The sequence below is a fragment of the Archangium violaceum Cb vi76 genome (assembly GCF_000733295.1).
Lineage (GTDB): Bacteria > Myxococcota > Myxococcia > Myxococcales > Myxococcaceae > Archangium > Archangium violaceum.
Genome location: NZ_JPMI01000168.1, coordinates 1 through 57,671, shown reverse-complemented (window position 1 = coordinate 57,671; position 57,671 = coordinate 1). Strand labels below are relative to the sequence as shown.

Annotated in this window: 47 protein-coding genes (1 of these 47 running past the window's edge); 24 read left to right on the top strand and 23 right to left on the bottom strand. The window is 69.5% G+C overall.

What is annotated here, in order from left to right:
* Positions 1-120, top strand: partial view of a DUF5953 family protein gene (locus tag Q664_RS24935; RefSeq protein WP_043400695.1) — the end only. The gene continues 636 nt to the left of window position 1, outside the view; 120 of the gene's 756 nt are visible here — the last part of the coding sequence; its start codon lies beyond the left edge, outside the window; its stop codon occupies positions 118-120.
* A gap of 86 nt (positions 121-206) precedes the next feature.
* A complete protein-coding gene (locus tag Q664_RS24930; protein ID WP_084610349.1) occupies positions 207-752 on the top strand; it encodes a DUF2381 family protein in 546 nt (181 codons plus the stop codon).
* Between the two features lie 114 nt (positions 753-866).
* On the opposite strand, the gene Q664_RS24925 is transcribed toward Q664_RS24930, so the two are convergent.
* From Q664_RS24925 to Q664_RS24905, 5 genes are all read right to left on the bottom strand, one after another.
* The gene (locus tag Q664_RS24925) at positions 867-1,619 is read right to left on the bottom strand and encodes an Imm52 family immunity protein (protein WP_043400653.1); all 753 of its coding nucleotides are present in this window, start codon (positions 1,617-1,619) and stop codon (positions 867-869) included.
* Between the two features lie 12 nt (positions 1,620-1,631).
* Positions 1,632-3,194: a Tox-REase-5 domain-containing protein gene (locus Q664_RS52615; protein ID WP_084610348.1), complete on the bottom strand. Its 1,563-nt coding sequence runs from the start codon at positions 3,192-3,194 to the stop codon at positions 1,632-1,634.
* Positions 3,195-3,340: 146 nt separating this feature from the next.
* A complete protein-coding gene (locus Q664_RS24915) occupies positions 3,341-4,651 on the bottom strand; it encodes an ABC1 kinase family protein (protein WP_043400688.1) in 1,311 nt (436 codons plus the stop codon).
* Positions 4,652-4,664: 13 nt separating this feature from the next.
* A complete protein-coding gene (locus Q664_RS24910) occupies positions 4,665-6,548 on the bottom strand; it encodes a protein kinase domain-containing protein (RefSeq protein ID WP_043400650.1) in 1,884 nt (627 codons plus the stop codon).
* A 517-nt stretch (positions 6,549-7,065) separates the two neighbouring features.
* Positions 7,066-7,398, bottom strand: coding sequence for a type II toxin-antitoxin system RelE family toxin (locus tag Q664_RS24905; protein WP_043400646.1), 333 nt, complete (start codon positions 7,396-7,398; stop codon positions 7,066-7,068).
* A gap of 196 nt (positions 7,399-7,594) precedes the next feature.
* Between Q664_RS24905 and Q664_RS24900 the strand changes: the two genes are divergently transcribed.
* From Q664_RS24900 to Q664_RS24890, 3 genes are all read left to right on the top strand, one after another.
* The gene (locus Q664_RS24900) at positions 7,595-8,935 is read left to right on the top strand and encodes a short-chain fatty acid transporter (RefSeq protein WP_043400643.1); all 1,341 of its coding nucleotides are present in this window, start codon (positions 7,595-7,597) and stop codon (positions 8,933-8,935) included.
* Positions 8,936-9,000: 65 nt separating this feature from the next.
* On the top strand, positions 9,001-9,510 hold the full coding sequence (locus Q664_RS24895; protein ID WP_043400640.1) for a hypothetical protein: 510 nt from the start codon (positions 9,001-9,003) through the stop codon (positions 9,508-9,510).
* Positions 9,511-9,882: 372 nt separating this feature from the next.
* The gene (locus Q664_RS24890) at positions 9,883-12,390 is read left to right on the top strand and encodes a sodium-translocating pyrophosphatase (RefSeq protein ID WP_043400638.1); all 2,508 of its coding nucleotides are present in this window, start codon (positions 9,883-9,885) and stop codon (positions 12,388-12,390) included.
* Positions 12,391-12,483: 93 nt separating this feature from the next.
* On the opposite strand, the gene Q664_RS24885 is transcribed toward Q664_RS24890, so the two are convergent.
* Positions 12,484-12,804 carry a transcriptional regulator gene (locus Q664_RS24885; RefSeq protein WP_043400635.1) on the bottom strand — a complete coding sequence of 107 codons (321 nt, stop codon included), beginning with the start codon at positions 12,802-12,804 and terminating at the stop codon, positions 12,484-12,486.
* Between the two features lie 199 nt (positions 12,805-13,003).
* Between Q664_RS24885 and Q664_RS24880 the strand changes: the two genes are divergently transcribed.
* The 3 genes from Q664_RS24880 (at position 13,004) to Q664_RS24870 (ending at position 14,876) form a co-directional block, all read left to right on the top strand.
* Positions 13,004-13,918: a fatty acid desaturase family protein gene (locus Q664_RS24880; RefSeq protein WP_084610347.1), complete on the top strand. Its 915-nt coding sequence runs from the start codon at positions 13,004-13,006 to the stop codon at positions 13,916-13,918.
* A gap of 120 nt (positions 13,919-14,038) precedes the next feature.
* A complete protein-coding gene (locus Q664_RS24875; protein ID WP_043400630.1) occupies positions 14,039-14,242 on the top strand; it encodes a cold-shock protein in 204 nt (67 codons plus the stop codon).
* Between the two features lie 61 nt (positions 14,243-14,303).
* Positions 14,304-14,876, top strand: coding sequence for an endonuclease dU (locus Q664_RS24870; RefSeq protein WP_235216861.1), 573 nt, complete (start codon positions 14,304-14,306; stop codon positions 14,874-14,876).
* Between the two features lie 75 nt (positions 14,877-14,951).
* On the opposite strand, the gene Q664_RS24865 is transcribed toward Q664_RS24870, so the two are convergent.
* Both Q664_RS24865 and Q664_RS24860 read right to left on the bottom strand, forming a co-directional pair.
* Positions 14,952-15,440: a hypothetical protein gene (locus tag Q664_RS24865; protein ID WP_043400626.1), complete on the bottom strand. Its 489-nt coding sequence runs from the start codon at positions 15,438-15,440 to the stop codon at positions 14,952-14,954.
* Complete coding sequence (locus Q664_RS24860) at positions 15,437-15,994, bottom strand: DUF2378 family protein (RefSeq protein WP_043400623.1); 558 nt, start codon at positions 15,992-15,994, stop codon at positions 15,437-15,439. The genes Q664_RS24865 and Q664_RS24860 overlap by 4 nt, the downstream gene beginning before the upstream one ends.
* Before the next feature lie 35 nt (positions 15,995-16,029).
* Between Q664_RS24860 and Q664_RS24855 the strand changes: the two genes are divergently transcribed.
* Positions 16,030-16,782: a hypothetical protein gene (locus Q664_RS24855; protein WP_043400620.1), complete on the top strand. Its 753-nt coding sequence runs from the start codon at positions 16,030-16,032 to the stop codon at positions 16,780-16,782.
* A 6-nt stretch (positions 16,783-16,788) separates the two neighbouring features.
* Here the strand turns inward: Q664_RS24855 and Q664_RS24850 are convergent, their stop codons facing one another.
* The 4 genes from Q664_RS24850 to Q664_RS24835 are packed head-to-tail and all read right to left on the bottom strand — an operon-like array spanning position 16,789 to position 23,314.
* Positions 16,789-18,258, bottom strand: coding sequence for a TolC family protein (locus Q664_RS24850; protein ID WP_043400617.1), 1,470 nt, complete (start codon positions 18,256-18,258; stop codon positions 16,789-16,791).
* A gap of 51 nt (positions 18,259-18,309) precedes the next feature.
* Complete coding sequence (locus Q664_RS24845) at positions 18,310-21,426, bottom strand: efflux RND transporter permease subunit (RefSeq protein WP_043400614.1); 3,117 nt, start codon at positions 21,424-21,426, stop codon at positions 18,310-18,312.
* Positions 21,427-21,457: 31 nt separating this feature from the next.
* A complete protein-coding gene (locus Q664_RS24840; RefSeq protein ID WP_052518626.1) occupies positions 21,458-22,564 on the bottom strand; it encodes an efflux RND transporter periplasmic adaptor subunit in 1,107 nt (368 codons plus the stop codon).
* Between the two features lie 12 nt (positions 22,565-22,576).
* Positions 22,577-23,314 (bottom strand): TetR/AcrR family transcriptional regulator, encoded by a 738-nt coding sequence (locus Q664_RS24835; RefSeq protein ID WP_235216860.1) that lies wholly within the window; start codon positions 23,312-23,314, stop codon positions 22,577-22,579.
* A gap of 156 nt (positions 23,315-23,470) precedes the next feature.
* Here Q664_RS24835 and Q664_RS62235 point away from each other — a divergent pair, with 156 nt between their 5' ends.
* A complete protein-coding gene (locus tag Q664_RS62235; RefSeq protein WP_075207504.1) occupies positions 23,471-23,863 on the top strand; it encodes a hypothetical protein in 393 nt (130 codons plus the stop codon).
* Between the two features lie 6 nt (positions 23,864-23,869).
* Positions 23,870-24,352 carry a DUF6714 family protein gene (locus tag Q664_RS24825; protein ID WP_043400608.1) on the top strand — a complete coding sequence of 161 codons (483 nt, stop codon included), beginning with the start codon at positions 23,870-23,872 and terminating at the stop codon, positions 24,350-24,352.
* A 6-nt stretch (positions 24,353-24,358) separates the two neighbouring features.
* Here the strand turns inward: Q664_RS24825 and Q664_RS24820 are convergent, their stop codons facing one another.
* A complete protein-coding gene (locus tag Q664_RS24820; RefSeq protein ID WP_043400604.1) occupies positions 24,359-25,051 on the bottom strand; it encodes a DUF2293 domain-containing protein in 693 nt (230 codons plus the stop codon).
* 132 nt (positions 25,052-25,183) lie between these two features.
* On the opposite strand from Q664_RS24820, the gene rnz reads away from it, so the two are divergent.
* Positions 25,184-26,107, top strand: coding sequence for a ribonuclease Z (rnz, locus tag Q664_RS24815; protein WP_043400681.1), 924 nt, complete (start codon positions 25,184-25,186; stop codon positions 26,105-26,107).
* 35 nt (positions 26,108-26,142) lie between these two features.
* On the opposite strand, the gene Q664_RS24810 is transcribed toward rnz, so the two are convergent.
* On the bottom strand, positions 26,143-26,658 hold the full coding sequence (locus Q664_RS24810) for a hypothetical protein (protein WP_043400601.1): 516 nt from the start codon (positions 26,656-26,658) through the stop codon (positions 26,143-26,145).
* 181 nt (positions 26,659-26,839) lie between these two features.
* On the opposite strand from Q664_RS24810, the gene Q664_RS24805 reads away from it, so the two are divergent.
* Positions 26,840-27,361, top strand: coding sequence for a YkgJ family cysteine cluster protein (locus Q664_RS24805; RefSeq protein WP_043400597.1), 522 nt, complete (start codon positions 26,840-26,842; stop codon positions 27,359-27,361).
* A gap of 12 nt (positions 27,362-27,373) precedes the next feature.
* On the opposite strand, the gene Q664_RS24800 is transcribed toward Q664_RS24805, so the two are convergent.
* Positions 27,374-28,339 carry an alpha/beta fold hydrolase gene (locus tag Q664_RS24800; protein ID WP_084610346.1) on the bottom strand — a complete coding sequence of 322 codons (966 nt, stop codon included), beginning with the start codon at positions 28,337-28,339 and terminating at the stop codon, positions 27,374-27,376.
* Between the two features lie 129 nt (positions 28,340-28,468).
* Between Q664_RS24800 and Q664_RS24795 the strand changes: the two genes are divergently transcribed.
* The 5 genes from Q664_RS24795 to Q664_RS52610 all read left to right on the top strand — a co-directional run bounded on the left by Q664_RS24795 (position 28,469) and on the right by Q664_RS52610 (position 38,319).
* Positions 28,469-29,236: a rhomboid family intramembrane serine protease gene (locus Q664_RS24795; protein ID WP_043400594.1), complete on the top strand. Its 768-nt coding sequence runs from the start codon at positions 28,469-28,471 to the stop codon at positions 29,234-29,236.
* 257 nt (positions 29,237-29,493) lie between these two features.
* Positions 29,494-31,098 (top strand): hypothetical protein, encoded by a 1,605-nt coding sequence (locus tag Q664_RS24790; protein ID WP_152622323.1) that lies wholly within the window; start codon positions 29,494-29,496, stop codon positions 31,096-31,098.
* Positions 31,099-31,480: 382 nt separating this feature from the next.
* Positions 31,481-31,867, top strand: coding sequence for a BlaI/MecI/CopY family transcriptional regulator (locus Q664_RS24785; protein ID WP_043400590.1), 387 nt, complete (start codon positions 31,481-31,483; stop codon positions 31,865-31,867).
* The gene (locus tag Q664_RS24780; protein WP_052518625.1) at positions 31,864-33,741 is read left to right on the top strand and encodes a M56 family metallopeptidase; all 1,878 of its coding nucleotides are present in this window, start codon (positions 31,864-31,866) and stop codon (positions 33,739-33,741) included. The genes Q664_RS24785 and Q664_RS24780 overlap by 4 nt, the downstream gene beginning before the upstream one ends.
* A 387-nt stretch (positions 33,742-34,128) precedes the next feature.
* Positions 34,129-38,319 (top strand): HYR domain-containing protein, encoded by a 4,191-nt coding sequence (locus tag Q664_RS52610; protein WP_052518624.1) that lies wholly within the window; start codon positions 34,129-34,131, stop codon positions 38,317-38,319.
* A gap of 83 nt (positions 38,320-38,402) precedes the next feature.
* On the opposite strand, the gene Q664_RS58000 is transcribed toward Q664_RS52610, so the two are convergent.
* Positions 38,403-40,544, bottom strand: a complete 2,142-nt coding sequence (locus Q664_RS58000; RefSeq protein WP_160174491.1) for a choice-of-anchor D domain-containing protein — start codon at positions 40,542-40,544, stop codon at positions 38,403-38,405.
* A gap of 189 nt (positions 40,545-40,733) precedes the next feature.
* Here Q664_RS58000 and Q664_RS24765 point away from each other — a divergent pair, with 189 nt between their 5' ends.
* Both Q664_RS24765 and Q664_RS24760 read left to right on the top strand, forming a co-directional pair.
* The gene (locus tag Q664_RS24765; protein WP_043400583.1) at positions 40,734-42,419 is read left to right on the top strand and encodes an amidohydrolase; all 1,686 of its coding nucleotides are present in this window, start codon (positions 40,734-40,736) and stop codon (positions 42,417-42,419) included.
* Between the two features lie 179 nt (positions 42,420-42,598).
* The gene (locus tag Q664_RS24760; protein ID WP_152622321.1) at positions 42,599-46,288 is read left to right on the top strand and encodes a serine/threonine-protein kinase; all 3,690 of its coding nucleotides are present in this window, start codon (positions 42,599-42,601) and stop codon (positions 46,286-46,288) included.
* Here Q664_RS24760 and Q664_RS24755 read toward each other — a convergent pair.
* Together Q664_RS24755 and Q664_RS24750 are read right to left on the bottom strand one after the other, a co-directional pair.
* A complete protein-coding gene (locus Q664_RS24755) occupies positions 46,285-46,749 on the bottom strand; it encodes a hypothetical protein (protein ID WP_043400580.1) in 465 nt (154 codons plus the stop codon). The two genes, Q664_RS24760 and Q664_RS24755, sit on opposite strands and share 4 nt — an antisense overlap.
* Positions 46,750-47,003: 254 nt before the next feature.
* Positions 47,004-48,632, bottom strand: a complete 1,629-nt coding sequence (locus Q664_RS24750; protein WP_043400576.1) for a sigma 54-interacting transcriptional regulator — start codon at positions 48,630-48,632, stop codon at positions 47,004-47,006.
* Positions 48,633-48,815: 183 nt separating this feature from the next.
* Between Q664_RS24750 and Q664_RS24745 the strand changes: the two genes are divergently transcribed.
* Both Q664_RS24745 and Q664_RS24740 read left to right on the top strand, forming a co-directional pair.
* Entirely contained in the window at positions 48,816-49,994 is a 1,179-nt protein-coding gene (locus Q664_RS24745) for a DUF6068 family protein (protein WP_326938739.1), read from the top strand.
* The gene (locus Q664_RS24740; protein WP_043400574.1) at positions 49,991-50,317 is read left to right on the top strand and encodes a DUF4286 family protein; all 327 of its coding nucleotides are present in this window, start codon (positions 49,991-49,993) and stop codon (positions 50,315-50,317) included. The genes Q664_RS24745 and Q664_RS24740 overlap by 4 nt, the downstream gene beginning before the upstream one ends.
* A gap of 117 nt (positions 50,318-50,434) precedes the next feature.
* Here Q664_RS24740 and Q664_RS24735 read toward each other — a convergent pair whose 3' ends face one another.
* From Q664_RS24735 to Q664_RS24720, 4 genes are all read right to left on the bottom strand, one after another.
* Positions 50,435-50,875, bottom strand: a complete 441-nt coding sequence (locus tag Q664_RS24735; RefSeq protein WP_043400570.1) for an organic hydroperoxide resistance protein — start codon at positions 50,873-50,875, stop codon at positions 50,435-50,437.
* 114 nt (positions 50,876-50,989) lie between these two features.
* Positions 50,990-52,198 (bottom strand): vWA domain-containing protein, encoded by a 1,209-nt coding sequence (locus tag Q664_RS24730; RefSeq protein WP_043400568.1) that lies wholly within the window; start codon positions 52,196-52,198, stop codon positions 50,990-50,992.
* Positions 52,199-52,211: 13 nt separating this feature from the next.
* Complete coding sequence (locus tag Q664_RS24725; RefSeq protein WP_043400564.1) at positions 52,212-53,054, bottom strand: AAA family ATPase; 843 nt, start codon at positions 53,052-53,054, stop codon at positions 52,212-52,214.
* Positions 53,055-53,104: 50 nt separating this feature from the next.
* Positions 53,105-53,650, bottom strand: coding sequence for a hypothetical protein (locus tag Q664_RS24720; protein ID WP_043400561.1), 546 nt, complete (start codon positions 53,648-53,650; stop codon positions 53,105-53,107).
* Positions 53,651-53,813: 163 nt separating this feature from the next.
* Between Q664_RS24720 and Q664_RS24715 the strand changes: the two genes are divergently transcribed.
* Positions 53,814-54,803, top strand: a complete 990-nt coding sequence (locus Q664_RS24715) for an endonuclease/exonuclease/phosphatase family protein (protein ID WP_043400559.1) — start codon at positions 53,814-53,816, stop codon at positions 54,801-54,803.
* A gap of 154 nt (positions 54,804-54,957) precedes the next feature.
* Positions 54,958-56,526 (top strand): sensor histidine kinase, encoded by a 1,569-nt coding sequence (locus Q664_RS24710; RefSeq protein WP_052518622.1) that lies wholly within the window; start codon positions 54,958-54,960, stop codon positions 56,524-56,526.
* A 72-nt stretch (positions 56,527-56,598) separates the two neighbouring features.
* Here the strand turns inward: Q664_RS24710 and Q664_RS24705 are convergent.
* Positions 56,599-57,671, bottom strand: a 1,073-nt coding sequence (locus Q664_RS24705; RefSeq protein ID WP_043400557.1) for an Ig-like domain-containing protein, incomplete at its 5' end; no start/stop codon positions are given.

The following is a 57,671-nucleotide window of genomic DNA, read 5'->3' as shown; positions in this document are numbered from 1 at the left end:
GGTGGGTGGGTGGTGAGCCTCACAGAGGCGCCGCTCGATGTGGACAACCCCGCCCACCTCGAGGCTCTCAAGCGAGCCTATGAGCGGTTCCGGGATATTGGTGGGCGCTCGGAGACGTGAGGAAGAAAAACCCCGGCCCGAGGGGACCTCGGAGCCGGGGTGTCGTCGCGGTGCGTTTAGAATGATGACCGGTCGAGCCGAGTTGTATCTTCACGTTTACGCGCCAGGCACTCCCAGTGACGCACTTCCAGGAGGTGGCATGGGAGGCGCAGGACGAGAACCAGCGACTGCGCGAGGAAGTGCGGCGGTTGCGCGCCGAGCGCGGCGTGCCAGACGGACTGCGCGGCGTGTTCGCCTCGGAGTTGCTGGCGACGACAGGCATTGCGTGCGAGCGACTGATGCACAAAGTCACCGAGGCGAAGGGAAATGCACTCAGATTGGGCGACGTCCGCGGTTGCCGCGCCAGGGGCAGCGTCGCGCTGGAGGTGAAACTTGGGAACCCCGGCACGGTGGCCTGGACGGCGGCGGGCGCGGTGCTGCGAGGTCCCAAGGGAGAGGTATTGAAGCCACTGCCACTCTGGCAATCAGAGCCCATCCTCGCGAGCGCGCCGGGAACCGGGAACTCGAGCTGGGGCCGTGTGGTAGTGGAAGTGCCGGCCACGGGGGCGGAGGCCCGGGGCACGTATACCCTCACGCTCTGGGACGCGGAACAACAGCGCACCGTCCCCCTGGGGAACATCACCTTCCCCTGACGCGGGCCCGCGGGTGTGCCTCACTGCTTTCCGCGGAGGACCACGGTCCGGTGCCCCAACTGCTTCGTCGCCTCTTGGATGAACCGCTCCGACAGTGGCGAGCACGTGCTCGTGTCACTCTGCCGCGGGCTCGGGTTGCGGACGTTGGATGAGACCTGCCCGGTCGAGGAACTCTCGGACGCGAGCGGTGAACGCCACGTGCTCGGGGTTGCTCGCCGTCATGGGCTCGGGGGAGAGCACGAGGAGCCAGCCCAGCGTCCCCACCGGCTCGATGCGCACGGGCGCGGGCAACGGCGGCAGGTTGCCCAGACGGCGCGACAGGTAGGTCAGCCAGCCCATCCGCACCTCGGACCCGCCCTTTTCCACGAAGTCCACCATCTGAGAGGAGCTGGCCATGGCGTAGTCGGGGTCCCACGCAGTCACCATGCTGGTGAGCACCTCGGCCAGCACGGGCACGCGCAGCAGCCGTTCCCGGACAGCGCCCTGCCGGGGGGGGTTGAGCAGACACAGATTGGGCCCTCCCCACGGTGAGTATCCGCCACAAGTCAGGTGGAGCTTCGTGGCCTCCCTCTTGGCGTTCCACACCATCTGGCTGAAGCCCAGCCTCTCAATGACCTCCTTGCCAACATCCGTACGGCTCCTCCCCTTGAGGAGGAATGTTTCCAATTCCTTCATCTCCGGGCGGACAGGCCAACCTGGCAGCTCACGGGGGAAGCCACGGCCCGCCCCATACCACTGGGCGAATGACGCGTCACACCGCGCCAGCATGTGGAAGAAGAGCTCCGCGCGCCGCGCACACTCCAGCGCTGTCTCCTTGCGCGGGCCCCAGTACGCCCCGACATAGTAGTCCTCATCATCCTCTCGCATGCGTACTCCTTTCTACTGCACGGACCGCGTGTGTTGGACGGTGATGTTCTTCCAGCCTTCTTTCTTGAAGGTTGCGCGAAGGAACTCCGCCACCTTGGCATCGGCGACGTGCCAGCTCACCGGCAGTCCCAACTGCCGGGCCGCCTCCGATTGTTTCCTGGCTTGCTCCATTAGTTCCTTGAACCCGCCGGACGCCTCGAACCAGGGCTTGGGCAAGCCATCCGCCTCGAAGAAGGAGCAGTAGCCGGGGCCCTTGGCCTCCAGCAGTTCACCCAGCTTGATGCCGTCGAACTCCACTTTCCCAATCATGTACACCCACCACGCGGGCCGCCCCGTCACCTGCTCCTGGTAGTCCTGGGAGCGCTTGGACTCGTTGGTGGGCTTCTTGTACGTCCACCTGCCAGGGCCCCTCGCCGGAGCCGTCTGAGACGCCTTCCCCGCCTTTCCGCGCGCACCGCCGGTGTTGCTGCCCCGGCTCTTCCCCGCCATGTGGAGGATGGAGAAGGCACCCAGGTCCACGCCCACCGTGCTCGCCGTGCCCGCCACCACGGTTTCGCCGAGCACCAACTCTCCCCTGGCTGTGAGTGATAGCCCTGGCAGCTCCGCCCCCAGCCCGCCCATTCGTCCCACCGTGGCCCTCGCGCCCCCGAGCAACATGAGCAGGTGCGTGGACAAGCGCGCCGCCTCGCGTATCTGGTCCTCCCGCGACATGGCCCCGTAGCGCGCGAAGTACTCGGGCGAGGTGGCGATGAGGTACGCCACCGTGGTGGGCAACTGCCCCAGGTCCTCCAGCGTGCGAATGGGGTGGAGCACGGCGTGCGCCAGCGCCAGCGTCATCTCCGCCAGCGCATCCTGGGCTCCATCGAGCGCGGCGTTGAGCGGGTCCCTCCCCAGCCCCAGTTCCGCCAGGGGTGAGCTGTCCGCGCGCCGCAGGGCCTCGGTGACCGGATAGAAGATACCTCCGTGTGAGAAGTAGAAGCCGCCCACCACGAGGCGGCCCACCCTCCACTCCCCTTCCACGAGTTCCAGTGGGCCCTGGCGTTGAAGTGGCGTGCCGTCGAGTGCGGCCACCAGGTAGCCGTCCGGACGCACCATCACCAGCAGCCCGAAGCGCTCGGCGCGCCACTTCAAGTCGGCGTATTCCACGCGCTCACGGCCCTCGAGCGCCTCGCGCAGCAGCCAGAACAGCGCCTGGCGCGGAGCGAAGCTCCGCTGTGTCACGGGCGTCTTGGCCAACCGGCCCAGGAGTTGGCGCGCCTGCTCCACGTAGAGCGCCGCGCCCACCGGGTGCCGAGCGTCCTCTCCGAGGCCACTGACCTCCTGCAGCACCTGGAAGAGGTCCGCCTTCTGCTCGGGGAAGCCGCCCGCGGCGCCCTCCGCCTCTCCAAGAGTGGAAGTGGGTTGCCGGGGTCCGGCACCGTCACGGAGCGAGGTGGGTCGCGAGTGGAGCCCGAAACCGCTCGTCAGGCTCGCGCGCGGATGACCCGTGGCGCACCCGCCGAGGAGCACAGCCAGAGCCAAAGCTTGAAACAGCCGCGCGTCCGGACAGAGCGCGCCAGCACGACGAGTGGACATGCCCCACCTCCCCCAGCCGCATGGGCTGACAGTGACACCCTGGAGTTCAGGGAGATGTCATGGGAGAGGTCAAGTCATCGGGTCGGCAATCCAGAGCGGGAAGACCCTCACCCCGACCCTCTCCCAAAGGGAGAGGGGATATCCGCTCACAGCAGCGAAGCGACCTCCAGGAAGACGCCACGGAAGTCGCCCCGAGCCCCAATCAGCTTCAGGTTCTGCGCCAGTCCTCCCGTCGAGCGGAAGAACATCACCGCCTCGGCGGGCGGACGGATCTTCAGGAAGCGGGCGGCGTTGCGCGCGAAGTGCAGCTTCATGTCCCGCGGAATCTGGCACGTGGCGTAGTCGTACGGCGTGGTGCGCATGGGCCGCCCCGCGATGTGCAGCACCTCCTGGATGAGCGGCGCCGCCTCCGCGTCCGGCAGCTCCGAGGTGAAGCCCACCTCGCGGCTCAATCCCATCACATCCATGGACTCGAGCCGCACCGCGTGCAGGAACATGCGCCGGTTGGCGTCCACGAAGCGCGGGCTGAAGCGCTTGATGGAGCCGAAGTCGAGCACCCCCAGCCGCCCGTCCTCCAGCACCATGAAGTTGCCCGGGTGCGGATCCGCCTGCAGCTCCCCATTGAGGAAGAAGGGCCCGTAGATGGCGAGGATGAGCTGGCGCGCCACGCGGAAGCGCTCCTCCACCGAGGGCCCGGACACCACCCAGTCCTTCAAGGGACGGCCCCGGAGCAGCTCCAGGGTGAGCACGCGCCGGGTGGTGCGCTCGGTGATGACCTCGGGCACCTTCAGGTCCGGCAGGCGCGCCGCGCCACGGGCGAAGGAGGTACACAGCGCGGCCTCGCGCAGGTAGTCCGTCTCCAGCAACATCTCCTCGCGCAACTCCTGGAAGTAGGCGGTGCCATCCGTGAGGCGCGAGGCCTTCGAGACGGTCTTCACCACCAGGCCCAGGTTGTCCATGTCGCCGCTGAGCGTCTCGGCGATGCCGGGGTATTGCACCTTCACCGCCACCTCGCGGCCGTCGTGCAGCACGGCGCGGTGCACCTGGCCCAACGAGGCGGCGGCGAGCGGCTTCGGCTCGAACTCGCGGAAGAGCGCCTCCGGAGCATCCCCGAGCTCCTCGCGAAGGACACGAGCCACCACCTCCCACGGCATGGGCGGCGCCTCGTTCTGCAGGCGGGCGATGACCTGGCGCACCTCGGGGCTGAGCAGCTCCGTGTCCATGGACACCGCCTGGCCCAGCTTCATGGCCGCGCCCTTGAGCTCTCCCAGCGTGGAGACGAGCTTCTCCGCGGCGGCCTTGCTCAGGAACTCCGGCTCCTGACCGGCCAGCCGTTTCGCCCCACTCTTGAGCACGTCCGCGCTGATTTGAGCGGAGAGTCCGGCCAGCTTGCGGAAGCGGTTGAACCGCCCCTGAGTGGGAAGCGTGTCGTCGGAGTCGAAGGGGTCGGAGGCCATGGGCGCGCCCATACTAACGGGGGGGCGCGGGGGCCGCATGTCCACGCATCCTCACCCGGAGGGCGTGCCAGCGTTTGAGGGCTTCGAGGTGAAGCGGATCCACCCGGAGGGCGGCCTCGTAGGCGGAGAGGGCCTCGGGCAGGCGGCCAGCGGAGCGGAAGGCCTCCCCGGAAGCCAGGTGCAACACCGAGTGCCCTTCCGTCTCCGGGTGGCGGGCGAGGAAGCGCCGGCGGCACGTCTCCAGAGCGGTGACGGTGAGGCCAGCGGCTAGGCAGCGTACCACGCCGTCCAGGTTGCGCAGCTCCGCGTCGTACTCCACGCGCCGCTCCAGGTGGCCGAGCACGAGGAGCGCCTCGGCCACCTTGCCGAGCGCCCGCTGCACCAGGGCCCGCTGGCCGGGAGACAGGGGAAGCGTGAGCAGGGGCTCCAGCCGGTTGCGTGCGTCCCGTGCACTGGTGCGCACCATGTCGGCGTCGGCGTCCCGGGGCACGCGCAGCACCGTGTAATGGTCTCCGGACAGCCGCTGGCGGAACTCGCGCAGGAGGGGCTCGGCACGAGCGTCGTCCTGGGGCGCGGCGGGCGGCGTGGGCTCCGGGGGCTTCTCCCCCGCGAGCAGCTGGGCGAAGGTCTGCTGGAAGGCGGCGGTGGCATCGCGTAGCTCCACGCCAAAGCCTGGCACCATGTTCCACGCCCGGGCCTGCTCGGCCGTCACGTGGCCCACCACCTTGCCGGTGCAGGGCAGCTCGCCTCCGGGCAGCCGCAGCAGCAGCGACACGTCCGCGAGGACGGGAGGTGGCTCGTCACCGGTACGCACGAAGAGGCCGGTGCGGCCCACGCGCTCACACGGGTACTCGCGCATGCCCAGCGAGCCATGCACCGGCACACGCGCGAAGAAGCCGGCCGTGGGCAGCGGCGCGGGCGTGCGCGCCGGGGTGATGGAGGCCTCCAGGGCGGAGCGCAGCTCGGCGGCGGTGGCGTAGCGCGCCTCGGGCCGCTTGGCGAGCGCGCGCAGCAGCACCGCGGACAGCGAGGGCGGAATCCCCGGGCGCACCTCATGCGGCGGGCGCGGCGTCTGCTGCAGGTGGGCCACGAGGATTTCGGCGGCGTTGCTGCCGGTGAAAGGCGTGGTGCCGGTGAGCAGCAGGTAGCCCAGCACCCCCACCGCGTAGAGGTCCGTGCGCGCGTCCACGTCCTTGCCGCCACACTGCTCGGGGGCCATGAACTCGGGCGTGCCCATGAGCACGCCGGTGCGGGTGGGCGTCTCCCCCTCCAGCCGGACGAGCCGCTTGGCGATACCGAAGTCGAGCAGCTTCGCCCGGTGGCGCCCGTGGTTGCCCGGCACGAGGAAGACATTGGCGGGCTTGAGGTCGCGGTGGACGATGCCACGGGCATGGGCGGCCCCGAGCGCTTCGCACACCTGGGCGAGCAGCTCCACGGCCAGCGCCGGCTCGAGGGGCCCGCGAGCGAAGGCGGCGAGGCTCTGGCCCTCCAGGTACTCCATGACGAAGTAGGGGCGCCCGTCGCGCGTGTCGAGGTCGTACACGGTGACGACGTTCTCGTGCTGCACCAGGCTCATGGCCCGCGCCTCGGCGAGGAAGCGGGAGACGAGCTCCGGCTCTTCGGCGAGGTGGCGGTGGAGCACCTTCACCGCGACGCGCTTGGGAATGAGGACGTGTTCGGCGAGCAACACCGTGCCCATGCCACCGCGCCCCAGCTCGCGCAGCGCCATGAAGCTGCCGAAGCGCTGACCCACGAGCCTCTCGCCCCGCTCGCCCCAGGGCGGCAGGGTCACCTGGGCCGACGCGCGGGCCTCGGGAGGCCGCACGACGGTGGGGCACTCCGCCAGCTCCGTGTGCGGAGTGTGGCAGGCGCAGTTCGGGCGGGAGTCGGGTTCCACGGCACCCCAAAGCCATGCCAGCTTCGTGCCGTCGCCACCGACGAGGGTCCGCACACCTGCTGCGTCGCGAAGTGGTTGAAGTGCCCTGCCTGTAGGACACTATCGGCGCGCATCCCCTCATTCCCTGGTACAGGCAACTCGTCGGAGGCCTGTAAAAAGCACCACGACGGGGCTGAAACTTCTACCGCCGCGCCGCCTGTTTCCAGTCCACCTCTGAATGATCCACTGCCGCTGCGCGGAGCCCGCTCGGGGCACACGCTTCACGAACTTGTCCAACAGTTGGACAACTTTCGCGAGCCCGGCACCGGAGGGTCCTCCCGCCCCGGCGCGAGGAGCGCGAAGCGGTGAGCACGTCCGGAAGGGCCGCGCGGCGGGCACCGAGGATGGCGGGGAAGAGTCTGGGTGCGGGGCATCATCGCCGAGAGGGAGCGATGACGGCGTACGGCGTCCTGCGCACCAGGTGAATCCACATCCCCTCTCCCGCGGGGGCGAGGGTGTACAACGGAGGAAAGCCGCGTCAGTGACGGCCGCTGGCGGCCACGAGGTCAGAGGAGAGGGAAGCCAGCTCGCTCTCCTCCCGCTCGACGTCGAGCACGGAGACGGTGCGGCAGGACTCGTCGACCTCGTAGAGCAGGGCGTAGCCGTCCACGATGCAGCGCAGCAAGGGCCGATCGGTGGCGCCGAGCTTGAACCAGAGCGGGTTGAGAGGTGGAGCCACCTCGGCCAGCTGGGCGATGTCGTCGATGCGCCGGTGGACGCGTTCGACGAGGGCGGGTGGAAGCGCTTTCAAGGTGCTCCACAGCTCCACGGGGATATGGACGCGGTAGGCCATGGGGGGGCAGATGGCCATTGCACTTGCGTCCGCCAAGTGGGGGGCTGCGCATTCCCTGACATGTGGGGCCGTCCCATGGGTCCATTCCGCTCGACACCGGACACTTGGAGCGCCCGAAACGTGCGCCAGTGGTCACGGGGAAGGCCGCCGCGGCGCGGGGAGGGCGTGCCGGATTTCTCGGAAGGCGTGCTGCTCCGTGTTCAGATGCGCCGCCGTGGAAACACTCGTTCGCATCGCGGAGGCCCTCGGACGCTTCTCCGCGCGCTTCGTGCCCAGCTCGTTCGCCATCGCGGTGCTGCTGTCACTGCTCACCATGGGGCTGGCGACGGGTTGGGCGGACGCGCCGCCGGGGAAGGTGGTGGACGCATGGGGGGGAGGCTTCTGGGAGCTGCTCACCTTCTCCATGCAGATGGCGCTGGTGATGTTCACCGGGTACCTGCTGGCGCTCACGCGGCCGGTGAGGGCGGTGCTGGAGCACCTGGCGGGACTGGCGCGCGGCCCCCGGAGCGCGGTGGTGCTCATGGCCTCGGTGTCCATGGGGCTGGCCTACATCAACTGGGGCCTGTCCCTGGTGGCGAGCGCCATGCTGGTGCGCTTCGTGGTGCGGAGACAACCGGACGTGGACTACCGGCTGCTGGTGGCCTGCGCGTACTTCGGCCTGGGCGCCACGTGGCACGCGGGCCTGTCCGCCTCGGCTCCGCTGCTGGTGGCCACCCCCGGCCACTTCCTGGAGAAGCAGCTCGGCCTCATCCCCATCGACCGCACGCTCTTCTCCCCCTTCAACCTCGGGCTCACCGTGGCGGTGGTGGGCGGCCTCACGCTGCTGGCCTGGGCGCTGCACCCGCGGCCCGGGGCGGCGGTGCGGGTGGACCCGGCCATCCTGGAGCAACTGAAGGACTTCGAGCCGCCCGTGCGTCCGCGCGAGAAGAGCGCCGCGGTGTGGATGGACTTCTCGCCGCTGCTCAACGTCGTCTTCGGCGCGCTGGGCCTGCTCTGGTTCGGGCGCCACCTGTGGCTGCACGGCGGCTGGAAGGCCATCAACCTCAACGTGGTGAACTTCCTCTTCCTCACGCTGGCGGTGCTGCTGCACGGCACGCCCGCGCGGCTGCTCAAGGCCAGCGAGGAGGCCGCCAGCGTGCTGCACGGCATCGTGCTCCAGTTCCCGCTCTACGCGGGCATCTACGGCATCTTCAAGGCCACCGGCCTCACCGAGCGCATCGGCCAGCTCTTCGTCTCGCTCTCCACCCAGCAGACGTTCCCCGCCATCGTCTACCTGTACAGCGGCGTGGTGAACTACTTCGTGCCCTCGGGCGGCTCCAAGTGGGCCATCGAGGCGCCCTATCTGCTGGAGGCGGCCCGGACGCTCGGGGTGGCGCCGGAGAAGGTGGTGCTCGCGTACGCCTGGGGAGACATGGCCACCGACCTCATCCAGCCCTTCTGGGCCCTGCCCCTGCTCGCGGTGGCGCGGCTCGACTTCAAGGACATCCTCGGCTTCCTGCTGGTGGCCTTCTTCGTGTACCTGCCGCTCGTCACCCTCGCCTTCTTCCTGTGGTAGACACTCGCCCCCAGCGGGCCGGCCGCGAGGGCTGGCCCCTTTCAGCCCATCGAGGGGGAGACACCATGGCAGGCAATCTGAAGAAGCTGGCGATGTGCGCGGTGGTGGCGTTCAGTGGCGTGGCGATGGCCCAGGACGCGGTGGAGAGCGCCCCGGCCCAGGAGCCCGTGAAGGCCCCGTCCGCCGACGCGGTGAAGAGCACCTGGGAGTACTTCTACAAGGGCCAGGGCCAGGGCCCCGTGCTCGTGGACGCCAAGCTGTGCACCGAGGTGGCCAAGGAGGGCCCCAACAAGTTCGAGTGCATCGCCGAGGCCAACCCGGACTCCGTCAAGGCCGGCACCAACGTCATGCTGTGGCAGTCCTACCTGGTTCCCCAGGGCGACACCATCGAGGATCTGATGATCCAGGTGAAGCAGGGCAACGTGGTCCGCGAGACCAAGGACGTGAAGATCAAGGGCGAGGGCTGGCGCTCCCGCCAGTGGACCGGCGTGCGCCTGAACAAGGCCGGCGAGTGGACCGTCACCGTTCTCCGCGGCGATCAGGAGCTCAAGAGCATCAAGGTGAAGGTGCTCTGAGACGCACTCCCTCGACGTCCTCCCTCTCCCTCTGGGAGAGGGTTGGGGGTGAGGGTCTTCAGCGAGAAGATGACCTTACCTGTGGGATAAGGTTCAGCACGAGAGGAACAGGGTGCAACACCCTCACCCCGCCCCTCTCCCAGAGGGAGAGGGCTGAACCCGGAATTCGACTTCCGCACCGGGGCCGTGGTACACGCGGGCCGCCTTCAGGCGTGCTCTCTGGCCCTGAAGGGCGAGGCTGTGCTGAAGCGTCGGCGTGCGGACCCCCCGCCCGCAGGCGGCCAACCCCTCGACACCCCCTCTTCTTCCCGGCGAGCGGAGGCCGAGAGCGCCGCCCGCCACAGATGATGAGCTTTTGAGGAGTTGAACCCCATGAACCCCACTTCACGGATGGACGCTCTCCGCGCGAGCGTCACCGGCACCGCAGTCAGGGTCCTCGGACTCCTGGCCGTGCTGGCCTCCGGCACCGCCCGCGCCAGCGAAGCGGACCTCGTCCTCCCTGACTTCAGCAGCGTCTCCTTCGTCGGCGGTCTCAACGGCCGCGCCCTGCTGATGGCCGGCATCGCCGTCTCCATCTTCGGCCTCGCCTTCGGCTTCATGCAGTACACGGCCCTGCGCAACCTGCCGGTCCACAAGTCGATGCTCGAGATCTCCGAGCTCATCTACGAGACCTGCAAGACGTACCTCGTCACCCAGGGCAAGTTCATCCTCATCCTCGAGGCGCTCATCGGCGCCGTGATGGTGGTGTACTTCGGCTTCCTGCAGCACATGGCGCCCGTCAAGGTCGTCACCATCCTGGTGTTCAGCCTCGTCGGCATCGCCGGCAGCTACGGCGTGGCCTGGTTCGGCATCCGGGTGAACACCTTCGCCAACAGCCGCACCGCCTTCGCGTCGCTGCGTGGCAAGCCGTACCCCACCTACGCCATCCCCCTGCAGGCCGGTATGTCCATCGGCATGGTGCTCATCTCCACCGAGCTCCTGCTGATGCTCATCATCCTCCTGTTCGTCCCCGCTGACTTCGCCGGCCCCTGCTTCATCGGCTTCGCCATCGGCGAGTCCCTGGGCGCCTCGGTGCTCCGCATCGCCGGCGGTATCTTCACGAAGATCGCCGACATCGGCTCGGACCTGATGAAGATCGTCTTCAAGATCAAGGAAGACGACGCGCGCAACCCGGGCGTGATCGCCGACTGCACCGGTGACAACGCCGGTGACTCGGTGGGCCCCTCGGCCGACGGCTTCGAGACCTACGGCGTGACGGGCGTGGCGCTCATCACCTTCATCCTCCTGGCCGTTCCGCCCGCCTTCCAGGTCCAGCTGCTCGTCTGGATCTTCATGATGCGCATCGTGATGGTGCTGGCCTCGCTGGGCTCCTACGGCATCAACGGCATCATCCAGGGCGGCAAGTACAAGAACGCGGACCACATGAACTTCGAGCACCCGCTCACGTTCCTGGTGTGGCTGACGTCCATCGTGTCCGTGGCGCTGACGTTCCTGGTCTCCTACCTGCTCATCCCCGACCTGGCGGGTGACACCACGCTGTGGTGGAAGATGTCGGCCATCATCACCTGCGGCACCCTGGCCGGCGCCATCATCCCCGAGGCCATCAAGGTCTTCACCTCCACGGAGAGCCGCCACGTGCGCGAGGTCGTCACGGCCTCCCGCGAGGGTGGTGCGTCCCTCAACGTCATCTCGGGCCTGGTCGCCGGTAACTTCTCCGGCTACTGGATGGGCATCATCATCGCGGCGCTGATGGGCGGCGCCTACTTCTTCAGCCTGGACATCCCCAACACGCTGATGATCGCCCCGGCGGTGTTCGCCTTCGGTCTGGTGGCCTTCGGCTTCCTGGGCATGGGCCCGGTGACCATCGCGGTGGACTCGTACGGCCCGGTGACGGACAACGCGCAGAGCGTGTACGAGCTGTCCCTCATCGAGAACGTCCCCAACGTGAAGGAGGAGGTCCAGAAGGACTTCGGCTTCACGCCGGACTTCGAGAAGGGCAAGGAGTACCTCGAGGAGAACGACGGCGCGGGCAACACCTTCAAGGCCACCGCCAAGCCGGTGCTCATCGGCACCGCCGTGGTGGGCGCCACCACGATGATCTTCTCCATCATCGTCATCCTGGTGGGCATCACCGTGGGCGCTGACGGCTTCCGCTCGCTCAACGCCGCCAACGCGGCCAACCTGTCGCTGCTGCACGCCCCGTTCCTGCTGGGCCTGGTGACGGGCGGCGCGGTCATCTACTGGTTCTCCGGCGCGTCGATGCAGGCCGTGTCCACCGGCGCCTACCGCGCGGTGGAGTTCATCAAGGCCAACATCAAGCTGGAGGGCGTGGAGAAGGCGAGCGTGGAGGACTCCAAGCGCGTGGTGGAGATCTGCACCCAGTACGCGCAGAAGGGCATGCTCAACATCTTCCTGGGTGTGTTCTTCAGCACCCTGGCCTTCGCGTTCCTCGAGCCGTACTTCTTCGTGGGCTACCTCATCTCCATCGCCATCTTCGGCCTCTACCAGGCCGTCTTCATGGCGAACGCCGGTGGCGCGTGGGACAACGCCAAGAAGCTGGTGGAGACGGAGCTGAAGGCCAAGGGCACGGACCTGCACGCGGCCACGGTCGTGGGCGACACGGTGGGCGACCCGTTCAAGGACACCTCGTCCGTGGCGCTCAACCCGGTCATCAAGTTCACCACCCTCTTCGGCCTGCTCGCCGTGGAGCTGGCGGTGGAGCTGGCCGCGTCCGGTCAGCGCACCCTCACCACGGTGCTCGCGGGCGCCTTCTTCGTCGCCTCGATGGTGTTCGTGTACCGCTCGTTCTACGGCATGCGCATCGAGACCCCGATGGCCGCCATCGCCGGTGAGAGCAAGCCGGGCGTGAAGCCGGCCTAGTCATTCCAGCCCCCACGGGCTGACGTGACATGAGCGGCGGGGAGCCTCGGGCTTCCCGCCGCTTCGCTTTTGCGGGCTCCGCGAGTCAGGCACTCAGCGGATGCGGAACGCGGGCGGGTCGATGCGAGTGGAGCGGCACTCGGGGCAGGAGCCGGGACGCGTGAGGCGCTTGCGCTCCTTGAAGACGAAGCCACAGGCGAGACACTCGGAGGGAATCACCTCGAGCGCGGCGCCACCGGCGCGCAGGGACTTCTCCAGGTGCTCCAGGTGCCCGGCCACGTCCTTCTCGGAGATGCCCACCCGCGCGGAGAGCTCCTTCGCGGTGAGGCCCGTCTCCGGCGCCGAGGACAGCTCGGCCTCCAGCGCGCCACGCACCGTGGCGGCCCGGGGTTGGGGAACAGGGCTGGGACTCATCGGCCACGACCTCCCACGTCGAGAGTAGTCATTCTCAGCCGCCGAGGCGTTCGCCGGCGCATGCCTGCTCGGACAGCGCGAGTCTCGCCGCTTCCGGAAACGGTTCTGGCTGTCCCATACTGGGCCGGTTTATAGCCCCGGGACAACCATGACCCCTCGCTACGCAGCCGACTACCGAACCCTCCTCTGGTGTCTCTTCATGCCGGTCGTCGCCCTGGCGCAGTACGCACGGCCCGAGCTCATTCCGTACCTCAGCCCGCTCGGTTGCTATCTGGCCCTGGCCGCCGGAGTCATCGCGCACAACCACAACCACTGCCCCACCTTCAAGAACCGGCGTCTCAACACGCTGATGGGCCTGTGGATCTCCCACTTCTACGGCTACCCCACCTTCGCCTGGGTGCCCACGCACAACCTCAACCACCACAAGCTGGTGAACAAGGCCGGCGACGCCACCATCACCTGGCGCCACACCAACAAGAACAACTGGCTGGTGGCCTTCACGTACTTCTTCGTCTCCTCCTACTGGCAGAGCGATCCCATCAAGCAGTACATCGCCAAGGCGCGCCGCTCCAACCCCGCGCTCTACCGGCAGATCATCCTGCAGTACGTGGTGTGGGCGGGCGCGCATCTGGCGCTGCTGGGCGTGGCCATCGCGATGCACGGGCCGGCCCTGGGCTTCAAGGTCTGGACGTTCGCCTTCCTCATCCCGGCGCTCTTCGCGCTGTGGACCATCATGTTCTTCAACTACATCCAGCACGTCCACACGGACCCCTGGAGCGAGCATGACCACTCGCGCAGCTTCGACGGCAAGCTCATCAACTTCTTCCTCTTCAACAACGGCCTGCACACGGCCCACCACGAGATGGCGGGCGCGCACTGGAGCACCCTGCCCGAGCTGCACGCCAAGATTGCCCCGAACATCAACCCGGAGCTCGTCCAGAGCAGCTTCTTCGGCTGGTGCATCCGCAACTACCTGCTGGCGCCCTTCTTCCCCAGCCTCGGCACGAAGCAGATTGGCCGCGCGCCCTTCGATCCACCCTCGGGCGAGTCCGTGCAGCTGACGTCCGAGGAGGTGGACGCACTGGAATCGGGCATCAACGCTGCTCGAACCTGAACACTTCGAGGGATGTACCCTCTCGACATTTAGGAATAGAAGGACTACGCCTTCAACCCCGGCTCAAGTCCGAGCCGAAAAGGCGGCATGTTCCGCCTTGTAACGAAAGAAGAACGGTTCATGGCAACTGGCACTGTCAAGTGGTTCAATGACGCGAAGGGCTTCGGATTCATCACGCAGGACGGCGGTGGCGAGGACGTGTTCTGCCACCACACGGCCATCAACATGGATGGCTTCCGCACCCTGGCCGAGGGCCAGCGCGTGGAGTTCGAGGTGACGAAGGGCCCCAAGGGCCTGCAGGCCCAGAACGTTCGCGCCGCCTAGTCCGCCAACCCGGACGAGGCCTGGAGCCTGACCTCGCCTGGGGTCGGGCTCTTTCTTTTTCATGGCCATGAGACTGCCGCCCCTACCCCGAGTCGCGGGCTTCGATGATGCGCCCTTCACGAAGCGCCCGGGAGCGAGGGTGCCGCTGGTGGGCGTGGTGTGCGCGGGAACGCGCTTCGAGGGGCTCGTCTGGGGAGGGGTGCGCAAGGACGGGTGGACGGCGACGGACGAGGTGTGCCGGCTGCTGGTGGGGGGCAAGTTCCTGCCGCAGCTGCACCTGGTGCTGCTGGACGGCATCGCCTTCGGGGGCTTCAACGTGGTGGACCTGCCGAGGCTGGCGGGGACGCTGGGCAAGCCGTGTGTCTCGGTGATGAGGCGGTTGCCGGACCTGGAGGCGATGGAGCGCGCATTGCGTCACCTGCCGAGACCGGAGCGGCGGCTGGAGCTGCTGAAGCGAGCGGGCCCCATCCATCAACTGGGAGGCTTCACGTTCCAGGTGCAGGGAGCGGAGCCGGAGTGGGTGGCCGAGGCCCTGAAGCGCCTGACGGACCGGGGAAACGTGCCGGAGGCCCTGCGATTGGCGCACCTGATTGGCTCGGCGGTGATCACGGGAGAGAGCTCCAAGCGGGCCTGAGTCCCAACCTCCCCTCGCCCTCCGGGAGAGGGACGGGGTGAGGGTGCCACGCGCCCCGAGCTCCCCACCGTGCCCCTACCGGCGGACCTCGGGGGGGACCTGTTCCAACCACCCCACCTCCAGACAAGCCCACAGCCCGAGCAACACCGCCTCCGCCGCGTCATGCCTGAGAGACGTGGGCCGCGGGGCCCCGGACCACTCAATCACGCGGCGAGCGAGCCCATCGGCGGCATCCTTGGCCAGCCCACCGGAGCGCTGCTCGCGGGCGTAAAGAAGCCGTGCGCGCCAGTCCTGAGCGGACACACGGAGCACGGGGAGCGCACGCCGCAACGCCTCTCGCTCCCACACCTCGGCGATGGGCCCGCCGCCCTCCAATACCAACCACGCGAGCATCCCAGCCGAATGCAACACGGAGGGCACGGCGCGCTTCAACCGGGACTGGCTGCCGAAGTTCTGCGAGCGGTACCAGCGCAACCGCCCATCCGGGGCATACAGCGCCAGCCCGGAGCGCAACCCGAGGTCCACCGCGAGCAGCGCCGGGCCCTCGGGTGCGCCAGGGCTCACGCCCCCTCCGTCCAGGAGACACGGAAGGTGACGCTCTCGGCGGTGAAGTCGATCAGGTCCACGCGCACGCCCAGGTCTCCAGGGCGGGCGGCGCGCAGCGTCTCGAGCATGGCGCCCTGGACGACATAGCGGGTGGGCCCGGGCTCGTTCACACACAGCTCCACCACGTTGGCGGCGATATCCGTGTGGCGGACCTCGGTGTAGTTGTTGCCCGAGCGGAAGTTCTGCTCGGTGCGAGCCACCAGGCGCTGGGGGCCGAGCAGCTGGAGGACGCGGAACATCAGGCGCCCGGTGAAGGTCTCCCGGTAGCCCTCCACCATCCGCGCGCCCAGCCACTGGTAGGCCACGGACTGGAGCTCGTTGGGGTAGAGCGCTTCGGCGACGATGGCCACGCACCGGGCCCAGGTGTCGAAGGAGTAGGCGGGCAGCAGCTTGCAGTCCAGGTCCAGCCCGGCCTGGCGCAGCTGCTGTTTCACGGCAGGTGAAATGCGCCTGGCGAGACCCTTCACGAAGAGCCCCTCGACGGTATGTTCGTAGACGAGCCGCTCCGGCATGCCGGAGAGTCTAGCGCGGACGGGAGAAACACTTCATGGGACTGCAAAAAGAGCTTGCGACGCTGGCCATGCGCGCCACCCCCCTCCCGGGTGGGGGGGACAACTTCATGGCCGCCGCCAACATCCCCACCCCGGTGCCCTCGCTGCCGGGCTCCATCGGGGCGGTGGCGCACGAGCCCTTCATGGCCCGCGAGACGCGGCGCTCCTTCGACCTGGTGGTGGTGTTCACCATCGGAGACTTCGCGGAAGCGACGGGGTGCTCCGAGTACTACAACCCGCACAGCCCCTGGTACAACGTGTTCTACGGGGCCTACGGACTGCGCTCGTACGAGCCGGACGGGAGCGCGTGGGGCTTCCACGCGGACGGCAGCCCCAACATCCCCGAGATGATGCAGGTGCCGGAGCTGGACTACAACTGGCTCACCGCCGGTGCGCTCGGGTGCCCGCCGCCGCGCATGTGCTTCCGCGCCGAGGAGGTGACGCCGGGCCGGCACCGCTCGTGGCACGTGCTGGACGTGGCGGCCACCATCCCCAGCGGGCTGCACTACCTGCGGGACGCCGTGTCGCCGGACCTGCGCTACTACGCCGTCTTCGGCCTGCCCCACGGCGACTTCATGGCCGGCGGACGGCAGAGCTACGAGCCGGTGCGGATGCGCGGGCGGATGCTCTACAAACAGGTGGGGTCCAACCTCACGCTCGCCTGGGGCGGGCTGTGTCCGGACACGGCCGAGGGAAAGAGACTGCTCTCGGCCGTGCTGGACTCGATGGACTCGCTCTACCCCGACTGAGCGGCCCTACGGCTTGCCCTGCTCCGCCTGCTCGAGCGAGGCGGCGATGCGGCCCGCGGCACCGGCCAGCTCCACGCGGCGGATTTCCAGCGTGGCGCGGGCCTGGGCCGCGGCGCTGGCGGCGAGGAAGCGCCGCGTGTCCGCGTCCGACATCTCCAGGCTGGTGGACATGCCGGCCCGGAAGGCCGCCGCCACCTGCTTCTGCACCCGGGCCGCGAGCTGCGCCTGGGACTCGGCCTGGGCCAGCGCGGCCTCGGCGGCCTGGATGTTGGCCCGGGCCGCCACCCAGTTGGCGTGGGCACGGGCGCGCGCCGACTCGTACTGCGCCTTCGCCTGCGCCAGCCGGGCCCGGTCCTCCGCCAGCGCCGCGTAGCGCTGCCCGCGGTCGTACAGCGGCATGGAGGCCGCGACGGAGATCTCGTAGGTGGTGTTCTGCCCGGTGAAGCCGGCGTTGGAGTTGTAGAGGCCGCGGGCCTGGGCCACCACGCTCGGCAGCCACGAGAAGAGGTCGTACGTCACCTTGCCCTCGTTGGCCTTCACCGCCAGCGAGGCCGAGCGCACCGCGTACGTGTCCTCCCAGGGGCTCTGGTCCTCGGAGGGGGTGAGCCACTGGGGGCCCCCCGTGGCCTCGAACGGAGCGGGCTGCACCGGCTCGCCCACCAGCGCGCCCAGGAGCGCCACCAGTTGAGCGTACTGGCCGGAGAGCTGCGCGAGCTGCACGCGGGCCTGGGCCGTCTCCGACTGGGCACGCAGCAGCGCCGCCTCCACCGTCATGCCCGCGCCGAGCTGCGCCTTCGCCTCGCCCTCGCGCTGGAGGGCCACGGACTCGGCCTCCCGCGCCGCGTCCATCAACTGCTGGATGCCCTGGAGCCCCAGGTAGGTGCGGGCCACCGCCAGCAGTACCTGCTCGCGCGCCTCCAGGGCGCCCAGCTCCGCCGCCTCCGCGCCCGCCTTCGCCGGGCCGAGCAGGAAGACGCCCGCCGGGGTGAAGAGGGGCTGGGAGATCTGCGCCGTCGCGTACTGCGAGTTCCTCGCCGTGATGACGACGGGCTCCGGGACGAGCTGCGGGTTGACGGGCAGGAGCTGGAACACGCCGGCCACCAGCCCGACGAAGCTGCCGAGGTCGAGCTGGGCCTCGGCGCTGGCGTGGACGTACTGGGCGCCGACCGTCAGCTCGGGCTGCCAGGCCGTCCAGGCGCGGCGGACACCGGCGGCGGCCACGGCGGACTGGGCGCGTGCGGCGGCCACGTCCGGGCTCTGCACCGCGGCCAGGGAGAGCGCCTCGTGCAGCGTCACGGTGCGCTGCGCACCGGGAGCGGGAGCCCCCACCGTCGCGGGCTGCGCGGCGGGAGCCTGCCCCAAGGCGCGCGGGGCGTCCGCGGGCGCCTGGGCGAGCGCACCGAGCGGGGAGAGAGCGGCGAGGAGGACGAGCGACAGGGGGCGCCGGGCGGACCCGGCGGCGATTCGGATGAACATGGGCAGGGACAAAGCGAAGGAGGATGGGGAGAGGGGCAGCGCCCGGACCGCTCAGGCGGCGCGCTGCTCCTGGGACTCCGGGACGGGGATGGGCAGGCCCTCGTCCTTCTTCTGGGGGCGTTTGGAGAAGCCGATGCGCTCCATGGCCGCGAACACCACCGGCACCACCAGCAGCGTGAGGAAGGTGGAGGTGATGACGCCGCCGATGACGGCGATGGCCATGGGGGCGCGGAACTCGGAGCCCACGCCCTCGCCGATGGCGGTGGGCACCATGCCGATGGCCATGGCGGCGCTCGTCATGAGGATGGGACGCAGCCGGCGCGGACCCGCCTTCATGAGCGCCTCGTCCACCGTGGCGCCCTCGCGCAGGTACTGCAGCGCGCCGTCCACCAGGAGGATGGCGTTCTTCGTCACCAGGCCCATCAGCAGGATGATGCCGATCATCGCGCCCATGGACACGTGGTAGCCGCCGAAGACGAGACCCAGCAGCGCGCCCACGAGCGCCAGCGGCAGCGACACCATGATGGTGAAGGGGTGCTTGAAGGACTCGAACTGGCTGGCGAGCACCATGTAGATGAAGACGAAGGCCAGCAGGAAGGCGGTGGCGAAGGCGTCGTTCTGCTCGGACATCATCTTGATCTGCCCGTCGTAGATGAGCGAGTAGCCCGGGGCGAGCGGCTTCTCGGCGATCTTCTGCTTGAGCTGCGCCGCCACGTCACCCAGGGCGGCGCCATTGAGCTGCGAGTAGATGGCGAGCTGCCGCTGACGGTTCTCGTGCTCGATGACGCTCGGCCCGTCGCGCAGCTCCACCTTCGCCACGTCCGTCACCGGGACGAGCCCCTTGGGCGTGGCGATCATGATCTGCCGCACACGCTCGGGGGTGGCGCGGTCGCGCTCGCTCAGCCGCACGCGGATGTCCGTCTCGTCGACGCCCTCGCGCAGCTTGGCGGCCACGTCACCGCCGATGGCCATGCGCATCTGCAGGGCGATGGCCGCGGCGCTCACGCCCAGGTCCTTGGCGCGCGCCCGGTCCACCTCGATGGCCAGCTCCGGCTTGGGCGGGTTGTAGTCCACGCGCACGTCCGCCGTGCCCGGGATGTCCCGGAGAATCTGCGCGATGCGCTCGGACTCCTCGTGGATCTTCCCCAGGTCCGGGCCGGTGATGCGAATCATGATGGGATAGAAGTCGCCACCCAGGCCGTCGATGATGGGCAGGTCCTGCAGGTTGATGCGGGTGGCGGGCAGTGCCGGGCTGAGGAGCGCACGCGCCTCTTCCTTGATGGCCTGGATGCCCCGCTGACGCGACTGCTTGTTGGTGACGATGACCCGGAGGCGCGCCTTGTTCACGTCGCCGTTGTCACCAACGATGGAGTAGATGTCCGTCACCTCGGGCATGCCCTTGAGGACCTTCTCGGCCTCCGCCACGCGCGTGGCGGTCTGATCCAGGCTGGAGGCATCGGGCAGGATGAGCTGCACGATGAACTGCGAGCGGTCCTCGGCCGAAATGAACTCCATGCCCAGACGGCTGGCGGCCCCGAAGGACGCCACCATCACCAGCACGGTGATGCCCGTGGTGAGCCACTTGTGGTCGAGCACCCAGCGCAGGATGTTCGAGTAGACGCGCTCGCTGCCGTCCAGGAAGCGGCGGATGGCGCTGGCCACCGCGTTCTCCTGGTGGTGCTCACCGGCCTGCCGCTGCTTCGCCAGGCGCGCGGACAGCATCGGGTCCAACGTGAAGGAGATGAAGAGCGAGATGAGCACCGCCACCGAGATGGTGATGCCGAATTGCTGGAGGAACTGGCCCACCATGCCGGGCATGAAGGCCACCGGGACGAACACCGCCACCAGGGCGAACGTGGTGGCGAGCACCGCCAGACCCACGTCCTTGGTGCCGTTGGAGGCCGCGCTCACCGGATCCTCGCCATTCTCCAGGCGGTGGGTGATGGCCTCGCGCACCACCACCGCGTCGTCGATGAGCAGACCGATGGCCAGCGACAGCGCCAGCAGCGTCATCTGGTTGAGCGAGTAGCCCAGCGCGTACATCACGAAGAACGTGCCGATGACGGAGGTGGGCAGCGCCAGCGAGGAGATGAAGGTGCCGCGAGGATCCAACAGGAACATCAGGATGATGAGCACCGCCATCGCGCCACCGAAGAGGAGCGCGACCCACACCTCGTGGGCGTTCTCGCGGATGTCCACCGACTGGTCGATGAGCAGCCGGGTTTGGAAACCGTGGCCCAGGGTGGGCACCACGGTGTCCATGGCCTTCTTCACCGCGTCGCTCACCGCCACGGTGTTGGAGCCGGGCTGCTTGATGACCTCGAGGATGACGGCGTCATTGCTATTGAGGCGCGCCGTGGTGCGCCGCTCGGCCGCGCCGTCGGTGATGGTGGCGATCTCCTCCAGCCGCACCTGCGTGCCCGTGCGGCTCTGGGCCACCGGGAGCTGGCGCAGCTCGTCCACGCTCTTGAACTGACCCAGCGAGCGCACCGTCAGCTCGGTGGGCCCCAACTGCAACCGGCCCGCCGGCAGGTCCAGGTTCTCCTGGCCGATGCGCTGGCCGATGTCCATCACCGACACGCCCACCGCGCGCGCCTTGTCCAGGTCCACGTCCACCTGGATTTCACGCACGTCACCGCCGTTGATGCGCACGTCCGCCACGCCCTCCATCTGCGCCAGCGCCGGCTTGAGCTTGTCCTCGATGATCTTGCGCACCGCGCGCGAGTCCACTTCCGCGCTCGCCGCATAGGTGAGGACGGGCACCGCGGAGATGTCCACGCGGCCCACCACCGGCACATCCGCCTCCTGCGGCAGCTTGTTGGTGATGCCCGAGACCTTGTCGCGCACCTCCTGCACCGACCGGTCCAGGTTGGCCGACAGCTTGAACTGGACGATGACCGTGCCCACGTTCTCGCGGCTGAAGGAGTGGATCTTGTCCACGCCGCTGATGCCGGCGACGGCATCCTCGACGGGCTTGATGATCTGGGTCTCGATCTCACCCGGGCCCGCGCCCTTGTAGATGGTGTTGACCACCACCACCGGGATGGAGATGTCGGGGAAGAGATCGGTCCCCAGCCGGGTGTACCCCATCACTCCGAGGACGATGAGGCAGAGGGACATCATGGCCGTGAAGACCGGCCGGCGAATGGAGACGTCGCTGAGGAGCATGGGGGGACGCCCTGGAATCGTGCGGCGGGGATTACTTCACGGAGACGCGCGTACCCTCGGAGAGGGACGGCGTGGGGAACTCGACGACCTTGTCCAGCGGGGCGGCGGCCTTCACCACCACCTCGCGCATGCCACGCTCGAGGACCTGGACGTCCACGCGGCGCACCTCGCTCGAGGCGCCCACCACGAAGACATGATCACCCCCCGAGGAGGACAGCGCGGAAGCGGGCACGGCCTGCGCCTCCTGCTCGTCGCTCAGCGGGAGGAGGACGCGCGCCAGGGTGTTGGCCACGAAGCGGCCATCCTTGTTGGGCACCAGGATGTCCACCGGGATGCGGCGGGTGGCCTGATCCGCCGAGGCGATGACGGTACGGATGACGGCCTCGTCCGTGGAGGCACCACCACCGATGACCTCCACACGCACCTTGGTGCCCGGCTTGAGGCGGGCGCGGACGGAATCGGTCACCGTCGTCTTCAGCAGCAGGGTGCCCAGGTTCTCCAGGGAGAACATCGGCGCGCCCGGGCCCACGATGGCGCCCACCTGCTCGGGCGCGTCCACGACGGTGCCGGAGAAGGGCGCCTTGAGGTCGTGCTTGCGGCGGCCCGCCTGAGCCTGCGCGAGCTGCGCCTTCGCGGCCAGCAACTGCGCCTCGGCCTGCTTCGCCTGGGTGCTGGAGGTGAGGTTCTGCAGGTCGCTCACATTGCCCTGCTCTTGCAGCTTCGCGTTGCGGCTGGCCACGTCGGAGGCCATGGCCGCACTCACCTCGGCGGCGGCCACGGCGGCCTGGGCCTGGGCGAGCTGCGCGTCGGAGATCTCCGGGTTGAGCTGCGCGAGCACCTGGCCTTCCTGCACCGTCTGGCCCTTCTTCACGCGCACCTTGTCCAGGCGGCCACCCACCTCGAAGCCCACCTGCAGGGCCTGGGCGGGGAAGAGGGTGCCCGTCACCTCCTCGCGCAGCGACGTCTTCACCGAGCGCGGGGAGAGCACCGTCACCGCGGGGACCTCCGCCACGGCGGCCTTGGTGGCGGCGGCGGGAGCGGCGTCGGCCTTGCAGCCCGAGAGGGGAAGCGCGGTGGCGGCCAGGCCGACAGCGGCGAGCCCGGCGACAAGCGGCGTCCTGGAGAGTTTCACGGTCATGACCTCGAGGTGCTACGGGGACGGGAAACGGCGCGGGCCTGGGGCCTGCGCGGGGAAGTCTTCTTGGGCGTGGAGGGACGACGCGGGGCGGTGGCGGCCTTCGGGGGCGAGGCTGCCCTCGCGGATGAGCCGGTGGATGGAGCGGGCCCACGCCGCCAGGTCCGGCTTCTGCTCCATCTGGCTCATCTGCTGCGCCAGCAGCACGTACGTACCGACGATGAGCGAGCCGATGACGGTGGGGGGCACGTCCGCGCGGCTCACGCAGTCTTCCTGCAGGCGCTGGAACTCCTGCGACACCCGCGACACCTCGCGGTCCACCAGCCCCCACATGAGCGACTCGAACTCGGTGCCCTGGCTGCCGCGCATCAGCACGTGCACCACGTCACGGTAGGCCCACATGAGCTCCAGCGTGCCCAGATCCGACTCCGTGCTCATCGACACCAGGAGCTCGTAGCGCTCGGAGCGCTCGGCCACGTCGTGCGCCTCCAGCGGACCGTGCTCGGCGTGGAAGCGCTCCATCTCCTTGATGCGCCGCTCGATGAGCAGGTTCATCGCGGAGCTGAACTCGGCCACCACCTCGCCGAAGAGGGCCTCCTTGGAGGCGGCGTGCAGATAGAAAGCGCCCTTGGAGAGGCCACAGGCGGCGGTGATGTCCTCGATGCGAGCACCGCGCAGACCCTTCTTCACGAACTCCGCTCGCGCGGCGGCGATGAGTGCTGCACGAGCGTGTGGATCCGCAGGACGAGCCATGACGGCCGCATTACTAACCCGCTGGTCAGAAACTCCGCCAGGGGATTACTGAATCACGGGTCAGAAACCCCCAAGACTGACTCATCAAAACAATAAACACATCTAATTCAACACAAGAGAGCGTTTCCCAAGTCCTCTGCTCTAGCGTACCCGCCCATGCGGCTTGCACCCCTTGCTCGACGCCTCCCAAATGCGTGTGCCCTCCTCCTGCTTGGGACACTCTGTGCGTTTCCTGGTCCCCTCAGCGCCGGACAGCCGCTCCGTGCTCCTGGTGACTGCTCCGAGGAGGAACACAAGCAGTTGAAGGAAGAAGTGGGGCGCGCCTGCAAGGCGACGAGCATGCGGTGCCACGAGTATCAAAGCTGCGACGAGCTGCTCGCGAACTGGCTGAAGTATCAGCGATGCATCAGCGCCAGGGTGGCCATCATGGACAAGTGCTTCCGAGGGGGAGACGAGAATCACCGCAGGGAAGTCGAGAACTACCGGAGTGGAGCCGCAGAGTGCTCACGGCTCATGAATCTGCAGCGCTGCCCGAAGCAGTGCCGGTGAGTCGCCATGCCAGACTCCAGGCGTGAAGCCCTTCAGAGGCAGATCGAAGCCGCCTTCGCCGACGCCCCCCATCCCGGGGACGATCGCATCGGTTATGACGCCGACGACTGGGAGAGCGCGGAACTGGCCCGCGCCTTCAAGGGGCGGCAGTGGAAGGAACTGTCCCCCGTCGAGCTTCAGTACCACTCCAGCTCCTTCCTGAGCTCGGAGGGATTCAGGTACTACCTCCCCGCCTACCTGCTGGCGGCGCTGGAGGACCACGGCAATCTGATGCCCCATACCGTTTACGGACTGACGCTTCCCCAGGGGTCCTCACCCGAGGAGCAGCGCCTTCGCGCCTGGCAGCTCGAACGATTCGAAGTGCTCTCTCCCACCCAGAAGCGTGCCGTCCGGGCGTTCCTGGAGTTCGCCAGGGACGAGGCCTCGCACTACTTCTCGCAAGGACAGGAGCCGCGTCTCGCGCTCGAGCGGTACTGGGAACAGCAATAGCGAGGGCTACGGGGAGGGCGCGCCGAGCCGCCCCAGGGCGGTGCACAGGGGGCACGCGGCCGGAGCGTGGGGCACGTCGCGGCGGTGGAGATCCAACACCGCGCGGGACACCTCGGCCAGCTCGCGGCGCACCTCGCGGCGGGCCCCCTTCACCCGGGCGATCTTCAGGTTGTCGTAGGCCGTCGTCTGGTGTCGCATCCAGGCGATGACCGCGGCCTCGGCGCGGCGCTCGATGGGAATGCGCTCCGTACGCGCCACCGTGCCGCTCCCCACCGGGGTGGCATGGGCCGATACCGCCACCGCCAGCTTCTTCGCCTGGGCGATGAAACCAGGCGCGAAGGCGAGGAAGCGCAGCACCGTGTTGGCGAAGTCCACCTCGTACTCGGCCTGCTCGCGCTCACGGCGGCGCACATCCGCTTCCCGCTTCTTCGCATAGGCCGGGGTGGCGCGCTCGGTCTCCAGGACCGCCCGGGCGGCGATGATGTGGGCCTCGGGCGCCCAGACCCCCTGGGAAAAAATCTTCCGGCCCTTCTTCTCCACCACCGTCCAGCTGGGACCGGCGGCCTTCACCCGGCGGGTGAGTCCGGCATCACCCGGGGGCAACAGGGCCCAGCCCGGGGGCACGGAGAGGATGGAGCCGTCGGCCGCGCGCACGCGGCGCGGGTCGCTCGTGGGGGAGACGGTGAGGGAGTCGCTCATGTCGGACGCTGGCGCCTATACCGCATGCCGAGTCAGAGGGGGAAGCACCTCCGCGTCAACCTCTGCTAGATGGGACATGTCGCCAGCGCTCGGTCGCGGGCGGGAGGGTCTTCACCCATGGGCAGCGCCGGCATGTCCATTCTCAGGCTTACCTTCCTCGGCACCTCGGCCGCTCAGCCGACGTTGCACCGCAACCTGTCAGGGCTCGCGGTGAAGGCGGACTCGGATCTGCTCCTCTTCGACTGTGGCGAGGGCAGCCAGCGGCAGATGGTCCGCTTCGGCACCGGCTTCACCGTGGATGCCGTCTTCTTCACCCACTTCCACGCCGACCACTACCTGGGAATCATCGGCTTCCTCCGGACCCTGGGAATGATGGGCCGGGAGACGCCCGTGCTGCTCTACGGCCCTCCCCCGGCGCGGCGGCTGCTGAACCAGGCGGTGCACCTGGGCGTGGAGCAGCTGTCCTTCAACGTGGAGTTCCACGAGCTGCGCGACGGCGACAAGGTGGAGCGGCGCGGCTACAGCGTGCAGGCCGTGGCGGTGGACCATCGCATCAACGCGCTCGGCTACGTGCTGCAGGAGGACGAGCGCCCGGGCAAGTTCAACCTGGAGAAGGCCAGGGCCATGGGGATTCCCTCGGGGCCCGTCTACGGCCAGCTCCAGCGCGGCGAGACGGTGACGCTGCCGGACGGACGCACCATCCGTCCCGACGAGGTGGTGGGCGACACGCGGCCCGGGCGGCGGCTCGTCATCTCCGGCGACACCCGGCCCTGCCAGTCCCTGGTGCGCGCGGCGAAGGACGCGGACCTGCTCATCCACGAGTCCACCTTCTCCGACGACGAGCAGGCGCGCGCCCAGGAGACGCGGCACTCGACGGCCCGCGAGGCGGCCCAGGTGGCACGGGACGCGGGCGCCAAGCGGCTCATCCTCACGCACCTGTCCAGCCGCCATGACACCGACCCCTCGCGGCTGCTCTCCCAGGCGCGCGAGGAGTACAAGGGGCCCGTCGAGGTCGCCTACGACGGGCTCACCGTGGAGCTGCCCCTGCGCGACTGAGCGCGGCGGGGGCGGCCCTTCCTGCTTGCCCCTTCCTACTTGATGGTGCTCTCGGCCTCCGCGCGCAGCGCCTTGGCCGCGTCGGGGTCGATGCGCTGCAGCAGCTCCCACTCCATCTCCATGTCCCGCACCAGGTTGGTGGTGTCCGTGCCGAGGTTCTGGCGCTGGCCGGAGCGCGAATCCACCGGGCCCGGGCCGGACTCGACGCGGTTCTGCTTGAAGATCTCCACCTTGCACATGGCCGGGCTCGGCTGCTTGCCGCGCACCAGGTAGCGCACGTAGTTGGTGCCCAGCGTCGAGGGCGCGCCCACCATGTGCCAGTCGGTGGCGATCTCGAAGGCACCCGGGGCCTCGCGCAGCGGCAGGTCCTTCTCCTTCAACAGCATCCGTACCTGCGGCCACACCTCGGCGATGGGCTTGCGGTACACGTACTGGGCCGCCTTGTCCTGGATGTAGGCCTCGCGGCGGCTGGCCGCGCATCCAGTGGCGAGCGTGGTGACGGCGAGCAGCACCAACGACAGGGACCACGGCGAGCGCATGGACGGCTTCATTCGGTTCTCCCCCACGGGTTGATGAGGAGTCGATTTGAAGCACGGCCCCTCCCTGGCGCCAAGCCGCCTCGGGGGCAACACGGCTCCGAGCCAACCATGCAACTGGCCTGAAACACAGCAGCTCGCCTGGAACCCACCCGGGGAGCCGCGAGGGCCCGGCACCCGGGTACACTCCCCGCCCATGAAGGACGGGCCCCTCCGCCGTGTCATCAAACGGCTCGCGCTGGTGCGCTACACCCTCGACCTGGGCTTCACACGGCTGGTGCTGCGGGCCCGGGGAGAGCCGCGCTACCGGCTCAAGGGCTCCTGCAACGGCTGCGGCCGGTGCTGCGAAACGCCCGTCATCCCCGTGAGCCGGCCCGTGTTCTTCCTGCGCTCGCTGCGCTGGCTCACGCTGACGTGGCACCGCGTCGTCAACGGCTTCGAGTTCGTGAGCGACGACCGGCGCCTCAAGCTCTTCGTCTTCCGCTGCACGCACTACGATCCGGTGACGAAGCAGTGTGACTCCTACGACAGCCGGCCGGGCATGTGCCGGGACTACCCGCGCAACCTCGTCTACGAGGCGCTGCCGGAGTTCTTCCCCGAGTGCGGCTACTCGGCCTCGTACAAGAAGAGCGAGCAGATGAGGCAGGCCCTGTTGAAGGCCCACCTCCCGCCGGAGAAGTACGCGGAGCTGGTGCGCAAGCTCCACCTCGAGGAGTGAGGCCGGTGCCCGTCACGCCGGGGGCCGAGGCTCTTCCTGGGCCTCCGGATGGGCCCGCGGCGCCTGGTGCCAGCGCGCCTCCGCGTCCGTCATGGGCCGCCCCGCGGAGAAGTGCTCGAGGAGGAGCGCCGCCACCTTCTCCGGGGCCTCCATCGGCACGAAGTGGCCCTCCTCGGGCAGGTAGTGCACCGCGGGCTTCCGCTCGAAGTACGGCTCCAACCCCCGCGTGAGCTGCTTGCGCAGGGCGGTGTCCCGCTCGCCCCAGATGAGCAGGAAGGGCGCGCGGATGCGCGGGTAGGGCCTCGACCCGAACAGGCGGCGCGGGTCCAGGGCGCGGCGGAACGCCACGCGGTAGTAGTCGATGGCCGCGCGCGCCGCCTCGCGGCTGGAGAAGTTCGCCTCGTACTCCGCCAGCCGCCCCGGGGGGACGCGTGAAGGGTCCACCATCCACTGGCGCAACATGCGCGGCACCAGGGCTCCCCCCCGCGCGGAGAGCAGGAGCTCGGGCAGGAAGGGCAACTGGAAGAAGAAGATGTACCAGGAGCGCACCAGCTGGCCGGGCTTCCAGATCTCCCGTGTCATCCGCTCCGGATGAGGGGCATTGACCACGACCAACCGCTCCACCACCTCCGGGTGCATGGCGGCCACGTGGTAGGCGATGGCCCCGCCCCAGTCGTGGCCCACGAGGTACACGGGCCTGTCCGGTTGCAGGTGCCTCGCCAGCTGGACGACATCGCCCGCCAGCGTGTCGAGGTCATAACCGTCCGCGGGCCGGTCCGTGCCGCCATAGCCGCGCAGGTCCGGCGCCACGGCGCGGAAGCCCGCCTCGGCCAGCCGGGGCAGCACCTCGCGCCAGCTCTCGGACAGCTCGGGGAAACCATGGAGCAGGAGCACCAGCGGCCCATGGGCGGGGCCCGCCTCCAACACCTGCATGCGCAGACCCGGCAAGGAAACGAGGCGAGGGGTGATGGGATTCATGGGGCACAGAGCTAGGGTCGTCCCCTATCGTGAGGAAGCGGCCTCGGGGCGGGGACGTCAGGCGCCGTACAGGCCCGAAGCGCTCCCCCCTCCCCCACCGCTCCACCGTGGACATCTTGGAGCCGTCCGATGATTCCCCTCAGCGACGACAACCCCACACTCCGCACTCCGGTGGTGACCTACCTGCTGCTCGCGGTCATCGGCGCCACCTGGGTGCTCGTGCAGGGGGCCGGCCTGAACATGCTGGCCCTGGTCTCCAGCGTGTGCGACCTCGGGCTCGTCCCGGGGGAGCTCACCGGACAGGCCCCGCCAGGCTTCCGGGTCCGCCTGGGGCCGGGCCTCGACTGCGTGGTGGACAACGACCCCATCAACCGATTCACCCCCATCACCTCCATGTTCCTCCACGGGGGCTGGGGCCACCTCGTGGGCAACTGCCTCTTCTTCTGGGTGTTCGGCAACAACGTCGAGGACAGCATGGGCCGGCTGCGCTTCCTCGTCTTCTACCTGGTCTGCGGCCTGGCGGCGGCGGCGGCGCAGGTGGTGGTGGACCCCTCCTCCCCCATCCCCATGGTGGGAGCCTCGGGCGCCATCTCCGGCATCATGGGGGCCTACCTCATCCTCTACCCGCGCGTGCGGGTGAACATGCTCTTCATCTTCTTCATCATCTTCCGCATCATCCCCCTGCCCGCCTGGGCGGTGCTGCTGTGGTGGTTCGGCTTGCAGCTCCTCACCGGCCTGCCCCAGCTCAACCGGCTCCAGGCAGAGGGAGGCGTCGCCGTGTGGGCCCACGTGGGTGGCTTCGTCGCGGGGGTGGTGCTGGTGAAGCTCTTCGAGAATCATGCGCTCACGGCGCAGCGCAGCCGGTGGCGGCATCGGCTGCATCCGGACCATCCGTGAAGCAAGCGGGCGTCGCGGGAGCAGCGGCGCCGGGAACAGCGACGGCAGGACGACGGTTCGCGTGCGCGTCAGGGGCACGCGGTTTGCTCAGTGACTCGAGTAGGGCTTCGAATCCGTGAGGGTGTGGCACCATGCGTTGGGGGAGGCTGTTCCGGTCTTGCATTCCGCGGCACCCGGCGTTCGCGCTGGGGCTGCTGGCCATGTTGCTGGTGGACTCGCCCCGCGGCGCATCCGCACAGTCCGAGACGGATCCTTTGATGACAAACGGTCCCCAGACCCTCACGCTGCGTGTGCCGCCCCTGCAGACGGTGAACGAGGAGGAGGTGCTGCGCGTCACGGTGCAGGTGGAGGGCGCGCAGGGCGCCACCCGCGTCTTCGTGGACGGGCTGCCGCCGGGAGCGCAGTGGGACGAGGCCGCTCGCACGCTCACCTTCCGGCCGGACTTCATCCAGGGGGGATGGCGTCACGAGGTGAGGTTCACCGCCCAGGACAGCCGGGCCACGGCGCAGACGCGGATGACGATCGCCGTGCGCGACACGGTGCGCCCGCCCGAGCCGCGCATCCTCCAGAGCGAGGAGTTGCACGGCACGCTGCGCCTGACGCTGGAGCAGCCCACGGACGCGTGGCTGGACAGTCCCGGGTACGCCGGGCGCACCTTCGCCGCGGTGGTGTCGGTGCCGCTGTCGGCCTCGGCCGGCTACCCCATGCCGGTGACGGTGCGGCTGCACGGCGTGGGCAACTGGCCCCCGCCCACCCAGGTGTCCCCGGACCGTTTCGTCATCGAGCCGAGTGACCCGAACCTCACGTACTGGTGGGGCTACTCCGAGAGCCTGCCCCGGAGCCAGACGCTGGCGGGGGCGGTACCGCCGTACACCGCGCGCCGGGTGCTGGCGCTGCTGGAGTGGGTGCTGCGCAGCTACCCGGGAGCCGACCCCGAGCGCGTCTTCGTGGAGGGAGACTCCATGGGCGGCGCGGGCGCGCTGGCGCTCGGCCTGCTGGAGTCCCGGCACTTCGCGGGGGTGTTCGCCCGGCACGCGCAGCCGGTGGCGCGGGCCCACCGTCCCTGGCGGCTGGCGCAGCTCTCCTCGCTGTGGGGCATGCCCGAGGAGGAGGTGCCGGACACGGACGGCATTGGCGTCTGGAGCCGGCTGGACCTGACGCGCGCCCTGCGCGACGAGCCCGGAGCGCGCTCGCAATTCCTCTTCCTGGAGCACGGCAAGGACGATCCCATCATCCACTTCGGCTCCGTGGTGGGGCCCAGCAGCCTCACCGGCGAGTCCTTCTACGGGATGCTGCAGTCCCAGCACATCGGCCATGTCGCCGTCTGGGACGAGGGCGGCCACGTGGAGGCGGACCCCTGGCTGGGCCCGCGCTGGTGGACCCGGGGCTGGAACCCGCGCTCGGACGCGCAGACCTTGCTGCGGCGAGACCTGGCCTTCCCGGCCTTCAGCCGCTCCACGTGGGACGGCAACCCGGGCATGGCCGGCAACGGGCGCCAGCCCTGGCGCAACGACTCCGGCTACGCGGGAGACCCGAAGGTGGCCGGAGACACGGGCTGGGATGGAGACGTGGCGGGCATGCTCAACCGCTCGCTGCGCTGGGACACCCTCCAGCTCGTGGACACGCACGGGCGCTTCGTCCTGCCGCTGCGCGCGGTGATTGGCCCGGGTGTCACCGACTCGCCCGTGGTGGACGTGACGCCCCGGCGCATGCAGCGCTTCCGGTGCCTGCCCGGCGAGCGCATCCGCTGGACCTTCGGCACGGCCAGCGGCACCGTCACCGCCGCCTCGGATGGCTCCATCACCGTGCCCCACCTGCGCCTGGGCGCGGACTGGGTGCCGCTGGTGCTCGAGCGCACCTGAGCTACTTCGTGTCGCGGGCCTGGGCCGCGGGGCCCTCCTTCACCAGGAGGTAGCCGCGGTTCTCCACGCTGTCCGGCGTGCGCGTAGTTGAAGTCCACCTCGTGCTTGCTGCGCTCCAGCCGCTTGATGGACTCGGGCTCGGTGAAGGACACGAGCGCCGCCGGAACCGTGGTGGCCTCCCTGGCCAGGGCGGTGAGCGGCGACACGAGAGCGATGCCTCCGCCGAGGAGCAGCAGCGAGCTACGGAGCGTCTTCATGGTGCCTCCCAGCTCGCCACGGGCCTCCACCCGGAAAGAACACTCCCCCCAAGCCGGCTTGACTACAGCCGTAGTCACCGCTACCTTGCTTCTTGACGACACTTGTAGTCACGCAGGTGAGGGGCATGAAGAAGCCAGTAGGAGACCAGGAGTTGGTGGTGCTGCGCTGGGTGGCGGAGCACGGGCCCGCCACCGTGGGCGAGGTGGCGGAGAAGTTCGGCGAGCCGCAGGGGCTGGCGCGCTCCACCATCCTCACGGTGATGGAGCGGCTGCGCGTGAAGGGGCACCTCACGCGGCGCAAGGTGGAGGGCGTCTACCAGTACAGCTCGAGCGTGCCGCTGGCGGAGCTGCTGCGCGGCGTGGTGGGGGACTTCGTGAAGAAGTCGCTGGCGGGCTCGCTCTCGCCCTTCGCCACGTGGCTGTCCCAGGCCGACGAGGTCAGTGACGAGGAGCTGCGGCAACTGGAAGAGGCCGTGGCCCGGCTCAAGTCGAAGAAGGAGGGGGAGGAATGAGCGCCCTGGACATGCACGTGGTGATGGAGCACGGGCCGGGAGTGCTGCGCACGCTGTGGCAGGTGACGTGGCAGGGGGCGCTCTGCGCGTTGGCCGTGTGGGCGCTCACGCGGCTGCTGCCGAGACTGCCCGCGTCCGTGCGCACCACGCTGTGGTGGTTCGTGGCCCTCAAGTGTCTGGTGGGCCTGTGCGCGCCCGGCCCGGTGCGCCTGCCCCTGCTGCCCGCGCCCGAGGCGTCCGTGGCCGTCGTGCGGACGGCGGCCCCGGCCGAGCCCCTTGGCGAGCCCACGCCGGTGGTGCGCGCCCCGGAGCCCACCGACACGCGCACGGACTGGCGCCCCCTGCTGCTGATGGGCGCCCTGGTGGTGTGGCTCGGAGGCATCGCCTGGCAGGGCCGGGAGCTGCTGCGCGGGCTCGTGCAGTTGCGCCGCATCCGGCGGGAGGCCCGTCCCCTGGAGGACGCCTCGCTGCACCAGGCGGCGGAGGTGCTCGGGCGCGAGCTGGGCCTCCAGCGCGTCCCCCGGCTGCTCGTCTCCGAGCATGCGCCGAGCCCACTCGCGATCGGCCTCCTTCGCCCCGAGGTCATCCTCCCGCGCCGCGCGCTGGAGACCCTGTCTCCACAGGAGCAGCGCATGGCGCTGGCGCACGAGCTCGCCCACGTGAAGCGCGGAGACCTGTGGCTCGGCTGGGTGCCGACGCTCGCGCAGGTGGCGCTCTTCTTCCATCCGCTCGTGCGGCGCGCGTGCCGGGAGTACGCGCTCGCCCGGGAGGAGGCCTGTGATGCCGCCGCGCTCCAGGCCACCGGGGCAGGGCCCCGTGAGTACGGCCGTCTTCTCCTCGTCTTTGGTGTCGCCCGCGCTCCGGCTGCCGCGGCGGCACCTGGTGCCTCGTCACACCTCGCAGCCCTGAAACGGAGGATCGCCATGCTGGAACACGCTGGAACCGACTCGAAGCAGCGTTCTCGTTGGCTTCACTGGACCCTGGGAGGCCTCGCCCTGGTGGCGCTCGTGCCCTTCCAGGTGGTGGCCCGCGAGACGCCCACCACCACACCCCGGCTCGCCCTCGCGGCACCTCCGGTCCCGCCCAAGCCTCCCGTACCCCCGAGCGCGGCGGTGGCTCACGAGGAGATGGACGACGACATGTTCGCCTATGTCCTCCTGCGCTCGGCCAACGACGCGACGATGGCGGGCTCGACGAGGGATCTGCGGAGGGCGCGCTCGCTCGCGGGCAATGGGCCGCTGCCCGTCCTCTACATGCGCCAGGACGAGCAGGAGTACCTCGTCCGGGACGCGGCGACGCTGAAGGCCTTCGAGAGCACCTTCGCGCCCGTGGAGGAGATCGGCAAGAAGCAGTCGGCGCTGGGCGAGAAGATGTCCGAGTTCGGCGAGAAGATGTCCGAGCTCGGCGGGAAGATGGGCGAGCTCGGCGGCAAGCAGGGCGAGGTGGGCGGGAGGATGGGTGAGCTCGGCGGCAAGCAGGGCGTGCTCGGCGCGAGGATGGGAGAGATTGGACGGAAGCAGGCGGAGCTCGACCGCGCGCAGGACCGCTACGAGCAGGAGCACGGCAAGAAGTCCCCGGAGCTCGCGCAGCAGCTGGAGCAACTGGAGCGTGAGGAGGACGCCCTCGACGAGCAGATGGATGAGATCGGCCGGCAGATGGACGAGATCGGCCGCGAGATGGACAAGTACAGCGCACCCATGGATGAGCTGGGCCGTGAGATGGAGAAGTACAACGCGCCCATGAATGAGCTGGGCCGGCAGATGGAAGTGCTCGGCGAGCAGATGGAGAAGGCCCACCGCGAGGCCCAAACCCAGGCGCGGGCCCTGTTGGATGACGCGGTGCGGAAGGGCACCGCCGAGCCCGTGAAGCGTTGAGTGGTTTGCCAGGAATCCCTGCCCATTGATACACATTTCAATTGCTGGCATGAATTCCCACGCACACCTGTTATCCGCTTCTTCGCGTGGCTTGAGCCGCAAAAGAACACTACAAAGCCCTTGAAAGACTATCGTCGACTCCTTCACAATGCGTGATGTCTTCACACTTCCTGTGAAGGCAGAGGGGGCTCGATGTATGGAAGACACGCACGGTCCTTGGCCGTGCTGGTGGGTGTTTGTCTGACTTCTTGCGGTGTCTCCGAACAGGAAGAAACGAAAGGGATTGAGCCGGATGCACCGCCATCCGTGCTCGCACCTCCGGGCGAAGGCCCATTGCAAGACAGGTTCAATCCTTCGCAACCCTGGGAACCACCCACCCCTGACGGAGTGCGGAGCCTGATCCCCACGGAACAACGGCTCGCCCCCCATGAGGCATGGGCCGGGGGAGATGGGCTGGGATTCGCCACCGCCACCGCCACCGCGAGCGGGGGCAGCGTCGACCTGAGGCCCAATGTCCTCCGGGGCAAGGGCCGGCTGACGAACACCAACCCCGACATCCTGGCGATGCTGGCGGCGGACCCGTGGCACTCCAATGGCTACGCGAGTGTCTCCAGCACCAGCCCCAGTGGCTACAGCGCCAACACCTACAACGTCACCCACACCAGCCCCACCGAGCTTACCTTCGAGATGTTGGTAGAAGCCGCGGCGGGAGGAGAGGACGGCGTCGTCTACAACGTCTCGGCCTACCGGGGGACCTGGTACTACTACTTCCCGACCGTCTCGGGCGTGAGGGTCAAGCCCCGCAACATCCAGCCGGGGCCGACGGAGGTGGAGCTCACGGGGTGTGTGGGCGTCGTGCAGTTCCAGCTCGGCACGGACGAGACCTGCGCGGCGAGCCCGGACTGGGCGAAGAACGCCTGGGTCAGCGGCGTCAACACCTTCACGTACGGCGGCCGCATCACGACCTACGTACAACCGGGCTCGAGCGGAAGCGGGAACCTCTACTACACCGTCAACACCAGTGGCGGAGCGGTGCAGACCTGGGTGCCGGTGGAGTGGAAGAACGTCAAGTGTGACGAGGTCGTCCGCATCTGCAAGGTGCCCCATATCCCCGACCCGCCGGCCCCGCCTCCTCCGCCTGTCTATGGCGACATCACCGGGCCCTTCGAGATCTCCGGCGAGCCGCTCACGTATTACAGGTACATCCGGGCCCTCTATGGACCATCCGACCTCAGCCAGTCGGTCTACGGCGCGAACGTGACGGCGCCCATGGGAGACCCCACCAAATGGTGGAAGGTGTCCAACCTGCGCGCGGGCGTCTACGACATGTTCGCGGACTCCCACGTGCGGCAGGGCCGCCAATTCACCATGTTCCGTGTGCCCTGGCTCGCATCCTCGACGCCCGGTGGCCGCATCACCGTGGTCGGCGACCAGACGAGCTCGTTGACCAGGGTCATCAACGGAGAGACCCGCTATCCCTTCGTCATGAAGCCGTCCTACTTCTACGGCTCGGTGCGCCTGGCGGACCCGTACGTGCCGCTCCACCCCGGCTCCACCAGCACGCTGCAGACGCTCTATTTCGAGGGCGACCACGACAGCAACGGCGATGGCATCCCCAATGATACCTATATCGACGAGACGCGGATGTATGCGTACTCGGGGAGCGGTTATTCGCTGAGCGGCTTCCCGGGCACGTTCCAGCCGGGCACCGGCGAGTTCGCCTCCAACTACGAGCAGGTGCTGCCCAATCCGTATGACCTGCCCCATAGCTGGAGCCAATCCTCGATGAGGCTGCGCTTCTGGTCCGAGGGCGCCTCCTTCTCCACCCGGCCCGGCCTGTATGACCCCAACCGGTTCCGCAACGGCGTGCTCGAGTTTTCACCCAACGTGACCCGGACGAAGCTGATGGCCCCGGAGGATCGGTTCCGCATCGACCACGAGTACTGCTTCAACGAGGTGCAGCTCTTCTACCGGACGGACCTGGGACGCTTCTACAACCCCACGGCCACCGTGTCGGGCTCCTTCAACGGCACCGACTGGCAGGGCAAGAGCATTTCCTACTCGGCCGGCGGCACCTTCTACGGAGACCCCTACGTCAATGGCTACGGCTCGCCCCAGAGCTACGCGCAGACCACGGGCCTGCTGTCCATGACGCTTCCGCAGGGCAACTTCACGGTGAGCCCGAGCGCCCAGATGGTGAACGCGGCCGGCGACGTGAACACCGCCAACTTCGCGCCCATCAGCGTGGCCCTGGGATGCGGGCAGCGGCTGAAGCTCGTTCCCCCGCTGTCGGTGATCATCAACCCCATCAACCGCTGTGCCTCGGGTGCGAGCGCCCCCGTCAGCGGCGTGGTGAAGAGCTCCCCGGCCGAGGTGGATCGCATCTGGTATCAAATCAACGACGGGCCCGAGGTGCAGCTGTGCACGAACTGCGGCAAGGACCCGACCTTCTCCTTCGACGCGGCGCTGCAGTCCTGCGAGAACACGGTGAAGGTGTTCGCCTACAGCGCGGGCCTGCCGGAGCCGGCCACGGGCTCGCAGCAGGTGGTGTGGGATGACCCGGTGGACGGCCCGAGCTGCCCGGGCACCTACTGCCTCAACCGCCCGCCGGTGGCGCGCTGCAAGAGCGTGACGGTGGCCGCCGACGAGGAGTGCACGGGCGGGTGCGGCTCGGTGAATGACGGCTCGTACGACCCGGACACGGGGGACAGCATCACCTGCACGCAGACGCCGGACTGCCCGTTCGGCATGGGCACGCAGCGGGTGACGCTCACCTGCACGGACAAGGCGGGCAACGCCTCCTCCTGCGAGGCCACCGTCACGGTGAAGGACATGGTGGCGCCCACCATCTCCTGCCCGGACGAGCAGGTGCTCGCGTGCACCGCGGGAGGCGCGAAGGCCAGCTTCACGCCCACGGCCAGCGACCGGTGCGGCGGTGTCATCACCGCGTGCTCGCCGGCCTCCGGCACCACGTTCCCCGTGGGCACGACGGCCACGGTGTGCACCGCCTTCGACGAGGCAGGCAACCGGGCGAGCTGCTCCTTCGGCGTGACGGTGCGTGACGAGGAGCCGCCCGAGGTGACGTGCCCCGAGCCCTCCTCCTACGAGTGCGATGCCAGCAATGCCGTGGTACCGCCCGAGGCCACCGCCACGGATGTCTGCAAGCTGAAGAGCGTGACGCCCTCGTCCACGTCCTTCCCGCTGGGCACCTCGACCGTCACCTACACGGCCACGGACATGGCGGGCCTCCAGGCCACCTGCTCCACCACCGTCACCGTGACGGACACGAAGCCCCCGCTGCTGACGCTCAACGGAGAGGACACCGTCTCCCTCGAGTGCGGCATCGACACCTACACAGACCTGGGCGCCTCGGCCTCGGACGTGTGCGCCGGGGACCTGAGCTCCCAGGTGACGGTGTCCGGCACCGTGAATCCCAACATCCCGGGCAGCTACACCCTCGCCTACTCGGTGAAGGACGCGGCGGGCCTGGAGGCCACGGCCACGCGCGTGGTGGAAGTGGTGAAGGGCCCCACCAACTGCTGCGCGCCCAACGCGGGCCACTTCCAGCCCACCGGAGGCACCCACACCCTGCACCTGCAGCACACGTCCACCGTGCTGGCGGACGGCCGGGTGCTGATGCTCGGCGGCTGGAGCTGGGCGCCCTCGGCGGAGCTGTACTCGCCGGCCACGGGCACCTGGACCCCCACGGGCAGCCCCCACACCAACCACCGCCTCCACACGGCCACGCTGCTGGCGGATGGCTCGGTGCTGGTGGCGGGCGGTGACGGCGCCAGCGCGAGCACCTCGGCGGAGCTGTACGACCCCGCCACGGGCACCTGGAGCGCCACGGGCAACATGGTGACGTACCGCCGCGAGCACCGGGCGGTGGCGCTGACGGACGGCCGGGTGCTGGTGATGGGTGGCACGACCAGCTCCGGTACGCTGCTGGCCTCGGCCGAGGTGTACAACCCGCTCACCGGTTCGTGGAGCGCCACGGGCGGCATGGCCACGGCGCGCCGGGCCTTCACCGCCACCCTGCTGGAGGATGGCCGGGTGCTGGTGGCCGGGGGCCTCACCGACAACGGCGACGAGTGCACGGGCACCAACTGCCTGGTGGGCGCGGAGCTGTACGACCCGGCCACGGGCACGTGGACGAGCGCTGGCACCCTGGGCACGGCACGTGGATTCCACGCGGCCGCGCTGCTGCCCAACGGCAAGGTGCTGGTGTCGGGCGGAGGCAAGGACGGCGCGCAGAGCAACGCCGCCGAGCTGTATGACCCGGCCACGGGCGCGTGGATGAGCACCGGCGAGATGCTCTCTCCCCGGCGGCGCCACTCGCTGACGTTGCTGCCCAACGGGCTGGTGCTGGCGGTGGGCGGCTACGACGCCTCCACGGGCATCCACTCCTCCGCGGAGCTGTACAACCCGCTGACGGGCACGTGGTGCACCACGGGCGCCATGGGCCAGAACCGCTACGAGCACACGGCCTCGCTGCTGCCGGGAGGCAAGGTGCTCATCACCGCGGGCTTCAGCACCGCCAGCCAGTACACGGCCGAGCTGTACGACTTCGGCGGGTAGTGGCGGCGGAGGCTGAACGGCCTCGATGAACAGGGGCCCCGGGCTGGCGAGCCACTCGCCGGGTCCGGGGCCCTCTCCTTTTTCTACCGCCAGGAGTTCGTGACGCCGGCTCCGCGGGTACGGCGTCCGCTCAGCACCAGGAGGGCCAGCAGGGCCAGGCTCGCCGCCATGCCGGTGCCACCACCGCTGTTGCACGAGCACCCGGACCCGGGGACCGAGACCGGCTGGGTGCTGCCCGTGCCATTCACCGCCAGCACCGCATCGGGGGTGCTCTCCCCCTGGAGCATCAAACGCACCTCGCCGCTGGCCGCGCCCGCCTCCTCCGGATGGAAGAGAACGCGGAAGGTAGCGCCCGCGCCCGGTTCGAGGGTGGTGCCCTGGAGCCCTTCCACCTCGAAGGCGGCGCTCGTCGACTGCACGCGCTCCACCGTCCTGGGAGTCGAGCTCACATTGGTGACGGTGAAGGTCCGCGGCTCGCTCCGCGTTCCCGCCTCCACCTCACCGAAGTCCCAGCTCGTGGGCTCGACGGACAAGGCGCTGCCCACCACCTTGCCCGCGAGAGGCACCTCCACGCGGGGCTGAGACGCGTCATCCGACACCACTACCAGCGTGGCCGAGAGGGTCCGCACCTCTTCCGGGGTCGGCGTCACGGAGAGCTCCATGAACGCACCCGGTGCCAGGGTGAGGAGCAGCGAGAGGGGAGACACCAAGAACCGGGCCGCATCCGCTCCGCCCAGCTCCACACGATGAACTGTGAGCGGACCCGTTCCCGTGTTCTGCAACCGGAGGGCAAGCGGCGCGACGGTGTCCCCCAACCGCCAGGTACCGAAGTCCAACCGGCCAGGCGTCACCGCCACCAGCGGCGAGGTGCCTTCACCCACGAGCGCCACCTCCACGGAGTCCTGGGCCGAGCCTTCGAGGCCGAAGGTGGCCCGGGCCTCGCGTGCACCCACCGCTCGAGGAACGAAGCTCAGGGTGAGGGTGACGGTGGAACCAGGGGAGACCGCCACCGGGAAGGAGACCGGCGGGTCGATGCCGAAGTCGAGCGCGGCCGCTCCCGAGAAGGAGAGCGAGGAAATGGCCATCTCCGTGCCGCCCGGGTTGTGGAAGCGGAGCTCCCGCAGGATAGCGCTCGCGCCCACGTTGGACGCGCCGAAGTCGAGACGGGTCGAAGAGATGTCCAGCTCGGGCCTCACCCCGGAGCCGGAGAGTGGAATGGAGACGTTCGGAGCATCCGGGTCATTGGAGGCCAGGGTGAGCGTCCCCGTGAAGGAGCTTTCGGTGGTGGGATTGAACGTCACCGAGATCTCCCGGGTGGCTCCTGGCTCCACGGAGAGGGGAACCGACGTGGGCGAGGCGGAGAAGGCCGCACTGGAGAGAGTGACGCTGGTGAGGGTGAGGACCCCGGTGCCGGTGTTGCGCACCGTCACCCGCCTGGCCGCGCTGGTGGTGCCCACGAGCTGCGCTCCGAAGTCGAGCGAGGTGGGGCTCACCGCGATGGTGGGCCTCACGCCCCTACCGGCCAGGGGAACAGAGAGGCTCGGCGACGTGGCCGAGTCGGTGCTCAAGGTGAGCGTGCCCGAGACGCTGCCCGGTGTGATGGGCCCGAACGTCATGGAGACCTCCTGGGAGGCACCTGGAGCCAGGATGAAGGGAGAGGAAGGAGACGACACGGCGAAGGGCGTGGTGATGGAGATGCTGGTGACGGTGACACTCGCGCTGCCGGTGTTGCGGAGCGTCACCCGCCTGGCCGCGCTGGTGGTGCCCACGAGCTGCTCTCCGAAATCGAGCGAGGTGGGGCTCACCTCGACGGGCGTCACCCCCTGGCCAGAGAGAAAGACCGTCACGCGAGCATTGACCGGGTCATTGCTGGTGAAGGCGAGGGTGCCCGTGCTGCTCCCTGCGCTGGTGGGACGGAACACCACCGAGAGTTCCTGGAAGGCATCCGGCGCCACAGTGAAGGGCCCCACCGGTGACACCTCGAAGGGCCCGGTGGTGACGACGTCGCCGAGGAACAGGTCCTCGGTGCCGGTGTTACGCACCGTCACCTGCAGGGGCGCGCTGGTGGTCCCCACCCCCTGCGCACCGAAGTCGAGGCTGCTGGGAAAGACCTGGACGGTGGGCGCCAGAGGGAGCGGTGCCCGCTGCAACGCGTGTGACGAGGGTTGTGGCGACACGTCCTCCGCCGCCGGAGAAGAACAGGCGGTCAGCAGACCGAGAGACACCAAGATTGCCAATGAATGGAGCCGAAGCACGAACCTTCCCCCTTGTGAGTGAATCGCAGCTTCACACCAGACGTTAGGAGGGATCGAGGCCTCCGCCAAAAGCCTGCCCACGCATTCCCACGCGCACGAGAGTGCGCCAGAGTGTGGCCCCACCCACCCCGGCAACCGGGGCAGTCCGAAAGGTGTGCAATGCACGGAATGAAGTCTCTCCTCGGCGCGGTGCTCCTCTTCGCGTGCTCGGCCGGTTGTGCCCGGCATGCTCCCGAGGCTCAGCCAACCTCCTCCTCTTCCACCACCGTGTATGTCGCGCGGCGCGTGCGGACGCTCGATGCGGAGCGCCCCATGGCCGAAGCACTCTCCGTGCGCGCGGGGAAGGTGCTCGCGGTGGGCACCCGGGACGAGGTGCTCGCCTCGGCGGGAGCGGACGCGCGCGTGGTGGACCTGGGAGAGGCCACGGTGGTGCCCGGCCTGACGGACGCGCACGGGCACCTCGCGGGGCTCGGCGCGGGCCTGGCCGGGGTGCAACTGGAGAGCACGGCCACGCGGGACGAGGTGCTGTCTCGCGTGGCCTCCGCTCCCGCCACCGCCTGGCAGGGGGACTGGCTGATCGGCCGCGGGTGGGATCAGAACGACTGGCCGGAGAAGAGCTTCCCCGGCCGGGCGGAGCTGGACGCGAAGCTGCCGAAGACGCCCGTGGCGCTCGAGCGCGTCGACGGTCACGCGCTCTGGGTGAATGGCGAGGCCCTGCGGCGCGCGAAGATTACGAAGGACACACCGGACCCGGCGGGAGGCCGCATCCTGCGCGACGCGAACGGTGAGCCCACGGGCATCCTCGTGGACAACGCGATGGACCTGGTGAACGCGGTGCTGCCGTCCCCCACGGAGGCGCAGCACGAGGCGCGGCTCGCCGCGGCGCTCGCGCGCTGTGCCCAGGTGGGGCTGACGAGCGTGCACGACGCGGGCATGGATCTGCGCACCTTCCGGCTGATGCAGCGCTGGGACAAGGAGGGCCGGCTGCCCCTGCGGGTCTACGTGATGGCGGATGGCCAGGGAGCGGACCGCGAGACGTACCTGCGCGAGGGCCCCTTCCAGGGCCGGATGCTGACGCTGCGCGCGGTGAAGCTGAGCCTGGACGGGGCGCTGGGGAGCCGGGGCGCGGCGCTGCACGCGCCGTACAGCGACGAGCCGTCCCACCGGGGGCTGCTGCTGCTCTCGCCCGAGGAGTACGAGGCGCGGGTGAAGGCCTTCATGGAGCGCGGTTTCCAGGTGGCCACGCACGCGATTGGAGACCGGGCGAACACGCTGGTGCTGGAGACGCTGCTGCGCCAGGCGGAGGCCACGGGGACGCGCCACCTGCGGCACCGGGTGGAGCACGCGCAGATCCTGCGGCTGGAGGACATCGTCCGGATGGGGAAGAGTGGCTTCGTGGCGAGCATGCAGCCCACGCACGCGACGAGCGACATGCCGTGGGCGGAGACACGCGTGGGGCCGGAGCGCATCCAGGGCGCGTACGCGTGGCGCGAGCTGAAGAAGGCGGGGACGCTGCTGGCGTTCGGCAGTGACTTCCCGGTGGAGCGTCCGGACGTGCTGCTGGGGCTGTACGCGGCGCGCACGCGGCAGGACGCCGAGGGCCAGCCCCTCAACGGGTGGTACCCCATGCAGCGGCTGAGCGGCGAGGAGGCCCTGGAGGGCTTCACGGTGGGCGCGGCCCAGGCGGCGTTCGCGGAGAACGAGCGGGGCCGGCTGAAGCCGGGCATGGACGCGGACTTCGTGGCGCTCTCGGTGGATCCGGTCGAGGCGCCTCCGGAGCAGCTGCTCACCGCCGAGGTGAAGCTCACCGTGGTGGCCGGCGCCGAGGTCCATTCGGCCCGCTGAGCCCCCGGCATCGACGCCCCCGTTCCGACGTGTCGAGGAGGGCTTTCGACACGTCGGAACCCGCCTCGTGAGGCCCCACTCCCGGTGAACCGGGCACTGGCGTACCCCTTGCTGGAGCCAGGACGCTTCATCCGCGCGAAGGGGGTCGTAAGATGCTCTCTCATCCCTGGGGGACTCTCGTGAGCAAAGCGTTCGACTCGGAGCTGCGCATGGCCGTGGCCGAGGGCCTCCTCTCCCGGGAAGAGGCGGAGGTCCTGCGCGAGGAGGCGCTCCGCCTGGGACGAGATCCGTTGGAGTTGCTCGTGGAGCGGGGACGGCTCTCCGAGGACTCCCTCGTCTCGCTGCGCAAGGAGTCCCAGGAGCAGACCCGGACCCCGATGACGCCGTCGGACGACACCGTCACGGTACGGAATCCCTCGCACAAGGTCCTCGCCCCGCAGACCACGGACTTCCCGGTGCCCGGCTGGGAGCGCTATCAGTTCATGCGCCTGATCGGCCAGGGCGGCATGGGCCGGGTCTTCCTCGCGCATGATCCCCGGCTGCGCCGGGACGTCGCCCTGAAGTTCGTCCGCGACGACGACCCCGACGCCGCGCGCCGCTTCGTCTTCGAGGCCCGGGCCCAGGCGCGCGTGGTGCACGAGCGCGTGTGTCAGGTGTACGAGGTCGGCGAGGTCCAGGGGAAGACCTTCATCGCCATGCAGTACATCGACGGGCTGCCGTTGAACCAGCTCGCCGGGAAGCTCTCCCCCGAGCAGAAGGCGATGGTGCTCCGGGACGCCGCCGAGGGAGTGCACGCGGCCCACCGCGTCGGCCTCATCCACCGGGACCTCAAGCCCTCCAACATCATGGTGGAGCGCCCCCAGGATGGCGGCCTCAAGTGCTACGTCATGGACTTCGGGCTGGCGCGCGACTGGAAGGAGGGGGTGACGGCCTCGGGTTCGGTGCTGGGCACGCCCCACTACATGGCGCCCGAGCAGGCCCGCGGCGAGGTGACACGGCTGGACAGGCGCGCGGACGTGTACAGCCTGGGCGCCACGCTCTACCACCTGCTGACGGGCACCTATCCCGTCCACGGCAGCAACCACCTGGAAGTGCTCAGCAACATCCCCCTCGTGGAGCCCCGGCCGCCGCGCGCGCTCGACAAGGACATCCCGGTGGACCTGGAGGCCATCGTCCTCAAGTGCCTGGAAAAGGAGCGCTCGGCCCGCTACGACTCGGCGCGCGCCCTGGCCGAGGACCTGGACCGGTTCCTCAATGGCGAGCCGGTCCACGCACGCCCCGCCGGACCCTGGTCCCGCCTGCGCAAGAAGGCCCGCCGGCACCGGGCCGCCGTCACCACGGGTGGGGTGGCGCTCGCCCTGGTCGCGCTCGCCCTGGGCGATGCCCTGCGCATCCGTCACGAGAGCGCCCGGCGCGAGGAGCTGGCCAGCCGCTACACCGCCTGGGTGAAGGACATCGAGAACTACGTGCTCCATGCCCATCTCTCGCCGCCGCGCGACACCCTCCGGGACCGCGAGCGGCTCCGCGAGAAGATGCGCGAGTTGGAATCCTGGATGCACGAGGCTGGCGGCCCGGGCCAGGGACCCGGTCACCATGCCCTGGGACGAGGCCACCTGGCGCTCGGGGACAAGGCGAAGGCCCGCGAGCACCTGGAGACCGCGTGGAACCAGGGCTACCGCCGGCCCGAGGTGGCCTATTTCCTGGGCCTGGTGCTGGGACAGCTCCACCAGGAGGAGCTCCTGGAGGTGCAGCGCCAATACCGGCAACGCCTCGGCAAGGAGCCGGAACCCGGTGAGCTCCCCGCGGACGAATGGCTCGCGGCACGGCGACGGGAGCTCGAGCAACGGTTGCGCGAGCCGGCGCTCGAGAAGCTCCAGGAGCTGAAGGAGCTGAAGGGCCTGGATGATTCCGTGCCGCGCGAATACGTGGGGGCGCTCATCGCCTGGCACGAGGGGCGGCTCGAGGACGCCCTGAGCCAGCTGAAAGACCTGGGCGAAGGCCCCCCCGGGTTCTACGCGGCCTCCCGGCTGCGCGGAGACATCCTCCTGACGCTGGCCTCCCGGCACTGGAAGCTGGGCGAATACGAGCGGGCCCGGGCCGCCTTCGTCGAGGGCCGCCTCTCCTATGCGCGGGCCGCGGAGATCGGCCGCGGAGATCCCGACCTCCATCTCGCCAGGGCTCGGCTCGAGCGCGACTGGCTGGAGATGGAGCTCTCCAGCCATGGCAAGGAGCTCGGGTCCCTGTACGAACAAGGACTCCAGGCGGTGTCACGCGCCATCGAGGTCGCGCCCGACCGCGCCTACGCGTCCAAGCTCCTGGAGGCGCGCTTCCACCTCCTCCTCGCCGGCGACACGAACCTCCCCTGGGCGGAAGCGCGGCGGCTCCTGGACCGGGCACTCGGAACCATCAAGGCCGCCAGCATGCTCGAGCCCGAGAGGCCGGAGGCGAAGCTCGAGCTGGGATGGGTCCTCTGGCAGGTGTCCAAGAGCCTCTATGACCACAAGGAGGATCCGCGCGAGAAGCTCCGCGAGGCCATCACGGCCCTCGAGCGCATTGCCCCCGAGCATCAGGACCCCGCGTTCCACCTGCTGCGCGGCCGTATCTACAAGACCTGGGCGGACCACGAGGCCCAGGCTTCACCGGGCGCGGACGACCTGACCCCCGCGAGCAAGGCCATCGAGGCCTATCACACGGCCTTCAAGATGGACCCGAGCCAGATGAGCGCGCGGCTCGGCCTCGCCACCGCGTATTTCAGGAGGGCCGTGAGCCGCCACTGCGTGGATCCGCGAGGAGACCTGGAGCAGGCCAGGCGGCTCCTCGAGGAAGCACGGGCCGTCAATCCCCACTACGCCGTGCTCTACTTTCATGAGGCGCTCGTCCACAGGACGCTGGCGTCGAGGCTCAGGAAGAGGGGCGGAGATCCCCGGCCCGAGTATCTCGAGGCCCGCGCGCTGTTCCGGCTGGGCGGCGACATCAACCCCGAGTCCTCGCTCTTCCGCTACAACGAGGGCCAGGCCCTGACCGAGCTGGCCCGGGAAGAGCTCGAGCGTGGAGGAGATCCCCGCCCCCTGTTCGAGGAGGCCGAGGCGCTTCTCGGACGGGCCCTCATCGCCTGGCCGCGGCACTACTTCTCCCGCAGCAGCCTGGGCGTCCTCCGGGGCCTGCACGCGGAGTACCTGGGGCTCCAGGGCAAGAACCCGGAGCCGAGCGTGCGCGCGGCCGAGAAGGTCCTGCTGGAAGCCGCCAGCATGGAGCCCAAGCGCCACCTCCCCTGGGCCAACCTGGCCTGGCTCCACTCCACCCAGGCGGCGTTCGAGTTGGAGCACGGAGGCAACCCGGACCCGAGCCTGGCGCGGGGGCTGAAGGAGCTCGACACGGCCCTCGGGCTCAACGCCCATGACGGCTACGTCGCGTTGCAGCACGGCCGGCTCCTGATGGTCCGCGCCCTCACCCAGGCACGTCGGGGACTGGCCCCGGACGCGGACTTCCAGCGCGCGCGGGACGTCCTGCGCGCGGCCATCGACACCGACCCCGAGAACCAGGAGCTGCGGCGGGCCCTCGGTCACCTCGATTGGGAGTGGGCCTCCTGGAAACAAGGACGGAGCCAGGAGGCCAGCCAGCTCCTGGCCGAGGGACTCGCGGTCGCGGAGAAGCTGTTGCTCGAGCGCCCCGAGTGGCAGGAAGCCAGGGTGCTGCGTGCGTTCTTCGTCCTCGCGGAGAAGGACTCCGACTCACCCGAGCAGCAGCGGCGCGCGCTCCGGGCCTGGGAGGAGCTCAACCAGACGCTGGAGAAGAATTCCTCCCTCCAGCGCAAGTGGGAGCGTCACCTCCAGGGCATGAGAAAACGAGTGCCCGCGTCCTGGCGTTAGCCACGCTTCGGCGCCAGTCCCCAGGCATGCGTGAGGCAAGGGCACCACACGGAGCCCGCCAGGGAGACCGTCCCCTCCACGGGGCTCACCGGTACGATTCCCGTCGGGCACTCCGTCTCATTGCCGTTCTCGTCCACGCACTTGAGACCCATGGCCCCGCTGGAGTCCGCCTCGAGCAGCACACGCATCTTGAGGCGCTCGAGGCACGGGCAGTGGCCCGGAGCCTGGGAAGCCGCTCCCTCCACGGAGAAGACCGGCACGAGCGTGGGGCACTCCGTCTCATTGCCGTTCTCGTCCGTGCACGGAGGAAGCATCGGCCTGAGGGCGTCCTGCACCTTGAACACCACGCGCATCTTGAACCGCTCGACGCACGGGCAGTTGTCCGGTGTCTTGAACGCCGACCCCTTCCTGGCCTCGCGCCGATTGCTGCCACCACTCTTCATCATCTCGTGCTGCGACATGGTTTCCCCCTCCAGGAGCCAAACCTAGCTGAGACTCGAAACCTCCGAGGTCCAGGAGGAGCCGCCCCCCTTGCCGCCCGGCTCCTCCCGGTCTCGGATGCCGACAGGCTTGAGCAACGGGCGTGCCGTCCCGCGAAAAGGCCAAGGCCCGATTTCCCGGCCGGTCTCTCTCGAATACGGGGGTGGGGGGAAGGGCTCGACATGTCGAGCGGCGTCGGGTGGAGGGGCGCCCCGGGCGCTCGACGTGTCGGCGGCTACGCGTCGAGCCCCAGTTCATTGATACGGCGGCGCAGCGCCCGCTTGGAGACCTCCAGGCGCTGCACCATGGCCTCCAGGTCGCCCTGGCACTCGCGGTAGCACCGGGTGATCTCCTCCGGAGAGAGGTCTCCCGCCGTGCGGATGTTGGGGCTCTTGTCGATGAGATCGTAGATGGAGGGCCGGGGGATGCCCAACTGGTCCGCGGCCTTCTTGAGGTCCCACGCCTGCGCGCGCAGCACCGCGAGCAGCTCCTGCTCGGTGATGTCCGAGGGCTTGCGGCGAAGCACGACCCTGGGCTCCGTCACGGCCTTGGGCGCGGGCGTGGCCTGGGGATCCGAGTCCACCCCCAGGCGCAGGGGCCGTCCGGAAGGAGTCGCGGCCGGGCCCAGCTCCTTCTCGAGCTGGGGATCCACGCGCAGGTGCGGCTGACCGCGGCTGGCGATGACGAGCTGGCGCGTCAGGTTGCGCAGCTGGCGGATGTTGCCGGGCCAGGAGTAGCGCACGAGCCGGGCCGCCAGCGACGCCGGCAACCACGGCTCGGCGTAGGGGTCCTCGGGCTCCAGACGCCAGGCCTCGCCGAGCGCCTCCATCTCCTCGCGGGCGAAGTGGAAGAAGAGCAGGCCGATGTCCTCGCGGCGCTCGCGCAGCGGTGGCAGGCGGATGTCATAGCCGGCCAGCCGGTGCATCAGCGGCGCCTTGAAGTGGCCCTCGCGGATCCGCTCCTCGAGGTTGGCGTCCGTGGCGGCCACGAGGCGCACGTCCGTGGGGATGGGGATGCTCGACCCCACCGGGAACATCTCCTCCTTCTCCAGCACGCGCAGCAGCTTCACCTGCACCGCGGGGGGCGCCTCGCCCACCTCGTCGAGGAACAGGGTGCCGCCCTGGGCCGCGCCGAAGTAGCCGTCACTGTCCTTGATGGCGGTCGAATGCGCGCCCTTCTTCGCACCGAAGAGCTCGGCCTCCGCCAGCTCCTTGGGGATGGCGCCCAGGTTCACGCCGATGAAGCGAGCGGCCCGGCGGCGGCTGTGCTGGTGGATGGCCTGGGCCACCAGCTCCTTGCCCGTGCCCGTCTCGCCGCGGATGAGCACCGGCACCTTCAGGTCCGCCACCTGGGCGATGTGCCGGCGCACCCGCCGGATGCCCGGGCTCTGCCCCACCATCCCCAGCGTGTCCTGGGCGTCCCCCGAGTCGGGCTCCGCCAGGTGCAGCAACAGCACCACGCGCTCGGCGAGCTCGAGGGGAATGCCCGCGGCCAGCTCCTCGGTGCCGAACTCCCGGCCGCCCCGGATGGGCTCGCCCGCCACCACCTGGGTGCCGCCCTCCTCGACGAGCAGCCGCACCCGGCCGCCTTCGCCGGGCGCGAAGACGATGGGCTTGCGGCTCAGGCAGGGATCCGCCAGGGGCGCGCCCCGCGTCTGGCCGGGCCGCAGGAAGTCCGGCGCCTTCCGGGAGAGCGCGACGTTCTTGCCGGCGAGCAGTTCCTCCAGCAGGAGCCGCTCACCCACCCGCTGGGTGGAGGGATGGGAGATGAGGGTCAGCACCGGAACGAGCCGAAGGGCCCGCTCGCCAGCGCCCCGTTTCGGCAGGGAGACCGTACTGACATCATCGAGCAGCGCTTCACGCATGGCCTGCAAATGTACACCGCCGCTGCTCTCCGCCGAGGGGCCCCGGTGGAGCAACGTCCGGAGCCGTGCGGGAGACGTCCAGCGGCGAGCGCTACGGGGAGGGGAGCAGCCACGGCATGGTTGGAGCCCCTTATGAATGATGGGGAGCGGCTCCACTCCCGGTGTATCAAGTCACACATGCCCATGCGCCACCCTCCCCTTCCCCTGGCCGCCGCGATGCTGGGCGCGGCCCTGACCTTCCTCCCCGGCTGCGAGAGCACGAAAGCGAGCGGCCCTTCGCCTTCCGACACGCAGGCCCGGAATCCCTCCCCCGCGAAGAGTGACACCTCCTCCTGGCAGCGCGCCCGCGTGGGTGACCGCGTTTCCTACGCCTTCTCCGCCAGCCAGGGAGCGGGTGACAGTGCGCGCACGCTCGCGGGACAGGTGGCCGTGGAGGTAGTGGCCGTGCAACAGCCCTGGGTGTGGCTGCGCGTGTCCGTCACCGACGAGGCCGGCCTGCCCCTGGCACGGACGCGGCTGTCGAAGGAGCTGCTCGTCCCCGTGCGCGCGGACACCACGCGCACGCTGGACGTGCCCCAGCAAGGCCAGGCCACCGCGGAGAACGCCTCCGCCGCCGGCCGCACCTGGGAGGCCATGCGCTACGTGAACGATCTGCGCCCCGCGGATGGCCCGCTGCGCACCAGCGTGTACGCCGTCCAGCCGGGCCCGCTCTACCTGACGCGCGGCCTGCTCGAGTCGAACACCACGCTGTCCGGCTTCGGTGCCGTGGGCAACTACCAGCTCCGGGTGCTCGAGGTGCGCGAGGGCACGGCCGGAGCCACCGCCACGCCACCCGCGCTGGAGCGGCCCCTGGGCCCCGGCGCGTACTATGACCGGCGCGTGGAAGTGGGCCCCTCGCCCAGCGTGCAGCGCGTGTGCTTCGCCGCCGAGCGCGGCTTCCTCCTGCGCGCCGAGGGCCCCGTCGACGCCAACGCCCCGCCCTGCTCCGACTTCTCCCAGGCCGAGCCGCGGCCCCTCGAGGAGGCACTGCTGAACCTGCCCATGGACGTGCTGAGCACCGGGGAGTGGCCTCCGACCGGGGCCGCCACGACGGCCACCCGTGGAGCCTTCACCGTGGAGGACCACGACGTGCCCGCCCTCACCGTGCAGCGCACCTCGAACGAGGAGGGCACGCAGCGCATCTACTCGGAGACGTACGCGGCCGACCCGTGGGCGCCCGCGCTGACGGGCCTGCCCTACGAAGCGCGCTTCCAGACGCTCACCGAGAGCACCGAGCGGGTGGGCGCGGGCGGCAAGCGCGAGCCCGAGGGCAGCACGCGGCTCGTCCGCTGGGGCACCTGGCTCCCCGGAGGTCGGAAATGAAGACGGCCCTCTACTCCGTCACCATCGAGGTCGCCCCCGGGTCCGAGGAGGCGTGGAACCGCTGGCACGAGGACATCCACGTCCCCGAGGTGCTGCGCCAGCCCGGCTTCCTGCGCTGCCGCAAGTGGAAGGACACCGCCAACGCCGCGGACGGCTGGGTGCGCTACGTGTGCCACTACGAGCTGACGAGCCTGGAGGCCGTGGAGCGCTACGTGGCCAGCGACGCCGCGAAGCACCTGCGCGCCGAATCGGACAAGCACTTCGGCTATGTGACACGGCCCTCGCGCGCCGTGCTCACCGAGGTGGTCAGCTTCGGGTCGTGAACAGTCCCCCACAGGGGAACCAGGAGCACGCCATGATGAGCACGGGGCATCAACCCGGGATGCGTGGCACCCTCACCCCCGACCCCTCTCCCGGTGGGAGAGGGAGAGGAGGTGGACTCAGGCCACCTCGGACGAGAGCTTCACCTCGATGTTGCCCTGGGTGGCCAGCGAGTACGGGCACACCTTGTGCGCGGCGTGCATCAACTCATCCGCCTCGGCCTGGGAGATGCCCTCGAGCTTGCCGTGCAGCGCCACCGCCAGACCGAAGCCACCCTCCGGCGTCTTGCCGATGGTCACCTTCGCCGTGATGTGCGCGTCCTTGAGCTGCTTCTTCATCTTCCCGGCCACCAGCCGCAGCGCGCCCTCGAAGCACGCGGAGTAACCCGACGCGAAGAGCTGCTCGGGGTTGGTGGAGCCATCGGCCTCCGAGCCCCCCAGCGCCTTGGGCATCGTGAGCGGCATGTCGATCGTCCCATTGTCCGAGCGGACGCGGCCGTTGCGGCCCCCGTGCGAGGTGGCGGTGGCGGTGTAGAGCGGCTGGATGGCGACAGGGGCCATGGGAGACTCCTCCAGAGTGGACTGCGAGGTGAGCGGCCCTTCTAACCCGCTCGCCCCCCACCCGCATGGTGTTCTGGAGAAGCCCCGGCGCCTCAGTGTCGGGAGCATTTCACTTCACCGGCGACCGCGCACCATGCGGCCCTTCGTCAGGTGCGCCACCGCTTCACCCAGGCCCTCCAGCGTCAGCGGGAACATGTCGAAGACGTTCTTCACCGCCTGGATGGTGTTGCCCCGCCACGTCTGCGGAGGCTCCGGGTTGAGCCAGGCGCTGCGCTCGAAGTGCCGCGCCAGCTCCATCAGCCACACCAACCCCTCCTTGCCCTCCGTCGGGTCGTACCGGCCCTCCGAGTTCGTCCGCATCGTCAGCTCGTACGGCGCCATCAGCGCGTCTCCCACCACCACCAGCTTGTGGTGCCGCCCCACCTGCGCCAGCAGGTCCGGCACGCTGATGCCGCCCACCAGGTACGGCGAGTCGAACACGCGCCCGTAGACGCAGTTGTGGAAGTAGTACGTGCGCAGCTCCTTGAAGTGCGTGGCCTGCTTCGCCACCGAGAAGAGCCGGCTCACCAGGTGCGCGTACGGGTCCATGGAGCCGCCCACGTCCATCAGCAGCACCACGCGCGTGTTCGGCCGGCGCGGCGGGCGCGTCACCACCTCCAGCTCGCCCGCGTTCTTCGCCGTGGCCGCGATGCTGCCCTCCACGTCCAGCTCGTCCGCCACGCCCTCGCGCGCGAAGGCCCGCAGCTTGCGCAACGCCACCGCCATCTGCCGCGTGTCCAGCACCACGTCGCCCCGGTACCCCTGATACCGGCGCGCCCCGGCGATCTTCATCGCCATGCGGCCACCACCGCCCTCGGCCCCCTCGCCTCCCACCCGGAAACCCTCGCGCGGATTCCCCGAGTGCCCGAAGGGCGACGCGCCCCCCGTCCCAATCCACTTCTTCCCACCGTCGTGCCGCTCGGTCTGCTCCTCCAACCGCTGCTGGAAGAGCTTCTCCAGCTCCTCCACGTCGAAGTGCTCCAGCAGCGCCCGCTCCTCCGGGGTGAGCTCCCGCCGCTCGCGCGCCTCCTTCAACCACTCCAGCAGCTCGTCCTTCAGCTGCTGCCCCGCGCCCTCCATGCCCTTGAAGTGCGCCAGGAAGGCTTGATCAAAGGCATCCAGGTGCGTCTCCGCGTGCACCAGCAGCGCCCGCGCCACGTGGTAGAAGCCATCCAGCGAGCTGTCGTGCAGCCCCGCCTTCAGCGCCCCCGCCAGCGCGACCGCCTCCTGTGCGCCCACCGGCACCCCGCGCCGCCGCAACTCGTAGAGGAAGGGCAGGAACATGGCTCGCCTCCGCTCAGGCCTTCGTCCGGCGGCCCCGCCCGAAGGCCTCCGCCACCGCCATCAGGTCCTGCTCACGCTTCAGCAGCGCGCCCAGGAAGGGCAGGTTGTCGTCCAGCTTCACGTTCGTCACACCGTTGGCCTTGAGCACGGCGATCCAATCCACCAGCTCGCTCGTGGACGGGCGCTTGCGCAGCCGCGTGAAGTTGCGCAGCTCGTAGAAGACCTTCAGGGCCTGCTCCGTCAGCGACTCGTCCAGCCCCGGGTGGTGCACCCCGACGATGCGCCGCATCAGCTCCTGGTCCGGGAAGTCGATGAAGTGGAAGACGCACCGGCGCAGGAAGGCGTCCGGCAGCTCCTTCTCGTTGTTGCTGGTGATGATGACCACCGGGCGGTGCGCGGCCACCACGTCCTCGTTCGTCTCCGAGATGCGGAAGCGCATCCGATCCAACTCGTGGAGCAGGTCGTTGGGGAACTCCACGTCCGCCTTGTCCACCTCGTCGATGAGCAGCACCACGCGCTCCTTCGAGGCGAAGGACTCGCCCAGCGGGCCCATGCGGATGTAGCGGCGGATGTCGCGCACGTCGCCCTCGCCGAAGCGCGAGTCGTACAGGCGCTGCACGGTGTCGTAGACGTACAGGCCGTCCTGGGCGCGCGTGGTGCTCTTCACGTGCCAGGTGAGCAGGCGCTGACCAAGGCTCTCGGCAACGGCCTCGGCCAGCAACGTCTTGCCCGTGCCAGGCTCACCGCGCACCAGCAGCGGACGCTGGAGCGTCAGCGCGCAGTTGACGGCGGCCTGGAGGCCCTCGCTGGAGAGGTAGGAATCGGTTCCGCGGAATCGAGAAGGAGAGGACGTCATGGCGTGTCCCCTCCTTTAACACCGACCCGCCTCCGGCGCCTGCCTGCCCGCTAGTTGGCGCCGTTGTTCACCACGATCATCGACTCGGCGCTCACGCGGCGGCCCACGAAGGGCAGCGAGGCGCTGCAGTTGGCCACGGGGCACCCGGTGGCCCCGGTGCACTCGTAGCTCAGCGCGATCGTCCCCTCCAGGGTCTCCCCCGCCTTGTCGAGGGTATAGGTGGCGCGCGAGGAGCGGTTCGGGCCGGTCTGCAGCCGCTCGGTGGTGAAGGTCGGCTTGTCCGCCTCGGTGCTCACGATGGCGCCGCTCACATCGATGTCCACCCGGGCATCCCCCAGCGGATAGTTGATGTCGCTCACCTCCAGGTACTGCCCGCCCTCGACTCCGTCCCAGAGGACCCACTGCTCGACCTCCACGGTGTTGCTCGTCCGGTCGTTGGGGGTCGGCGCGGTGCCAGAGCCGTAGCAGGAGCCGGGCATGCTACCCAGGGCGGTGCGGTCGATGGACACCCGGTAGTACCGCGGCTGCTCACCACAACCCATCACACCCACCGTCATCACGGCGGCCACGGTGTACAGCGTCGAACGCAGATTCATGGTCGTCTTTCTCTCCAGGCCCACTGCCGGCCAGTGGGCGGTCCGTATGCTTCCGGGGCAGCCGAGCAACCCCGGTGGCAGCGGAGTATCCGGAGCCGAGGGGGATGCGCAAGGTCCAGGGTGGCTCCCGCTGGGAGCGGAGCGTCCGTAACTTCGAGCGAGCATGGCCCCTACGCCCATACGCATCGTCAGCTACAACGTCCGCTACTTCGGACATGCCCTGCGCGGGCTCGCCAGCACGCTGGGACCCAAGCGGCGGGTCGCCGCGGCGTTGGCCGCGTTGAATCCCCTGCCGGACATCATCTGCCTGCAGGAGGTGGAGACCCAGTCCTTCCGCAGCAACGTGGCCCACCGGCGCGCCCGCCCCGACGAGACGCAGCTGGAGGCCTTCATGGGACGCATGGAGGAGACGTTCACCAACCTGCGCCGCCCCATGCCCTACGAGGCCTTCTACTTCCGCGCCCACCACTACAAGCTGGGCGAGTTCTCCCTCTACACCACCGGGCTGGCCATCCTCGTCAACACCCAGCGGCTCGCCGTGGACACCCACAACGTGGACTCGCCCCACCACATCACCCACCACCACGTGCGGGCCCTGCGCGAGCGCAAGCAGAGCCGCATCTGCGCCCACATGCGGCTGCTGCGCCTGGAAGACGGGCTGCCCTTCCACATCTTCAACACCCACCTGAGCCTGCCCACCCCCTTCTCCCGCGCCTTCTGGGCCACCCGCGAGAAGATGGGCAACGGCATCAACCAGCTCCACGAGGCGCGCGCCCTCGCCCAGCTCGTGCGGGCCCGCTCCAACAGCGAGCCCTTCCTCATCTGTGGGGACTTCAACTCGCCGCCGGCCTCACCCGTCTTCCACTACCTGTGTGACGAGGCCTGTTTCATCGACGCCCAGGCGGCGGTGGGGCAGATAAATCCACGGCATCCCCGCGGCTTCCCCACCGCCGGCTTCATGCACATGCGCATGCACCTGGACCACATCTTCTCCGGGGGCGGGGTGCGCTGGCTGGATGCCGACGAGACGTGCCCCTTCGGAGACGTGCGCAGCCGCTTCCACGGCCTGTCGGACCACATGCCCCTCATCGCGCGCTTCCAGCTCGAGCCGCCCCCCGCGCACGCCGAGCCCTCCGCGCCCGCCGGGGCGTGAAGTCACTGCCTGGCCTCGCGGAAGAGGAACGTCACCCGGCCTGCCCCCGTCCCCACCCCGGCCCAGCGGCCGGGCAACCGCGGGCTGCGGCCCGTCTGCTCCACCATCTCCAACCTGTAGGCTCTAGGAGGTGACCCTCTCTCCGAGGGGAAACATGGCTGGCGACGACTTCAGGGAGCTGATGGACGCCATGGCGGATCCACTCGTGGCCTGCGACGGCGGCGAGCGCGTCCTCTACCTGAATTCCGCCGCCGAGCGCCTGCTTGGCTGGACGCTGAAGGAGCTGCGAGGGGAGCCCTTCACCCGCCTGGTTCCCGAGCGTCTGCGCTCCTTCGACGGGCACTCCTTCCTGCGCTACCTGTTGGGCCGCAGGCGGGCGCTGAGCGGGCGGCCCGTGCGCGTCTTCCTGCTGCGCCGGGGTGAAGCCGAGCTGGAGGTGGAGGTGACGGTGGGCACCTCCATGGGAGTGGAGGGGGAGCGCATCTCCGTGGTGCTGCGGCGCACGCCCGAGTTCCCCGACTACACCGACGAGCCGCTGGAGCGGGTGTCCTCCGTGGTGCACGCGCACGCACCGCAGCCGCCGGGCTCCCCCGGGGAGCGCGCCTACCAGCTCGTCTTCGAGAACGCTCCGCTGGGCCTCTTCCACTTCGACACCGCGCCCACCATCGTCGCGTGCAACGACTACTTCGTGCGCATCATGGGCTCCTCCAAGCGGGTGCTCATCGGGCTCAACCTGCTCACCCTCAAGGACGAGGCCATCCTCTCCTGCGTGCGGGACGTGCTCGCCGGACGCCACGCCTACTACGAGGGAGAGTACCGCTCCGTCACCGCGAACAAGCTCACCCCCGTGCGCGCCCACTTCGCGCCCTGCTTCGGAGAGGACGGCCAGGTGGAGGGCGGCGTGGTCATCGTCGAGGACATCACCGAACAGCGGATCGCCGAGGCCGAGCGCAACCGCCTGTTCCGCGAGGCCCAGGAGGCCATCCGCGTTCGCGACGACTTCCTCACCATCGCCTCGCACGAGCTGAAGACGCCGCTCACCCCGCTGTCGCTGCGGCTGGCCAGCCTGGAGCGCCGGTTGGAGCGCAAGGAGCCGGTGGATCCCACCCTGCTGCGCCACGCGCGCCAGCACCTGGTGCGGCTGGCGGCGCTCATCAATGATCTGCTGGATGCCTCGCGCATCGAGGCGGGCCGGCTCGCGCTGCACTTCGAGCCCACCCGGCTGGACGCCATCGTCGAGCGCGCGCTGACCACGATGGACGCCGAGCGCGGCCAGCACCGCATCGACTACTCGCACCCGGCGGAGGCGGTGCGCATCCGGGGAGACCCGTACCGGCTGGAGCAGGTCATCGCCAACCTGCTGGAGAACGCGCTCAAGTACAGCCCCGCGGACAGCACCGTGCGCGTGACGCTGGACGTGCGCGGTGAGTTCGCGCTGCTGTCCGTGGCGGACGAGGGCATTGGCATTCCCCGGGACCAGCAGGAGCAGCTCTTCGAGCGCTACTTCCGCGCCCGGAACGTCTCCGTCACGTCCTACGGAGGGCTGGGGCTGGGCCTCTACATCAGCCGCGACATCGTCGAGCGTCACGGCGGCCGCATCTGGGTGGAGAGCGAGGTGGGCCGGGGCGCCACCTTCTACGTGGCCCTTCCGCTGCTGTCCGCCGCGAGCCCCACGCCGCCCGATCCGCGGCCCGGCACGGGCTCGCCACACTCGATGCACTGAGCCCATGAAAAAGGCCGGGCCCCACCTCCACGTGGGGAGGCGAGCCCGGCCCGAATCATGCTCCGCGAGCGCTCAGCTCCGGCGGCGGCGGCGGGACAGCGTGAGGAAAGTGCCCAGGCCCATCAGCAGCCACGAGGCGTCACCACCCGTGGCCGAGCAGCCGATGCCATCGCCCAGGAAGGCGACGTCGCCGCCCTCGGCCACGGTCCACGTCCAGGTGGCCGGGGTGGCATCCACGTTGCCGGCGGCATCGCGGGCGCGCACCTGCAGGGTGTGCTCTCCGTCGGCCAGGTCGGTGAAGGTCACCGGGGAGGTGCACGGGGTGTAGGCGGCACCGTCCAGGCTGCACTCGTACGTGACACCCGGCTCGTTCGAGCTGAACTCGAACGTCGCGGTGCGCTCCGGGGTGGTGCCGAACGGACCGGAGGTGATGTTCGTCTCCGGCGCCACGGTGTCATCCACGATGGTGAAGGGGCTCGGCGTGGAGGAGGTGGGGCTGAAGTTGCCCGCCTCGTCCGTGGCGCGGACCTGCACCTCATGCTCGCCCGGCGTCAGCGGCGTGGTGGGCGTGTAGCTCCAGTTGCCGGACGCATCCGTCGTGGCGGTGCCCACCTCGGTGCCGTCAATGATGACGGTGACGGTGCTGCCTGGCTCCGCCGTACCACTGATGACGGGCGTGAGGGTATCCACGACGCTGTTGGGCGCCGGGCTCACGACGACGGGCACCGCGGGCGGGGTGAGGTCCACCGTCCAGGTGTAGGTGGCCGGCGTGGGGTCCACGTTGCCCGAGGCATCCCGCGCGCGCACCTGGAGCGTGTGGGTCCGCTCATCCAGACCCGTGAAGGTCTCCGGATCCGCGCAGGCGGTGAAGGCGGCACCGTCCAGGCTGCACTCGAACGCCGCGCCCGCCTCCGAGCTGAAGTCGAACGTCGCGCTCGTCGCGTTGGTACGCGCGGGCGGGCCCGACACGATGGTGGTGTCCGGCGCAGCGCTGTCCACCGTCCAGGTGTAGACCGCCGGGGTCGGGTCCATGTTGCCCGCCGCGTCCACGGCGCTCACCTCGAGCCGGTGCTCCCCGTCACCCAGGGCCGTGAAGGTCTCCGGGTCCGAGCAGGGAGTGAACGTCAGCGCGGCATCCAGCCGGC

Bases quoted from the DNA above. Each gene is read 5' to 3' on its own strand.
- Q664_RS24915 (WP_043400688.1), bottom strand. From the start codon at position 4,651: ATGGCCTCCGACCCCTTCGACTCCGACGACACGCTTCCCACTCAGGGG.
- Q664_RS24895 (WP_043400640.1), top strand. From the start codon at position 9,001: ATGGCAGGCAATCTGAAGAAGCTGGCGATGTGCGCGGTGGTGGCGTTC.
- Q664_RS24880 (WP_084610347.1), top strand. From the start codon at position 13,004: ATGCCGGTCGTCGCCCTGGCGCAGTACGCACGGCCCGAGCTCATTCCG.
- Q664_RS24875 (WP_043400630.1), top strand. From the start codon at position 14,039: ATGGCAACTGGCACTGTCAAGTGGTTCAATGACGCGAAGGGCTTCGGA.
- Q664_RS24790 (WP_152622323.1), top strand. From the start codon at position 29,494: ATGACAAACGGTCCCCAGACCCTCACGCTGCGTGTGCCGCCCCTGCAG.
- Q664_RS24780 (WP_052518625.1), top strand. From the start codon at position 31,864: ATGAGCGCCCTGGACATGCACGTGGTGATGGAGCACGGGCCGGGAGTG.
- Q664_RS24860 (WP_043400623.1), bottom strand. From the start codon at position 15,994: ATGCCGGAGCGGCTCGTCTACGAACATACCGTCGAGGGGCTCTTCGTG.
- Q664_RS24715 (WP_043400559.1), top strand. From the start codon at position 53,814: ATGGCCCCTACGCCCATACGCATCGTCAGCTACAACGTCCGCTACTTC.
- Q664_RS24890 (WP_043400638.1), top strand. From the start codon at position 9,883: ATGAACCCCACTTCACGGATGGACGCTCTCCGCGCGAGCGTCACCGGC.
- Q664_RS24905 (WP_043400646.1), bottom strand. From the start codon at position 7,398: ATGGCCATCTGCCCCCCCATGGCCTACCGCGTCCATATCCCCGTGGAG.
- Q664_RS24745 (WP_326938739.1), top strand. From the start codon at position 48,816: ATGCGCCACCCTCCCCTTCCCCTGGCCGCCGCGATGCTGGGCGCGGCC.
- Q664_RS24850 (WP_043400617.1), bottom strand. From the start codon at position 18,258: ATGTTCATCCGAATCGCCGCCGGGTCCGCCCGGCGCCCCCTGTCGCTC.
- Q664_RS24845 (WP_043400614.1), bottom strand. From the start codon at position 21,426: ATGCTCCTCAGCGACGTCTCCATTCGCCGGCCGGTCTTCACGGCCATG.
- Q664_RS24735 (WP_043400570.1), bottom strand. From the start codon at position 50,875: ATGGCCCCTGTCGCCATCCAGCCGCTCTACACCGCCACCGCCACCTCG.
- Q664_RS24795 (WP_043400594.1), top strand. From the start codon at position 28,469: ATGATTCCCCTCAGCGACGACAACCCCACACTCCGCACTCCGGTGGTG.
- Q664_RS24855 (WP_043400620.1), top strand. From the start codon at position 16,030: ATGGGACTGCAAAAAGAGCTTGCGACGCTGGCCATGCGCGCCACCCCC.
- Q664_RS24710 (WP_052518622.1), top strand. From the start codon at position 54,958: ATGGCTGGCGACGACTTCAGGGAGCTGATGGACGCCATGGCGGATCCA.
- Q664_RS24820 (WP_043400604.1), bottom strand. From the start codon at position 25,051: ATGAGCGACTCCCTCACCGTCTCCCCCACGAGCGACCCGCGCCGCGTG.
- Q664_RS24740 (WP_043400574.1), top strand. From the start codon at position 49,991: ATGAAGACGGCCCTCTACTCCGTCACCATCGAGGTCGCCCCCGGGTCC.
- Q664_RS24885 (WP_043400635.1), bottom strand. From the start codon at position 12,804: ATGAGTCCCAGCCCTGTTCCCCAACCCCGGGCCGCCACGGTGCGTGGC.
- Q664_RS24870 (WP_235216861.1), top strand. From the start codon at position 14,304: ATGGCCATGAGACTGCCGCCCCTACCCCGAGTCGCGGGCTTCGATGAT.
- Q664_RS52615 (WP_084610348.1), bottom strand. From the start codon at position 3,194: ATGTCCACTCGTCGTGCTGGCGCGCTCTGTCCGGACGCGCGGCTGTTT.
- Q664_RS24755 (WP_043400580.1), bottom strand. From the start codon at position 46,749: ATGTCGCAGCACGAGATGATGAAGAGTGGTGGCAGCAATCGGCGCGAG.
- Q664_RS62235 (WP_075207504.1), top strand. From the start codon at position 23,471: ATGCGGCTTGCACCCCTTGCTCGACGCCTCCCAAATGCGTGTGCCCTC.
- Q664_RS24925 (WP_043400653.1), bottom strand. From the start codon at position 1,619: ATGCGAGAGGATGATGAGGACTACTATGTCGGGGCGTACTGGGGCCCG.
- Q664_RS24730 (WP_043400568.1), bottom strand. From the start codon at position 52,198: ATGTTCCTGCCCTTCCTCTACGAGTTGCGGCGGCGCGGGGTGCCGGTG.
- Q664_RS24765 (WP_043400583.1), top strand. From the start codon at position 40,734: ATGCACGGAATGAAGTCTCTCCTCGGCGCGGTGCTCCTCTTCGCGTGC.
- Q664_RS24840 (WP_052518626.1), bottom strand. From the start codon at position 22,564: ATGACCGTGAAACTCTCCAGGACGCCGCTTGTCGCCGGGCTCGCCGCT.
- Q664_RS24720 (WP_043400561.1), bottom strand. From the start codon at position 53,650: ATGAATCTGCGTTCGACGCTGTACACCGTGGCCGCCGTGATGACGGTG.
- Q664_RS24725 (WP_043400564.1), bottom strand. From the start codon at position 53,054: ATGACGTCCTCTCCTTCTCGATTCCGCGGAACCGATTCCTACCTCTCC.
- Q664_RS24835 (WP_235216860.1), bottom strand. From the start codon at position 23,314: ATGGCTCGTCCTGCGGATCCACACGCTCGTGCAGCACTCATCGCCGCC.
- Q664_RS24825 (WP_043400608.1), top strand. From the start codon at position 23,870: ATGCCAGACTCCAGGCGTGAAGCCCTTCAGAGGCAGATCGAAGCCGCC.
- Q664_RS24800 (WP_084610346.1), bottom strand. From the start codon at position 28,339: ATGAATCCCATCACCCCTCGCCTCGTTTCCTTGCCGGGTCTGCGCATG.
- rnz (WP_043400681.1), top strand. From the start codon at position 25,184: ATGTCCATTCTCAGGCTTACCTTCCTCGGCACCTCGGCCGCTCAGCCG.
- Q664_RS24810 (WP_043400601.1), bottom strand. From the start codon at position 26,658: ATGAAGCCGTCCATGCGCTCGCCGTGGTCCCTGTCGTTGGTGCTGCTC.
- Q664_RS24805 (WP_043400597.1), top strand. From the start codon at position 26,840: ATGAAGGACGGGCCCCTCCGCCGTGTCATCAAACGGCTCGCGCTGGTG.
- Q664_RS24750 (WP_043400576.1), bottom strand. From the start codon at position 48,632: ATGCGTGAAGCGCTGCTCGATGATGTCAGTACGGTCTCCCTGCCGAAA.
- Q664_RS24785 (WP_043400590.1), top strand. From the start codon at position 31,481: ATGAAGAAGCCAGTAGGAGACCAGGAGTTGGTGGTGCTGCGCTGGGTG.